Raw genomic sequence first — 50,143 nt, 5'->3', positions numbered from 1 at the left:
AATTATGAGTTAGCTCTAGGGGGATTAAATTGAAAACCTTCTATTATAGCATAGATTTTTTTTGCAAGAGGTCTAATCTTCGACATTAATTTTCGGCGGTTAGAAACCCCTACTACACAAACAAAGTCCACCTAAGTAGGTAGGGGGGAAAATTTATCTTTTTAAACTTAAATTTAACACGTTGTGTACCTAGGAAACCATAGTGCCAAAACATTTGAGCCTTTATGCGAGTTAGTTAGTCAATGGCAATGCTATTTTTATGTCACCGATGGCCCGAAAGTTTATCCAATATCGATTTCCGCAGGAGACCAAATTATTTGTAAAATTTACATGACCCGAGTTGAAGGTGAAAACACAAGATTAAGACATGATCTAGCTCGACTGCACCGAAAAACTCTGTGTTATTCTAACTTAGACCACAAGTTGCTCAGATATTCTATCAAGTTATTCATTCATTATCTGAAATTCGAGGATGTGCCGATTCCCTATTCAAGTAATTATTCATTTTAAGCAGTATTCAATCCCCTCTATTTATATGTCATACCTCTATTCAGCAACGCCGAAAATTTATCTTTTGTGGAACGGGTACCAGAACCCGTTAAGCGAGAATGGTGCAAGATGTGAGTTTTAACCGACTTGTGCTGTGAGACGGTTTCAACCCCCGTCGGGATGTCCGCAGTTCTAGTTATAGTAAGTTACCATAATTTATATGGGTTATTAAGAGGTAGAAAAATGGCTAACATTAATCGGAGGCGTGCTGAAAATGTTAACGGTAACTTTTATGTAGACAGTACCTGCATTGACTGTGATACTTGTCGGTGGATGGCACCTGAAGTATTTACTCAAGAGGGAGAACAGTCTGCAGTTTACCACCAACCAACTAACGAGATGGAAGAAAGGCGATCGCTCGCGGCTCTTTTGTCTTGTCCCACAAGTTCGATCGGGACTGTAGAAAAACCCAAAAGCATCAAAGAAGCCCAGCGAATGTTGCCCGCACTCGTAGCAGAAAATGTCTATCACTGTGGCTACCACTCAAAGAAATCCTACGCCGCCGCCAGCTATTTAATTGTCCGCCCCGAAGGAAACATTTTAGTGGATTCTCCCCGTTTTGTGCCGCCGCTAGTTAAAAATATCGAAGCAATGGGTGGCATTCGCTATCTGTACTTGACTCACCGCGACGACGTAGCAGATCATCAACAATACCACGATCATTTTGGGTGCGATCGCATTCTCCATGCGGACGAAGTTAACGCGGGGACTCGCAGTGTAGAAATTCAATTTTCTGGTAGGAAATCGCCTCAAATCGCAGAGGATTTGTTGATTATTTCTGTTCCAGGTCACACGAAAGGTCACACTGTTTTGCTTTACAATAACAAGTTTTTGTTCAGCGGCGATCATCTTGCTTGGTCGGAAAGTTTGCAGCAGCTAGTTGGCTTTCGCGATGTCTGTTGGTATTCTTGGCCGGAACAAATCAAATCTATGCAGAATTTGGCTAATTACTCGTTTGAATGGGTGTTGCCGGGACACGGCCGCAGGTATAATGCCGATCGACAAACAATGAGCAATCAAATGCAACAGTGTATTGCTTGGATGCTCGATGCTTAATGCGATCGGGTTCATCACTCCGACTCAGCCAGATTCAGTTGACCCCGGTAGCCTGTGAAAATCCGACTGCTATCTTTCAGAATATGAATCTCCATCTGATCGCTCGCCCAAGTGAGTGCTAGGAAATTCATAGAATGCTACCAACCCCATAAGGGTTACTCTCAAGGAGTTAAGCATGAATGTCTAAAAATGTATGTCAATGGTATGGGTTTTCGAGCAATAGAGAGAATCCAAGGAGTTCATCATACGACAATAATTAATTGGGTTCAACAGGTGGGAGAACTTATACCACAGGCTTACGAACCAGACACAATTTCCGATGTCGGAGAACTAGATGAATTAGAAACATTGAGTGGCTCAAAAAAAAATATCATACCTGAATTCAGCAACACCAATTTTTTTTGTGGAACAGGCCGGAAAGCGTGTTCATAAAAGGATTCTTGACAATGGTGCAACATAATGAGTTTTAACTCACCTCTTGCACCATTCTCGCTTAACGGGCTGTGGGGCCCGTTCCACAAAAGATAAATTTTCTTGTGGAACAGGCCGGAAAGCCTGTTCATAAAAGGATTCTTGACAATGGTGCAACATATGAGTTTGAACTTAAATCTTGCACCATTGTCAAGAACGGGCTGTGGGGCCCATTCCACAAGAGATGAATTTTCTTGTGGAACAGGCCGGAAAGCCTGTTCCTAAACAAGTAATTGACAATGGTGCAAAATATAAGTTTGAATCAACTATTCTACCGCTGCTGGTCCGCTGGAAAAGCACCCGCTTTCACCGCCACAGTAACAGGTTGTCCGCTGCGGCTTAATTCAAGCTGCAGATCGCTGCCCACTGTAGTTTTCTCTACAATTTGCTGTACGCTGCCAGCATCACTGACTTCTGTACCGTTGATTTTCTTGATCACATCGGCAAGGCGAACTCCAGCTTGTGCCGCCGGAGAATTTCTCGCAACTCCCAAAACTAACACGCCTTTATCTTCAGTCAGCCTCAATTTGGTGTTGGGATTGTTATTAAATTCTCTCTTGATTGCGGGAGTAATGCTCAACATCCGAACGCCGAGATAAGGATGTTCGGCTTTTCCGGTTGTTACTAATTGGTCGGCAATTTGTTGTGCTCGATCGATCGGAATAGCAAAACCTAATCCTTGAGCACCTTGAATAATCGCCGTATTCATGCCGATAACTTGACCGCGCTGGTTCAGCAGCGGGCCACCGGAATTGCCGGGATTGATCGCAGCATCGGTTTGAATAAAGCTGACGCGCTTGTCAGGAACACCGACATCGGCGCTAGAACGGCCTGTAGCGCTAATAATGCCCACAGTCACAGTATTGTCCAAACCGAGGGGATTACCGATCGCGATCGCCCATTCTCCCGGCTCTAATTCTTCAGATTTGCCCAAACTCACCACAGGCAAATTGTTAGCTTCAATTTTAACAACAGCCACATCAGTAACTGTATCTACGCCTAAAACTTTGCCGACAAATTCGCGGCCATCCTTCAGTTTTACCGTCACCGTATCCGCGCGGTCAACGACGTGAGCGTTAGTCAAAATGCGACCGTCAGAACCAAAAATAAAACCCGAACCAGAACCCCGTTCTACTCGATTTCCCGGTGCAATCGGAGATTCGGAACCGAAGAAGCGGCGGAATTGCTCAGGTATCTCATCAGGAACTTGGTTCGTCACCGTCCGAGAAGAGTTGATCCGCACCACTGCAGGGCCGACTTCCTGCACTACTTTAGTGACAAAATTAGAGTCTTGAGAGGGCAGTATATTTGCAGGCAATGCTGAGATTTGCGCTGTACTTGAAGGTTCAGCTTGAATGGCGTTAGAACTTCCAGGAACTTGAGAAGTTAGGGCGTTGCACCCAACAGTTGCGGTGGAGCCGAGTAAAATGAGGGATAAAAAAGCAAGTTTTTTAGGCAAATAAAAACGGCTAGAACGCTGAGCAGAAGCAGGCATTTTTTGGGTTGACATAGTATTAATTTGGTGAGAGTTAGAGGGAGAGTTATAATTAGGGTTTTGCATTTTTAGCACCTACTGTAATTAAGTTAGAAGTAAAGGCTCTTTAATTTTAATTCAAGCATTTATACTATCTGGTTGACTGGTGGGGTTTACCCTACAAGCTGGGGTAGAAACCGGACAGTCGCAGGCAAATAGTCTGTGGATTCGAGCTTTGGAGTGCGATCGAGCTAGGTCGGCACTGGTGAATTGCTGTCTGAGTGCGATAATACAAACTACGGTAGCCAGCTCGCATATTCCGCATTTCCCGCGAAATTTTCACAGGATTGATATCCGAAGTCAACAACAATCCTGGACTCAAAAAACCCGGTTTCTACGCAAAATCTTTGTTGTGAGCGATCGACGTTAAAGTAGAAACCGGGTTTTTAATACCGCCTGCATCCATGCCATTAGCTAAAGCAGCCGGAAAGCCTAAACCTAAAGAGAAGTAAAAAAAACTGTAAAGCCTCAAACTAAAATACCAACTCAACAAACTTAAAATAGCCGACCCAAACTCCGTTCAAATTTGAGATTTGAACGGAGTTTGCACTATTATTGCTCCGCAGGTTCAATGGAACTAACCGAATCGATTTCCCTCGACTTGTTCCTCGAACTTTCCAAACTATCAACAGTATTTTTAATAAAACCAGCCATCGGCACAGCAACTAACAAACCTGCTAGTCCCGCAACCTTAACCCCCACCAGCAGCGACACTAAAATCCACACGGGATTGAGACCGATAAAACCGCCTAATAACCGAGGAGCAACCCCGCTTTCAATTACTTGCTCAATTACTGTAGCGACAGCTAAAACTGTGACGCCGAGCCAAAAGTTGTTTAATGTGATCAGCAAACTGACAATGCAAATACTGAAAGGTGCCCCGAAGGGAATTATGGTCATTGCACCCACACCCAAACCGAACAGCAGTCCGAAGGGAACTCGCAAAATTAAAAAAGCAACAGTGATAGACAGTCCCATCAAACCCGCCAAAGTTGCTTGCCCGACGAAGTAGTTGTGGAAGCTTCGCGCCAGCAACTCTCGCAATTGAAGGCTCAGCTTGGAGGGAAACCATTTAAACAAGCCTTCCCACACGCGATCGCCATGCAAGAGTAAGTAGAAGGTCACGACTATTGTCAGGAGGAAATTCAACAGACTGTCTGCAGCACCCAAGCCAAATTTGAGAATTTCGCCAGTGAGAGACTGCAACTGAGCTGAAAGTCGATCGCTCAATTGGGTAGTCAAACCGCTAACATCAATGCGGAGATTGCGATTTTCCGCCCAATTGTGGAACGCTTCAATCTGTTCTGTGCCAGAAACTATCCAAGTCGGCAGCCTGGTGGCGAGTTCAGTGATTTGGTTTAGCAGAATGGGTGCCAGAGTGAGACCTAAAACCACCAATAGCAGTAAAGTCAAAAACAATACCGACAAAACTGCTCGATCGCGCTTCAGGCCGTATCTGTGCAGAAAGCGCACTGGATAATCTAGCAAAAAAGACAGCACTGTAGCCACTACCAAAACTGTAATCAGGGCGCGGAAATATTCAAAGACTAGGAGGGCTAACCAGCAGTTGAGTACCGCTAGGGGAAATACCAGTCCGTAAGTCCACCACTGCGGCAGTTGAGTGAAACGTCTCATCTAAGTTAACCGAGTTAAATTTTGAGATGAAAGATGTGAGATTGACGCTGCTATTCGCCCTTCTCCGTTAACCATTTTATAGTGCATTTATTTATACCCGACTGCTTAAAATTCCCAATTGCTCGACCAGCAGCGGAAATTGGGTTGCTGGCAGGCGGTGCCTGCCACAACCATGTTATATCGTTTCCGCTGGAATGGATATATTACCTGCGAAAATAATTTTTTTTCGGTTGACACGGCAGCAGTTTGCAGTGCGCGATTCAACCTTTTTCCCCATGCCGTTCGATAGCTAGTTGAATTAAACGATCTACTAATTGAGGGAAAGAAATGCCGTCCGCTGCCCACATTTGCGGATACATACTGGTAGCTGTAAAGCCGGGAAAAGTGTTGATTTCGTTAATCAAAACTTCTCCGGTTGATTCAATGTAGAAAAAGTCTACTCGCGCTAAACCTGCTGCGTCTATAGCCAAAAATGCTTGTACTGCCATTTCTTGGATTTGCGAGACGATCGCCCCGCTGACTTTTGCCGGGATTGAGCAGTCGGCTTGTCCCTGGGTGTATTTAGTTTCGTAGTCGTAGAAATCGCTTTGAAAAGTAATTTCTCCCACCGTTGAAGCTTGGGGATTATCGTTACCCAAAACTGCACATTCTAATTCTCTAGCCACCACACCCGCTTCGACAATTATCCGCCTGTCGTAGCTGGCGGCGCTGTCGAGGGCAGCTTCTAATTCAGCGCGCGATCGAGCTTTAGAAATTCCCACAGACGAACCCAAATTCGCCGGTTTGACAAAGCAAGGATAACCCAAATCTGCTTCAATTTTATCACAGAGTTTGGGGAAAACGCAAGGATTAGACCAGATTTCAGAACGGTTGACAGCGATGTATTTTACCTGCGGCAAACCAGCCTGAGCAAAAGCCATTTTCATCGCAATTTTATCCATTCCCAGCGCCGAACCTAAAACCCCGGAACCGACAAAAGGAACTTGCATTAATTTCAGCAATCCTTGCACCGTACCGTCTTCGCCGTTTGGCCCGTGCAAAACAGGGAACCAAACATCTACGGCATTAAAATTAGGAAACTGTCCAGACGCGGGAGAGTCATCTTGTCCTGGTTCTTGCTCTATTTCCAGAGGTTTTCCGGTGGCTAAGACTTGTTGAGGTAATGTTCCCGACAGCCAGCGGCCGTTTTTTTGGATGTAAAAGGGCAGAACTTCGTATTTAGAGGCATTTTCCTCAGCAGCGAGGGCACGGGCGATCGCCCGCGCCGAACTAATTGAGACTTCGTGTTCGCCCGATCGCCCCCCGAACAATAGCCCGATCCGCATCTTTGTCATTTTTCAATACTCCTAGCACTTTTTGACAAATATACACGCAGTTAGCGCAGCCAACGCAGAAACGAACCGCCTTAAAACTACTTATCTCCTCCCTCCCACTCTTCCTCTGTGTTCTCTGCGCTCTCTGCGGTTAAAATCCCCCCTCCCGCCTGTCAAAAGCCTGAATTCACCCCGGTCATTTTCAGTTAAAACGTCGCCACAATCCACAACAAACAGCCACAGAGAGTTAAAAATTGCATCCCCCAAATAGCTTAAAATCCCATCATTTCCCTCAGCATTCGATTCCCGATTTCTTGCCCTCACTTGAAACAGTTTATTTGCTTCATCGTCCTTCAGTGCAGTTAGATATTCCCGGAGTAAACAGAAACGCTCAATACTTCAGTCCTCCTTCGTTGTCGGAATAGTTGTTTGCAGCAAAATGCTAATGGGTTTATGCAGAATTTGCGCCCATATTAAATTGCTTCTTTCCACTAATCTAGTTGCGATGTAACTACCATTTCTATTTTGAGTATTGAGTTTGAGTTCGCAAACAGTATTTGTGGGAATTAAACTCAAAACTTAATACTCAAAACTATCCCACCATTTCTCCCGTCAAGCTAAAAGCGCGAATATCTGTAATTTTAACCCGCACAATTTTACCCGCCAATTCAGCAATATCGCCCTTAAAAAATGTGAGACGATTGCCGCGAGTGCGTCCCATCACCTGAGTTGGATCTTTGAGATTCTGGACTTCTACCAAAACCTCTTCAGTGCGTCCGAAATAGCGCTGCGATCGTTCCATCGCCGTTGTTGTCACTACATGATTGATTCGTTGCAGGCGATCGGCTTTCACATCCTCACTCAACTGATTTTCCCACAAAGCCGCAGGCGTCCCAGGGCGAGGCGAATAAGCCGCAGTATTCACCAAATCGAAACCAACATCTTCGATCAACTTCAAAGTCTTCTCAAACTGTGCTTCCGTCTCCCCAGGGAAACCGACAATCGCATCCGCAGTAATCGAAGCATCCGGCATATAACGGCGAATTGTATCAATAATCCGGCGGTATTTTTCCTGAGTATAGCCTCGCGACATTGCTTTCAAAATATCATTATCTCCCGACTGAAAAGGAATGTGAAAATGTTCGCAAACCTGCGGTAATTCCGCACAAGCCTTAATCAATCTCTCCGTAAAATAGCGCGGGTGGCTAGTAGCAAATCTCAGGCGATCGACACCAGGCACATCCTGCAAAAAATAAAGCAAATCCGTCAAAGTATGCTGGTTGCTGCCGCCCGGTTTGGTCCCCGGCAAATCCCGTCCATAAGCATCAATATTTTGCCCCAACAAAGTCACCTCCTTGTAACCTTGACGGCCCAAATCCTCCATCTCAGCGCGAATAGCCTCCGGCATTCGCGACTGTTCAACCCCGCGAACATTCGGGACAACACAATAAGTGCAGCGTTCATTGCAGCCGTAAATTACATTCACCCAAGCAGTCACCTTGCTGTCGCGGCGCGGCTTAGTAATATCCTCCATAATCTCCACAGCTTCAGTCGCCACAACTTGATTGCCCTCAAAAACTTGTTCGAGCAAATCTTCAAGTCGGTTAGCGTGTTGTGGCCCCATTACTAAGTCTAATTCCGGCACTCTCCGCAGCAGCGCTTCACCTTCCTGCTGCGCCACGCATCCAGCTACAATTAAAGTTAAACCCGGTTCTTGGCGCTTGCGATGAGCTTGCCTTCCGAGGTTAGAATAAACTCTTTGTTCGGCATTATCGCGAATCGTGCAAGTATTGTAGAGAATCAAGCTAGCTTCGTTCGGGTCTTCCGAGAACTCAAAGCCCATATTTTCGAGAATGCCGGCCATCCGTTCCGAGTCGGCTTTATTCATCTGGCATCCGAAAGTAGTGATGTGGTAGCGGCGGGGTTTAACGGTCATGGCGAATTGCAGGCAATAAAAAATATAGGTTTTCAACCTTAACAATTTATTATAACACTTCTATGTTAAACGAGATACGTCTGGTAATTGGAATTTTTAGTAATTGTAGGGTGTGCAATGCGTACCTTACCCTACAAATAGCTTTATACCCCAGACAAATTATGCGAAGTCGGTATCTGGCTATTCTGTTTTTTTAGTGAGATAAAAACTGTAAAATTGTTTTGGCAATACCTTGTGCAGCCAAATAAGGAACCCCATTGCCAACAGTTTTAAACATATTAGTCAACGTCATCTTGGCCGGCAGTACAAAATCTTTAGGCAGTGACTGAATAGCCAGTGTTTCTGCAACAGAAAGCCGGCGAAGTTTGTAAGGGTGCAAGTGAACTTCGTTATTGCCGTAACAAGCTGTCGGCGAATAACGCCACCGATGCAAGCGCTTGTAAGATTTTTTTGAATCATCTCCTTCATCAACGGAAGCAAATCGCTTAATGCCAGCTTTGGGTTGAAAATAATGTTGGGCATTGGGATGGTTTACAACATCATTTTTTTGAAACCAAAACTCAACCGTTAAATTTTGGGGCAGGTCATCAGGACAAGGCAAGAAGTTATCGGCTGCAAAGGCATTTCTCTCAGGCCAAGGATGAGAAAAAACTTCTGATTTGGGATATAATATATGACTTAGCCAGGGAAATAATTTTTCCGGTAACATTTGGGTTTTTGGGTCTAGGGAAAAACCTAAATTTTTGATTAGATTGTTTCTAAAGCCAATCAAAATAATTCTGTCTCTATCTTGTGGTACACCGTATTCTATCGCATTAATTAAACGTTCGGCAAAAACGTATCCCGAATCAGCCAACTGATGTTTTAGTTTGTCGTAAAAAGATTTATGTTTTTTGGTTCTCCACAAACCTTTTACATTTTCAACTAAAAAGAAATCTGGCTGCTGCTGACAAATTAATTCAATGTACGAAGCAGAAAGTTGACCTTTATCTCCTTCTTGACCTCGGTTTTTACCACCAATAGAAAAGTCAGGACAAGGCGGCCCCGCGATAAATCCCACAATATCGTGATGCTTGCGGGCATCCTGCATCAATTCCCGCAGGCGAAAAGCTGGTTCTCCCCCTACAAGTCGAGTTACATCTGCTTCCTCTCCTTCGCAATATCCGTATTCTGGTAGCGGCAAATTCAGGCACTGCCGAGAATAACGATATGCTTGCATGAAAGGTGGGAAAATTTCATTGACATAGGCTACATTAAAGCCGATCGACTCAAAACCCAGATCGAGCAAGCCAGAACCCGAAAAAAATGAGAAAATACAGGGGATGGGGAATTGGGAATTGGGCATGGGGAATTGGTAATTGGTAATTGACCGGGGCGGGGCGGGTTTATGAGATTATTAATTTGAGGCGATTATTATTGGTAAAACCCGCCCCTACAGGCATCACAAAAATCACACAATATTATTACAACCATTGCCCGCCTCGGAAACGCCAGTGGGGAAACAAAATCCGCATCAGTGTTTGGGATGCCAGATAAATAGCCAGCCACACTAAACTATAATGCAATGCAAAAGCTCCCAAATCAAAATCTTGTGCAGGTATCCCCGGCAAACCGATAATTTTGATTAAAAATAACACAAAAAGTGCTTCCCAAATTCCAGCGAGTAATTGAAACGCGCCGGGCCAATCTCGATCCCAGCGAAACTGCTGGATGTAGATATATAAAGCATCCCAGCCAATGCCAAAAATCGCTACATACCCTAAAATCCCGAAAAAGATCGAGCCTGATTTACCAGCGATTAAACCTAGAAAAAATGGCAGTGTTACTAAAACGCCTACAGTTGCAAATAATAATATTCGAGTTTGCCATCGGCCAAATAAGGTGGGAGTCATTCGATTTTGGATTTTAGATTTTGGATTTTAGATTGAATGCGAAACGGTTTTGTTTCTAATCAATCAGGAGATTTATTTAAAATCCACTTCCACCACTGCACAAACGATCGCCAAACGCTCAATTTCCGCACACCCGGAACTCGGTTGGCGGCCAGACTTTCAACCGAACGCAAGGCGGCGTATTGCAAGCCCAAAAAACTGTCTACCGGCGCGTAAGCCCCCCCCAAAGTAATCGCGCCGGCTGCGTATACCCGGCCTTCTGTGTTGTTAGCAGAAGAATTACGCAATTCGGGCACTTCAAAATCGTTGTTAACACTCAGCCGGCCCAAACCGTTGAGGGGAAGATTGTATTGAACTACCAAATCGTTTAACAGGGGACTGGTTTTTACCTTAGCGTCCAAACCCGTAGCATCAATAATAAAATCAGCTTCTAACTTAATTTGCCCCTTGAGTTCCTTCTCCTGAATGTACGTCACCGTGCGGTTTTGACTGTCGCGCTCGACTCGCTCGACTTCCCCGAAGGTAATTTGATACCATCCTTGACTTAAACCTTCTTTGACAATTCGCCGCCAGTCGCTGCGCTGGGCTGTGGTAGTTCCGCCCCAGTCGGTGAGCAACTGCGGCCGAAATTCCGGGGCAGCTTTTTCCAAAAGTACGCGGAGTTCCCCGCCCCAGCAAGCTTTCGGCCAGTTGAAAGGTTGAAATTCGTAGTGATTTTCGACGCTACGCTCAGCGAGCTTAAATTTGTTACCTTGAGGTTTGGGCGATCGCATCAAATGCAATACTTGAATATTACTGTTCCGCTGTCGCGCTTCGTAAATTCGCTGCACAACGCGCGAAGCCACAATTCCCCGGCCTCTAATTAACACGCTGCCGCCGCTGGCCTCCAATTTTTCGTAAACGCCGTCGTGGCTTTCGTAAGCGTTGACAACTGACTCAAAATCCTGGGTTTTTTCGCGGTAAGCTTGCAAGTCCGGCAGAAATTGAATGGCGGGATAGCCGGTGGCTAAGTGTACGTATTGCGCGATTAAAAAAGCGTGGTCGCGGTGATCCGCATCCGATCGAGAATAAGCGATCGCGTACCTGCCGTCATCTGTCTTGCGAATTCCCCGCACTCTACCGTAGCGAAACATCTGATTCCACCCAATTCGATCGACTTCCCGGTCAATAGAATCAAACACATTCCCCGCGCGAGGGGTATAAGTTTCGGCAAAAGTCGGTTCACCAAACACCTGCCACATCAACTTCAACGACATCCCCAAACGCCCTTTCAGCAATTCCTGCCAAGCTTCCCGCAAAGCATAGGGAGGCCAGCCCCAAATGTTGTCTGGACAAGAGTCAGAATTCGATCGCAGGCGTTCCCGCAGCGGAATTTGAGAATTCAGGCACAAACGCAAATAGCGGGCGTAAGGCTGGTTTTCCATGCCCAAAACAGCAATTCGATCGATTTTCACGCCGCAAATTCTCAGCAAATCCACCCAAATAAAGCTGCCCAAACCGCCGCCAACGGCAGCCCAATCAACTTCTGTCACAGGGAGTCCCCTAGATTGGAGCGATCGCATTGACACTTGAGAAGCGTGCAAAAATGCGATCGGCGGAAATTCTTCCCTACTAGCTGTTTGAGGAAGCTGCAACATTATTGGCTGGCCCAACGCGGGATCTGGCCCATTGGTCTGCGGGTTAAAGAAAATGTGAAAATTGACCGACGGCGTTTCAGGGGAATTCACAGCAAAAGAAATGCCGATCGCGTAGGGCCCAACTTGCAGCATATCCCCGTTTGCCAGCACGCACCGGGTTTGGCCAATGCCGTTCACAAAAGTACCGTTGCGGCTGCCCGTGTCAGTGAGTACAATACTGTTACCTTCGGTGCCAATCACTGCGTGAAAGCGAGAAACTTGACTACTGCTGAGGGCAATTCGAGAAACTCGTTCCCCGTTGATTGTGGCAGGCATAGCTTCAAAAATTCGTCCCAAAGCGATGGGTAAGTCGAGTATCGGAGATCGACAATCCCCCGTAGCTGTATCTGTCCAAGTCAGTCGCAGGCGCAAGGGTGGAGAATTCATGATTATTTTTTAAACATCAGCCGTCGGCTTTGAGCTTTCTGCAAAAAAGATTTTTGAATTTGAGAGTGTTTAGCGGATAGGTCGATTTTGCCTTTTTCCAACTTTCACGGAGACAGCATTACACTCGCTGCCGCCGCCAAAGAAGTACCGCACCACGGACACCCCGCATTCAACTGTGCGTAAGGCGAAATTCGGCTGCACTTCGGACACTGCAAACCATATTTTGAAGGCCCCGTCGAGTGAAAGTTACCAGGTGCGGGAGGCCCAGACAGCAAAACTGTCTGGGGCGCGGCTACCTCCACCTCCGTCACATTCACCACCTCGATTTGCACTTGGCCTAAATGGATGTGGCTTCCCGAGTTCAATTTTGCTTCGCCTCGGGCGAGAATTTGTCCATCTACCAGTGGCGGATTGCTTTCGCGCAAATTCCGCACTGCATACTCCTGCAATTCCTGATTAAAAAATATTTCAACGTGCAGCCCCGATACGCTGGGATGCGAAAATACTATATCGCACTTCGCCGGATCGCGCCCGATCCTCACGGTTCCCGGATTTTTGCTCGGCTGTCCGTTTTGAATTGTCAGAGTTTGACGCACCCCAGCTTCTGTCCATGCTAAAGTGAGCTGGTTTGTCATGATTTTATAATTAGCTCAAAAATATAAAAAAATATTAGCTGATTTATTTTGAGGACGGACTTCCTCACCAAAAAACTTAATTAGAATTATTGACGCCGACTCGATCGAAGTTCTAAAAATATTATGTGCAGCTAAACAAAAAAGCCCTGATTTCGGGGCTTTTAGTGCTCGTATTGGCTTTTTTTGAGAGACTGACTCGCGCTTTGCCAGCTTTTCTTTCCCGCAAAATTATTGACCGCAGTGCAGCTTGGTTCAAAAATTGCCGTTCAAGATTGGCCAACTATTACTAAAAACTCATTCCTGGGGGGTTTTTACATTTACGAAGCTTTGGTGGGCTAGTGACGAATTTTGGAGGTTGGGCGATCGAACTACCTTTGGAAATTCGATCGCCCCACCTCCTCAAGCGCTGACTGTCCTAGTCCTATCTCTCACGCTGCAACTGTGCAATCTTTCATTACAGGGTCAGCCTTGAGAGACTTAAGCTTCGCTCTTGCGGCTTTTCCGACCGCCTTCGCGACCAATTTGAGCCATGTGTTCGCGATTTCTGCTGACAGCTTCGCCGCCTTTTTGACCAGCTTGTCTGGCTTCTTCAGGGGTGAATTCGTGTGCAGTTCCTTTCTCGTGTGCAGCTTTTCCGCCTTTGCTAGCAATTGCGCGCTGTTTTTCTGCATCCATAGAAGCGAATCCGCGTTTGCTTTTCTCAGCCATGACTGTCTCCTTGTTTGTTTCTGATTTTTTAGCTTGATCGCGCCTTCGCCTCCCACTGTCGTGGTTACTCCCAGTCAGTGGTGAGATATCCGACGGTAAATTATGAAACCTCATCAGACGAATCTCAGCTTTTGGTTTAACTCGCAGGATGACTCTTTCATAATTTACTAATGTGAACTAAAAATAGTTCACACCCGGCACTATAGTTAGAGCCGCCAATGTTTTAAGCTGGTTACTGTCTTTTAATCATTCTATAAACCTCCCCAACTTTTATACCTCTTTCTCAGGTATAGTCATTCTTTAGTTCGCTGGAAGGATGGAACCCAAAGCTGATTGGCAGTAGACTCAGAGGATTTTTCGACTTAACCGCGCCACCTCAAAAATTAAAAGTCCAAAGACGGATGCTTTTTTGGTCTTTTTACTTTTTTTTGCTGCCTTCCGCGCTTGCCAGTTATCCCGATGTTAGGTGGTCTGCCGATCGAGTTGTTTCTGGTAAGCGATATTTTGGGGCGCAGCGCAGGACGTACTCGATCGCACTTATCAAGTTTACCTTATGACCTATCGAAACATAAATCGGTTTTATCCCTGTTTGCGTCCTTAGCGCTGCGCCTACCGTTGATCCCTCCAGCAGCAAGGGTTGCCAACTGCCGCGGTCGAGTCCGACTTCTGAATGTTCTCCAATAAATCGATTTTTGGCAACTCCGATCGTGGGAATCCCGGTCAAAACCCCCAAATGGCAGGCAAGACCGAATCTGCGGGGGTGGGCTAGTCCTTGACCATCGCACAATATCAAGTCTGGCGTCAAACTGATATTTTCCAAAGCTTCGAGAACTGCCGGCACTTCTCGAAAAGACAGAAAACCGGGAATATAAGGAAAAGTTGTAGGACTACGAACCACAGCTTGCTGCTGCAACTGTAAGTCGGGAAAGCTCAGAACTGTTACAGCGGCCCGCGATACGTCGTTTGCACTGTCGTAGCCGACATCTACGCCTGCGACGTACCGAACTGGCGACCATTGATTTTCGGTAATAACCTCTGACCGAAGCTGTTCTTGAATGGCGATCGCCTCTTCAATTGTCTGCGGCCAAGGGTGTCGCTGCAACATTAGACTTCTATTTAACCGTTCTCATCTAAGCGTAACTTGTTTTCGGGCATTTTTAAACTCGGATTTTTATCCTTTTTCGCTATAAATTCCCAACTTGCCCAAGGAGTCTTTTTTTCTACTCAGGAGGGTTGAGCAAGGCGGGGCGAACCCAATTCTACATATAAAGTCTGTACGTCGTAGACAGAAATTTTCTCTTTCGCTTGTGCTTGCACCAACCCGCAAAGGTTTTACCGGCACGCACCTGTCATTTACCATTAAAATTTACCCAAAAATTAGCTGTTCAATTCTGAGCTTTTCGCTCTCTAGAAAGCTTTCTCTTTGCGATCGCCATTTTATTCCTTGTCGGAGAGCGAGCGAGCTATCTATTTACTTCTTCTTTATCTAAAATACTCTTCCTTGTCAAGATGATTGCAACATTTATTCATCAACAATCTCAGCAAGGTACAAGTGCCATTGTTCATACCAGAGCATCAATGTAAGGGCAATCTAACAGTTTTTTAATTTAAGAGGCTCTCCGACTATCAAACATATATGACTTTTATGAAAAAAATAAATGAATTTATAAGTTGTTATACCATGAACATGAAGTTAGAATTTTAGATAATAGCCCAGATAAAACTAACATCCAGTAACACAACCTAGCTGAGTTAACATATGAAAACCATGCAAAGTGTTCGGTACAACCTAGCTCTCTACATCGTCGGTGGCATCGTCTTCATCATCGCCGCCTTAATTTTAAGACCTTTTGCCCTCGTCGGCGCAGGGGAACGCGGCGTTATGATGCGATCTAGGCAAAGTTCAAGACGTGATTTTAGATGAAGGCATCCACCCGATTTTACCGATCGTCACCTCTGTAAAAACTCTCAGCGTGCGGGTACAAAAAACTGATTTAAAAGCAGATGCAGCATCCAAAGATTTGCAAAGCATTACTACAGATTTGGCAGTCAACTGGAATGTTGACCCCGCCAAAGTTAATCAAGTTTTTCAACAAGTGGGAGACGAAGAACAAATTGTTACCAGCATTCTGAGTCCGGCAATTTCGGAAGTTCTCAAAGCAGCAACTTCTAAAAAAACCGCCGAATAAATTATCACTAAGCGCACCGAACTCAAAACAGAAATCGACAACAGCCTCAAAAAGCGCTTGGAACCTTACGGCGTCATTGTCAGAGATGTTTCGTTAATAAATTTTGGCTTTTCTCCAGAATTTAGCAAAGCCATCGAATCCAAACAAATAGCAGAACAAGAAGCTAAACAAGCAGAATTTACAGTTCAAAAAGCCACCCAAGATGCTCAAGCTGAAATTAACCGTGCTAAGGGTAAAGCTGAAGCTCAACGCTTGCAGCGGCAAACTTTAACTGCCGAAATTTTGCAGCAGCAAGCGATTGAAAAATGGAACGGCCAGTTTCCGACAGTAATGGGAGGAGGGGGAACTTTGCCATTAATTAATATTGCGCCGCCGACTTCTCAAGCTGCAACTCCTGCTAAATAAGCTGCTGCGGATCGTGATGGCCAGGGCGCGGGGAGAAGGGGAGAGGGGGAGAGAGTCTGAGGGGGAGAAGAATAGAGGGTTTTTCAGTGGGGAAGTGAAGAGGTGCTTTTTTAAATGCCCAACAGCAAGGGTAGAAAATACAACTAACCACTAAGGTGAAATCCCGCTTACTTAAATGCGGAGATACAATTTACGTTGCGCGAATCCTGAAAAACGTTAAAGTAAGAAGCAACTCGGAAATTGTAAAGGTTTGCTTGAAAGTTCGGCTGATGGGAGATCGGGAGAACCAGTCAATTTCTAATTTAGGTGAAGTGGGGGGTATCGGCGATCGCCATACTGGGTCAGAAGCCCTGTGCCTATGCGATCGAGCTTTGGCCGCTACTAGCAGCGGCATTGTGATTGCTGACGCCAATGCACCCGACTGTCCCATAGTTTATTGCAATCCGGCCTTTGAACGGATGACAGGTTACTGCGCCCGTGAAGTCTTGGGCCGCAATTGCCGATTTTTGCAAGGCCCGGATACCGATCGAACTACTGTAGCTAAGATCCGCGACGCCTTGCGCCAAGGTCTAGAAATCCAGACAGCCATCAAAAATTACCGCAAAGACGGCACTCCTTTTTGGAGCAAATTATCGCTATCTCCGGTGCGAGACGACAACGCTAATTTGACTCACTTTGTAGGAGTTCAGTCCGACTTGTCGGAACCAATATGTGAAGTGCAGCAAGCATTGCAGCAAGCTAACGACCAACTGCAAACGATTTTGGAAGCAGTTCCGGGAACAGTATCTTGGATTAGCTCGGATTTGCGCTATTTGGGGGTTAACCAGCACTTAGCCAAACTGCATGGTTTGCGGCCGTCGGCTTTTGTCGGTCAAGATATTGGTTTTCTGGGCGCTAGCTCGGATTTTAACTCTTTTGTGGTGGAGTTTTTTGCCGGCGACGCTACGGAAGCGGTTAAAGAACTCAACGTTAAGGTACAAACCAACGGGGGAGAGTCGGAGGGATATTATTTGATTGTGGCTCAAAAGTACGATCTGGGCAAAGCAGCTTGTTTGGTAGGGATTGACATTACCGAGCGCAAGCGGGCAGAAGAAGCTCTGGTGCTGACTCGCAAGGCGGTGGAAAGTTCGAGTGACGCGATCGGCATCAGCGATGCGAACGGCACTCACATTTATCAAAATCAAGCGTTTTCTCAGCTATTTGAATGGGACACCGCAGAGGAACTTAAGTTAGCTGGAGGTATAGCGACAGTTTTTGCTGACTCTGCAGTCGCCAGCGAGGTACTCGATACGATCGCCCAGGGTTATTCTTGGTTGGGTGAAGTTACTAACCGCACTAAAAGTGGCCAAATTTTGCCAATGCTGCTGCGGGCCGATGCTATTAAAGACCCTACAGGGAAAATTGTCGGTCTGATTTACATGAATACCGATATTACCGATCGCAAGCGCACGGAACAAGAGCTGCGGCAAAGCGAGAAGCGCTTTCGATCGTTGATTGAAAATGCTAGAGACATTATTGTGATTCTCGACGAGAAAGGCTTTTGTCGCTATGTATCTCCTTCCCTAGAGCGGATTTTGGGCTACCCGACGGCGGAAGTCCTCGGCCGGTCTATATTTGACTTGATTCACCCTGACGAATTGCCGATGGTGGATCAAGTGTTCAAAGGTGTCATGCAAATGCCGAGAGTTAGCCTGGGAATGGCGGAATACCGAGTGCAGCACAAGGAAGGTTTCTGGTGCGTGTTGGAAGCGGTGGCGACGAATTTGCTCGACGAACCTTCGGTGCGGGGAATTGTGGTCAACTGTCACGACGTGACTGAGCGCAAGGTGGCTGAAGACCAATTGTTGCACGATGCTTTGCACGATGCGCTGACGGAGTTGCCGAACCGCGCTTTGTTGACTGACAGGTTGGGGCAAGCTTTTGCCCGCGCGCAACGGCATCCTAGCTATCAGTTTGCGGTGCTGTTTCTGGATTTGGACAGGTTTAAGGTGATTAATGACAGCCAGGGACACCGCACGGGCGATCGGCTGTTGGTGGCTGTGGCTCGCCGTCTCTTGACTTGTTTGCGGCCAGGCGATACGGTGGCTCGTCTGGGGGGAGATGAATTTGTGATTTTGCTAGAAGAAATTCACGGTGTGGATGAGGCGATCGCCCAAGCAAAGGAAATTCTCAAAACGATCGAACGACCGCTTTATTTGGAAGGTAATAAAGTTTTAATTACTGCTAGCATCGGCATTGCTTTGAGTACCGACAAATATCAGTGGTCAGGAGATATTTTGCGCGATGCTGATATTGCGATGTACCGGGCAAAAGCTCTGGGTAAAGCTCGCTACGAAGTATTTACCAGTGCGATGCACACTCAGGCGGTGGCTTTGATGCACTTGGAACACGATTTGCGGGAGTCGGTTGAAGAACTAAATTTGAAATATTCGATACTGGATTTCGGATGTGTGGCGGTGGAGGACAACTCGCCGATGAGCGAAATCGATCGCAAGTTGGAGCGTCCGAAGTCGCAATTTGCTCCTTTTAAATTGGAATGTCCTTTTACTGTTTATTATCAGCCGATCGTTTGTTTAAAAAGCGGCTCAGTTATCGGATTTGAGGCGCTGGTGCGCTGGCTGCACCCGGAAAGGGGTTTAGTTTCCCCGATGGAATTTATTGCGATGGCGGAGGAAACAGGGTTAATTACGCCTTTGGGTTTGTGGGTTTTGAACGAAAGCTGCCGCCAAATTATTAAGTGGCAGAGTTTGAATTTACCTGTGGGAAATTCGCCGCTGACAGTCGCAGTAAATCTTTCCGGAAGGCAGTTTGCGGAACCGGAGTCGATCGAGCAAATTAAGCAAGTTTTGCTGGAAACAGGTGTTGACGCTCGCTGTTTGAAGTTGGAGATTACTGAGAGTGTGGTGATGGAAGATGGAGAAGCGGCGGCGGCGATGCTTTCGCAGTTGAGAGACTTGGGTATCGGGCTGTGTATTGATGATTTCGGCACTGGTTATTCGTCTCTAAGTTATTTGCACAAGTTCCCGATTAATATTTTGAAGGTCGATCGCTCTTTTGTCAGCCGCATCGGGGAAATGGGCGAAAATTTGGAAATCGTGCGGGCGATCGTCATGCTGGCGCGCAGTTTGGGGATGGAGGTAGTGGCAGAAGGGGTCGAAACCGCCGTCCAATTGGCTCAAATGCGGGCGATCGGCTGCGAGTACGGTCAGGGGTTCTTTTTCTCTAAACCTCTCGACAGTGAGGCAGCTACAGCGTTGTTGAGGCGATCGCCCCAATGGTGAACTGAACTAAATATTTAACCGGATCAAATTGCTTGATTGTCAATAAGGGCGATCAATCTTTTCGTACTCAATGCCTTGAATGTTAAAATCAAAATTGAGTATAATAGAAAACTATCGAGATAGGTAAAAATATATGTCTCAATCTATTGTGCCAGCAGTCGAAGAAAAACAGCTCGATACTTCGCCGACATTAACTTTTGAAGAATACCGATTTTATCAAGGAGAATCGGATGTAAAATATGAACTGTACAAAGGCAAATTAATCCCGATGCCAACAGCAACAGTTTTACACATCAAAATTTGCGAATATTTAGTTTACCAGTTGCAGCGTTACCTAGCTGAACACAATCTCGACTTAGTAGTAAAAACGGGTCTGGGAGTGAGAACAGATGAAGATAAATCTCGGATTCCCGATGTAGTTGTCTGCACTCAAAGTCTTTTGGAACAAGCTGCTGCTAGACCCGGTGCAGGTATCCTCGATTTTGAGGAAAAGCCACTGTTAGTGGTAGAGGTGGTGAGCGAAAATCGCCGTGCAGATTACGTGATTAAACGCGGAGAGTACGAATTAGCGAATGTGCCAGAATATTGCATTGTTGACCCTAAAACGGGCAAGCAAAAAATCCGGCTTTTTGCATTGATTGAAGGTGAAGATGGTTACACGTATACAGATTTCTTGCCGGGTGAGGAAATGGAATCTGTAGTATTTCCCAATCTGAGATTATCAGTAAATGAAATTTTAGCTCCGCCATTGGTGGAAGGGTTAATTAAGGCAGAACAAGCTCAATTGCAGCAACTACAAACAGTCGAACAGCGTGCTGAAAGATTGGCGGCGAGGTTGCGGGAGTTGGGCGTAGATCCTGATGCTGTGTAGGGGATTGGATGAAGTGCGCGCGGCGAAGCTATCCCGTAGGGAATCGCCCTTGATGTATCTCAATCGTCTAATCGCAAATCGCGCAGGAAATAAAAGCGATCGCGCCCCAAGCTCTCTCCTTTAATTCGCCCTGCATAACCTGTCAGGGGAGAAGAAAGTTCTACTAACATTTCGTGCAACTCTTCGCGGGACAACTTCTTGGGTGGGTTAGACATTGAATACGCACCGCTAAGAGCATCGACACTTGCTCGTTCAGAACCAGAATTTTCTAAATAGTTTTTGAGAATAGAAAGAACGTGCGATCGCACTTTAATTTCTTGTTCAACTTGCTCAATATATTTAGCAACTTCATCATCAGATTGTCCCGGTTTTAAGTATTCTTTCAGTTTAAATAAGTCCACCGAGTTAGGATAGTTGCTTTGAAGTTTAACCAGTTTTTCAAGCGTTTCAGGGTTCATAATTGCCATACCGTGTTTTTTTGCTGCATCCATAAGTTGAGTAGTTGGAACGCCAGGGCCAATAATCAACTTAGTTGCTTTTGCGAGTGTTTCTTTATCTTGGAGGCGTAGCGTTCCTAAATTCAGCAATTGAACTGCTGTATCATTAGGGATTTTTTTACCGGCTTTGCACTCGCCAACTAAGGGGTAAGGTTTGGAGCATAATAAATCTAAGCCGCCAGCACCACCTTTGTGAGCATAATCTATTGTAAACCCCAAAAACTCAAGGCTATCGCGCACTACAATTTCAAAGTCTGTTCCTGCTTGATAGTTGCTTTTGTCTTTATCTAGTTCTTTGGTGCGATTTCCCAAAGCTGCTATGGTATTTATCCAAGCTAAATCCGGTTTGATTTGTTTTACAGGCTTATCGCTACTCCAACCTAGAAACCTTTTGATTTCTGCGTCTAGTTGTTTGGCTTTTGGGTTGGTGGTGGATAAATGCACTAATGCACTTTGCAACTCTTCCAATTCTGGATGTTCAGGAGGCTCTAGTTTTTCCAGCTTTTGACGGCGTTTAGCAAAGATAGACTCGCTCAACACAGGTGAAGAATCAGTAACATTTAGAGACTTTGGCAAAGGTACAAAATTGCCGCTGGGATGCACAGACATTTCCAGCGGCTGAGGTAGCAGATAAACCCGCAGGTAAGCTACAAAAATAAACGGACGCTGCTGGAGAATTTGCTGTAATGCCTCTGTTTTCCAGACTGTTAACAGCGACAAAGCCTCTAATGATTCAGGCTCATTCACCATTTGGCACAATTCGCACCTAGCCCAAGCTTTGATCGAAACTTTATCTGAATTTAACTGAGCAAGTGCCTTTTGAGCAACGGGTAAAAAATGCGATCGATAATATAGATCGCCCGATAGCAAATCAACCGACAAATTGGCTGGATACAAAGCAAATGTCCGCCCCGGATTCAGAAACATCCGAGGCATAGCTGCAATCATTCGTCCTTCGATTAAAGCTTCAATATCTGGATTTGGTAAAGCCAGAGCTGTTTGAAGCAAAATTAATTTGCTCATGGTTAACTAAATAGGTCACTTAGATCCCCATCATCTGTATCATCATTGGTGGGAGGGTTGAAAATGTCTTCTAAAAGTAGGCTTTCATCTTCATCATCAACCGTAGGCATTTCACCGGAGGGATCGCTCAAAATTTCCCGCAATAAAAGATTCTCAAAAGTGAGCTGCTTCTGAGATATAAAATCAAATATCTGCTCTTCTGTTAAATTGTAATCTCGGCATTTTTGACAAACAGCACGGAGAGCCAGTATTGGCTTTATTTGCTCTTCAATCAAATACACTACCTCACCGCCTTTTTCAACTGACACGAGTTCTTCTAGAAGCTTGTAGGCTTTAGAGTTTTTCTTGATTTTATCTATTTTTGATTGGGAACGGACTAAACAACCGCGCGTTAAATCAAATTTTTGATAATCAGTTAAGCGCTTTAATCCAGCAACTAATTCAGATTGAGGAGATTGGATGACTGCAACCCCAATCTTGATAGCTCTGCCATTTTCAGTGCCAATTATCTTGAACTTAATCCAATTTGCATTTGGTATTTTGGGTTTTATTTCTGCGGTAATATCATCAATTGTTACATTATCTACCGTCTGACCTTTCAATGTTTCAAAGCCAAAGTAAATAGCCTTAGCAATTGTGGAATCATTTTCGATATCCTCTCCGATATCTGCCTCAAGTTCCTTGTTTAAAGCAAACTCAAACCGCTCAATAGGATCTTCGGGAAGTTCAGGTATTGGAGGCATGAAAACTTGAAAATTCTCGGCACACCAGTTCAAAGCTTCCCGTACAGTTGGCTTACCTCTGCCATGTTCTCTCAGTTGAGTTTCCTCAAATGGGTAGACCGGATGAGGAGGGTTTAAATTCCTGACTTGATAGAAATCTTGTAACCATAGTCCGACTAAATCAACTAAAGAATCACCATTCAAGTATTTTAAATCGATTGGTTTTCGCTGTGTGTATGTTGAAACTCGATCGGGTATACCGCCAGGCATTAGGTTAACTATTTTTTGCCAGGTATCGGGCATCATTACTGTGATAATAACCAAACCTTGACCGAGATCGGAGTGTTCGAGAGTATCGTACAAACGCTTAACTAGATCGGCAATTACCTGGGGTGTTGTCAAGCCATCATCTCTACAACTTGTCTTTACATCTATTTCATCAAAACAAATGATTACAGGACTGTAGTAACTCACCAAATTCAAAATTTGCTGCACATTATTTAGAGATTCTGCTTCTCTGTCCTGATTAGTCTTGCCGGAATTAGACGGCAATCCTAATTCCTCAGCTTTAGATGTATCTAACTCTTCACCAGATAACCATTTGATAGCAAAAGGTGTTTCAGATTCTGATAAAGTCCACAAAACAGCTCGAACAATATAAGGATCTGCCTTTGATTTGGCTTTGAGAACTTGCTTAGTCAGGGTGTTCATGAAATTCTTATTTTTACTTGCCCAACTAGCACATACTCTGTCAAATCGATCTATCAGTTCTTGAGGAGAAAGATTCTGTGACGCAGAATTGATAGCTTTGAAACCTTCGTTTGCCATTGCGGCCGCTATTTCCTGCCATTGCATGACACTTTGGCTGCCTGTATGGCTCAAACTGTTAGCTAAAGTTTGCTGAAATTGGTATTTTATCAAGTTTAAGTCGGTGTAATTATTAACACTGGCATAAACGAACAAAGCACCACCCTTGCTTTCTAGTCTGCGGCGGATGCGACTTAAAATATGGCTTTTTCCCACTCCCTGTTGAGCAGTTAATACCAGTGAAGTCACCTTTTCTTGAGTGGATTGACTTGTCTGTACTTTTTCAACGGCCTGAAAAATGGCATCGGAAGCATGAGCATTTAGAGTGGGAATATCGGGGAACCCTTTTCCCCAAATATCTTGTTCTTTGACAATGCCAGCTTTGCTAAATGGATTGTGATTTTGGATTGCAGCATTGAGGGCTTCTATCGGAGAAACTTCTATATTATTCATAGCGATCGGGTGTGAGGTTAACGAACTACAAAAAGATTGAGGGCAATTTTATGAATTCAAACGCTTGGCGTAGTAACGCAATGCACCACCAGGAATGGTGATTGAGTCTTGACGTTTATCTGGGGTGATATCTTGCGTTTCTCCTGCCATTAGTTGAAAAATATCATTAGCCTGCATTTCCAACAGCCACTCATTGAACTCCGAGCGCCCTACCATTTCCCCGATCGCCCGCCGCATCCGATAAATCGGCACTAAATCATCTAAGTTATAATCCCGGTTCAAGCTGTCATACACATCGAGCGCCACAGCCTTAAAATCGTCATAGGATGCGATCGTCCCTACATCCCCCTTCCCTTTCTCAACCCCAACACTCGCCGCACCATCCTGATGCCGAATCCACTTCAACAAAGAATTTCCCAGCCGAGTACCAATTTGAGAACCATCAAACTCAAACAGAGAATCCTTACTTTTCAAGCCTTCCGCTAAAACTTCTTTCCCCTTCGCCGTCAATTCCACCAGCGTCACCCGATTTACCAGCGAATACTCGATCGCCCCAGTCGCCTGCAACTCGCTGAGCACTCCCAGATATCTTTGACTCGTCTCATTAGTCCGCACAATCCGCTTAGTCAAATCCCCCTTTTTCACCATCATTTTGCCGCCGCCCAAATCCCACAAATTCAGCAGTACCCGAACTTTTGCCTTAGCATCCCACACCGCTTGATCTTCGGCTGTCAAAGTCTTAGGCACCGCACTTTCATCTTTCTCAGACATATTCATACCTTTAAATACTTGTTCTTAGTATCAAATTTTATCATAAATCTTGCTGACAAACATCTCAACTTTTCAGCAAAATCCCGCCCGAGGCTGTACACAACTTAGGCAAATTTTATTTTAAAATAATTGTGATTGACTAAAAGGAAATCGTTTGATAGAATACTTAATCTAACGAGCGATCGCACTTCAAATTCTCCACAGCAAATGCGATGAAACAATCTGAAGCACAGCCCGCTTTCCTCTAGCAAACTCAACAAATCTAGCGATCCCAACCTTAATCAACCACCTGCAACCCAGCTTAACTGCGACTTTAGTTCAATGCCAGATTCAGCCTTTAGAAAGACGAATTCAACCTAAACATCTTGTTACATTGCAATGGCAATCAAAACATTGAACAACATTTTACCCATGAAAAATATTCCCGACCAAATTTCCGACATCAAAGAAAAACTTCCCGATTTGACTCCCACCCCTCCTGGTTTAAAAGCTCAAGCATCTAGCCACGACCTCAAAGCCCGTTTAGATTGGGGCGAACCCGGACTCACAATCATCGACGCTCGTAATTTTGAAAGCTTCGCAAAAAGCCACATTACTGGCGCTGCAATGATGCCAATGGAAGACTTAGTAGAGCGAGCAAAAGCCAGCCTAGAACCCGTCCGCGACATCTACATCTACGGCGAAAACGATCAACAAACCGCCGAAGCTGCCAATCTTCTCCGCGCAGCAGGCTTTCAAAAAGTTGCCGAACTAAAAGGCGGAATTCCTGGTTGGAAAGCCATCGACGGCCCCATGGACGGCTCTGGCGAACACGATACTCCCGGCCCCGACGCCTACAACGTTTTCTCTCGCTTGCAACACCACGCCGAAGCTCAGAAAATCAACAAATAACCTCAGATTGGCGGCAGGAGTCGCGCATAAAATCTGACATTTAATAAACCCGGTATCGCAAAAGTTACCGGGTTTTTAAATTAGAACTTATACCACAATACGGTTGGGTTAAAACTGTTTATTCCCCGGAGATCCCCCTAAATTCCCCTTAAGAAGGGGGACTTTGAGTAACTTCTTGTCCCCCCCTTCTTAAGGGGGGCTAGGGGGGATCGGGCTTAACTGAACCATATTGACTTATACCAAATCCTGCCTCAATTTTCGTAGTCTCTTACAGAGAGACTTCCTTTGTATAGCCTCGGTTTCAACCGCCGACTCTTAACTTCCTGCCATCCAAATATGCCTTAACTTCCCCAAACATTAAGCGGTTTGCATCAAAAGTAATCCGTTTAACAGCTTCCTCAAAAGAAAGCCAAGCAGAATTTTGAACTTCCTCCTCTTGCAAAACAACTTCCATCGAATTGACAAAACCTAAAAAATAAGTGACAGTCTTTTCAATCGGCTCCCCATCCTTAACAAAAGAATAGTGTTCCGTAAAACTCGGATCATCCAGCATTTCAAAATCCGATATACCTGTTTCCTCCTCAAATTCCCGCCTAGCCGTTTCCGCTGGAGATTCCCCCGGATTCGCGTGACCTTTCGGAAACGCCCAATGTCCCGCTTGATGTTGAATCAACAAAAACAAAGCATCAGCTTCTTTTCCAAAAATCGGCACAATCCCAAAACATTCATCTTTCATTTTTCTGATATTTCCTATTAATTATTATGTCTTTTTAGTCCGCGTAAGCGAAATTAATTTGGGGAGATGTGAGTTCAATCGCCGACTCTCTGAAATTCCCACCCCAAGCGAGTCTGCTGTTCATAAACTCGCTTCAAAGTATTAACATCCCTCGCTGAAATAGGCGAAGGATTTCTCACCTGAGAAAAATAAAGCACATCAGTTTCCATCAAACTGTGGCCCCAAATTCCCAAAGCGTGACCCAACTCGTGCCGCGCCGTCGCCGGAATATACTTACCCACTTGAGTCGGATTCAAATAAACCGAAAACCGATGTGATAAAACTGTTTTATCCTCCTCGCGACGGGCGTACAATTCATAGGTAGCCTCTCCAGAACGCGATCGCAAAACCCCTTGACGCAAAGGCGGAGCCCGACGTAAAATCCTAATATCAGCCACCTCCGAACTATCCACCACTTCCAAAGGCAAATAAACCCCCCATTCCCGGACAACATCCAACACAGCCGCCACCCATTCTTCAGACTTATTAGCATCAACTGGACGCTCAACATAAACCTGAATCGGAAACTTCGACCACAGCAAATGACCGAAATTCGGTGGCTTAACCTGGTCAAAATAATCACCGCTATCGGTGGAATCTTGCCAATTCGCTAGGGTTGGTGGCAAAGGATGAACCTGTGGATTCGGAAAACTATTCGGGAGAGAAGAAAGAGTCGCGGCCGGAGTATTAACCTGAGTAAAAATTATCAGGCTAAAACAGCATACAGCCAATCCCAAACCACACAGCAATCGAGGTTTTACTGTCACTTTCCACAACTGCATTTTTCTGACTGCACTTAAATTTCATCTTTAGGGTGGGCTAGAAGCCCAACCCCTACTCCCCACAATATTTATTTATGTGGCACGGGCGTTTCGCCCGTGAGCTAATGTGGCACGGGCGTCTCGCCCGTGAGCTATCTGCGGTTAAAAATCCCAATCTTATAACTTAGGCGCCAACCAACCAGCACTCAAAATCACAGTCAAACCCATAAAAACAATAGACAAGCCCCAAGTAATCCGGTTCAGACTCGTTTCTGCACTCTTGGCGCTGGTAAACAATTGAGCTTGTCCGCCAATCCCTCCAATACCATCGCCTTTAGGACTGTGCAGCAACACAAAAATCACAAGTCCTAAAGCAGACAAAGACCAGATAACTTGTAACACAGAAACAATATTCATAATCGGGAGTAATTGGTAATTAGTAATCGGTAATTTATTATTATATCAAATTCGGTCGATCGCACACATCCAGTCGGTCAGCGGCAATTTATGTAGGGACACGACACTGAGGTGTCCCTACTGCTGCGTCCCTACTACAATCGGACTCGCACCGGAGTGCGATTGGCGCGAACTTCAAACTCAGCCGATCGAATCATAGAGCGTCCCGTCATCTCCGGGGGCTGAGGCAACCTCAACAGCTCCAGAATCGTCGGCGCAATATCCGCCAAACAACCGTCCGCCCTCAGAGGAACATCCGTTCCGTGACCCGGAATCTTCCGCCCTTCGCCTTCTACCAGAATAAAAGGCACTGGGTTAGTAGTGTGAGCCGTCCAGGGATTCCCGTCCTCGTCAAACATCTGTTCAGCATTTCCGTGGTCAGCAATAATAATTGCCGTACCTCCAGCTTTACTAATGGCGCTCAACAGCCGCCCCAAACATTTATCCACAGTTTCGATCGCAATTATCGTCGCATCCATCATCCCCGTATGACCAACCATATCCGGGTTAGCGTAATTAATCACCATAAACGAATAAATCCCCTTTTCCAAAGCCGTCACCACCCCATCCGTCACCATGTCCGCCGACATCTGGGGCGCCTCATCGTAAGTCGCCACCATCGGGCTCTGCACCAACTCCCGGTGTTCCCCGATAAAAGGCTCTTCCAGACCCCCATTAAAAAAATAAGTCACATGAGCGTACTTTTCAGTTTCCGCCGTCCGCAACTGCTGCAAACCGTGCTTAGAAATCACCTCGCCCAGAATATTGTTCAAATTCTGCGGTTCAAAAGCCACCATGACCGAAAGTTTCGGGTCGTACTGAGTAAAAGTCGCAAACGCCAGCGGCTCAATTAACTGCCGTTCAAACCCCTTAAAATCGGGAGATACAAAAGCCTGAGTCAATTCTCTAGCCCTGTCCGGGCGAAAATTGAAGAAAATTACCCCATCCCCCGATGCCACGGCCCCGCGCGAAATCCGAGTCGGAACTGCAAACTCGTCGGTCACTCCGACCGCATAGGAGGCCTGCAACACATCAACAGCCGATCGACCGTCAGGCGCACTCTCAGTCGTCATCACCTCGTAAGCGCGGTGCACCCGATCCCAGCGCTTGTCCCTGTCCATCGCGTAGTAGCGGCCGCTGATGGTCGCAATCCGACCGACCCCTACCTCTGCGATATAACTTTCAATTTTGCCTAAAGCTTCGACACCCTCTTTCGGAGTAGTATCACGGCCGTCTGTAATCGCGTGAATGCAAACATCAGAAATTCCCTGTGCCTTTGCTAATTGCAGCAAACCCTTAATATGACTGAGATGGGAATGAACCCCACCTTCCGAACAAAGACCAGTTAGGTGCAACTTGCCACCCGTGGCGCGGACTTTCTCGCAAAGCCCAACCAGCGCGCGGTTGTTGAGCAAAGAACCATCTTCCACTGCATCCGAGATCCGCACCAACTCTTGAGGAACCACGCGGCCTGCGCCCAGATTCAAGTGACCCACTTCTGAGTTACCCATTTGCCCGTCAGGAAGACCTACCGCCCGACCCGATGTTTTAATCAGAGTTCTGGGATAAGCGGCCCAGAGACTGTCCATCACGGGTGTTTTTGCCGCGGCGATCGCATTTCCGTCTTTTTCTTCACGATAACCCCAGCCGTCTAGAATAATCAGCACTACAGGAGATACAGACGCTTGTGCCATGTGAATACCTTATTTACAATAATTAATTTCTCGATCGTCATGATTGCCGATTTTGCGGAACATCTGCCGCTAATCAGTTTACATATTTTCTAGGCTCCGGCTGAACAATGCGAACTAAAATTCCCTCAACCACAGCATTTTGGGAACTTATTTCGATCGGCTTGGCGAATTGTTTAATTGATTGCCTTGGCTTGTACTGTGAATCGTTGTCGGAGACTGTTACCGATCTCACCAACAGCAGCCGTGCTTTTGTGGCCAGATTTCACGGATAGTTTAACCGTAGGTGGCTCTTGAAACACTAAGAACAATACCACACTTGGTTGCATTTTGCTACCGCCTCAACCAATAAATTTAAAAGCCTGGAGCGGGCGGCGAATAACTTTATAGGACACGAGTTGAGCAAAAATCGCTTGCCGACTCCGCTCACTTTCAGCGGACATAAAATTCTACAACATCTTTTTTAATTTTGACATCGTAATTGCCAAAGAAATCGTGACCGAGCAGACCTATTGGCATTTGTTTGGCGATCGCCACTTCGACATTTTGGATCACAGCACCGCCAACCCGAATCGATCGCACTAGACCGATCGGGAACTCGACAACGCTACCGTCAGCGATCCCCGCTCTTATGGTACGCACCGGCCTCACTCCCAGTGCAGTAGCCATTCGCTGAGAAATCAAAGTGCCACTCGCCCCGGTATCGAGAATCATCTCAAAAGTTTTGTTGCCGTTAAATACGACATCAATCACCGGCGTCCCGCCAGCGCGACGCTTGATTTTAGCTTGAAATACCTGTGGATTCCCCCGTGGCTTAGCCGGTTGATTTGCTGGGGGTTTAGCAGCAGGATTGGATGGGTTCCAAAACTGAGAGTACAATTGGCCAGTTGTGAATCCCGATCCCGTTATAGTGCGATTCCCTTCGGGATAGCTGCGCCGCGCGTGCTGCTGGGAACTCACATCGGACACCAATGTCATCACCTGGGTTTCGGGCTGATGTGAACGAGAATGTACCTCGGCACCCCCCACTGATCCCACACCCACCAAAACGGTCGCAAAAACAAAGCCCGATCGCCAAATCCGCTTGAGAATCACTTTTGCCATGATCTAAATACCTTAATTGATTCAATGATGTCGAACAACGACCGCCACTGATATCCTAACCCGCTCCCAAAAACCGCTCGCCCGATCCTCAGATCAGATCATGAGAAAAACTTGGCAATTTTCAAGCGATCACTTGACACTCCCCAGCCTGAAGGCGTGGGGATTCTTTGATCTACGAGCCAGTTTGCTGAGGCAGGATTTCTCCAGCAACAGTAGAGACTAATTCTCCCAAAGAGTTGCTTGGTTCAAGACCAAAGGTTCCGGTATGCCCTACCGTACCTAATCCTCGACTAAGGATATTTCTAGCTGCGTTTTCGTCCCGATCCAAGACACAACCACATTGACAAACATGAGTTCTTGTAGATAGCGTTTTTTTCACGATTTTACCGCAGCTAGAGCATTCTTGACTGGTGTATTGGGGATTCACCGCAACCGTGATTTTCTCAAACACTTTCCCAAAGTATTCAAGCCAAACACGAAATTGATACCAAGATGCGTCATTAATGGACTTAGCCAGACAATGATTCTTCACCATGTTTTTGATTCTCAAATCTTCGTAGACGACTACATCGTTTGATGAGATTACGCACCTTGCTAATTTCACAGCATGGTCTTTACGTTGTCTACTTATTTTGAGATGGCGCTTACCTAGAATCTGCCGAGCTTTGCCCCTGTTTATTGAACCTTTAACTTTCCTGGATACGCGACGCCCATAGCGTTTGAGGACTTTCTCACCTTTTCTTAAAAACCTCGGGTTTTCAACCGTAGTTCCGTTTGAATCGGTGTAATATTCCTTCAATCCCACGTCTAATCCGATCGTAGTACCAGATGGTTCTGTGTTTTCTTTCCTATCCACATCCACACAGAATTGAACGTACACGCCATCAGCACGTTTGACCAATCTCACCCTTTTTATTTGGCTAATTTGGTAAAAATGTAGATCGCGTGTGCCTTTTAGTTTTAATCGTCCAATTCCTTTTTTATCGGTAAAGTTGATTGATTTCCGATCGTCAGCAAGTTTCCATCCAGTGGTTTTGTATTCCACCGAACGGCCATCTCTTTGAAATTGTGGATACCCTTTTTTACCAGGAATATTTTTCTTGCAGTTATCGTAAAATCGGGAGATAGAAGACCATGCCCGTTCTGCACTAGCTTGTCTTGCCATTGAGTTGAGTTCGTCGGCAAAGGGAAAATCGCGAGCTAGTACGGCGCAGTATTTATTTAAGTCGTTTTTGCCAACCTTCTTGTTGTCCATCCAATAACGCAAACAGCTATTGCGGACAAACTTAGCGGTACGAATTGCTTCGTCTACCGCTTTGAACTGATTCGATTTTCCGTATGCCTTAAACTCAAAAACTAACATGACTTTACCTCCCATCTTATACTATAGGTCCTAGCATAAAATGTTCGGCAAGTTATTATTAATACGTTACAATTAAAGCCGTCCTAAAAGGACGGGGTTGAAAATCCAAATTTTTGATAAACTTATAAACGGCAACAGGCTGTAATTGCAGAGCCTTGTTGGATATCTTGAAATTAAGCATTTGGGGGCGATCGGCAATGCACAAACTTTTATATTTTGCGACTATAGGACTACTAGCTTTCTCGATCGGAGGATGCGGTGGCGACGAGGCCAGCAACACAGCCAGCCCCAGCCCCACCCCCAGTCCAGCCTCTCCATCTCCGGCCACCTCTGCCAGCCCCACCCCAGCAGCTCAGACTTTCCAGTCTCCAATAGTAGCCGCCCAGCCTCCAGGGTTAATTCGATCGACCAACCCAGACGAACGAGCAAGACAGGCTCAAACAAATATCGGCGACAACAAGGATAGGAATCCAACGCTTCCGCTTCAGCCGGTGCCCCAAGGCCCTGTGACAGCTAATCCTTCTCAGTTAGACCCCTTTGGGCCGCTGCCGCCGATCGTATTACAAATCCCTGCAGGAGCCAACGGAGCGGGTGGGATTACCTCAGAAATCCCCAAACTGCCACAGCGACAAGTTGCCGTGCTACCCGATCTTCCGGAGTTATTGGCTCCCCCCCCACTTAACAGGCCTGGTCAGACGGTTACTATCCCCAGGGCACCCACGGGCGGTGGAGGAGGCACTCAGCAAGTACGAGGTCCGGGAGGCTCTTTACTTCCCGGAGGTGATGGGGCGCAAATTGGCTTGCCGCCCCAAGTTCCAGGGCTAGTTGCTCCTCGGTTAGGTGGCGGTGGCAGAAATGGTTCTTTACCCGGAGGCACCGGGGGACAAATTGGCTTGCCGCCCCTAGTTCCGGGGCTAAATGCTCCTCAGTTAGGTCGTACTCGTACATCTCCGCCTGGACTCGAACCCATTGCAGCTAGACCCATAGGAGTCCCGGATCTGCCAGAACTGCCAGTAGACAAGCGCCCGCCCCCATGGAGAGACCCAAATCCTGTTGCCAGAACAGGTCCTGGCACCGGTCGTGGTACAACTGGGCCAATAGGAGGTAGAGCCCAAGATGCCCGGAATCCGCAGCCTCGCCGTCCTCCAGCACCCCCGCGCCCGCCCCAGCCAATAGCAGCCAGACCCATAGGAGTACCGGATCTGCCGGAACTGCCAGTAGACAAGCGCCCGCCCCAGTGGGTAGACCCAAATCCGCCGCCTCCTCCCGTCATCCCAGTAGTTCCGCCACCGCCTTCTACTGACCTCGCTACGGGTACTGAAGTCAGCGGGGTGGTAAAAGTCGGGAACGAGACGCAAGTGATTGTCAAAGTACCGAATGAACCAACCAGCCGATATGTCAAAGTCGGGCAGCGGCTGTCTAATGGGCAAGTGTTGGTGAAGCGGGTCGATCTCAAGCAAGGAGCCGATCCGATCGTGATTCTGGAGGAAAACGGCGTTGAGGTAGCCAAAGGTGTGGGCGAAAAACCCGCCAGTCGCCAAACACAACCAGCCAATGCAGTTATTAGCCGTCTCCCAAATCCGAATAGCTCAGCGCGACGCTGAAAATTGACAGTAAAGCAGGAAAAATGCTAAAGGCAAAAATTAGAGTTTTTGCCTTTTTGCATTTAGGGCAGATCTCAAACCTGAAGGTAAAATTAGTACAGGGATTAAAAAATAGAGGACTTTTCAGCAAGTATTAGCTTCTAGAAAATCCCTATTAGTAATTGAAGTTAAAGGAGATTGATCATGCTCGGTTCAATTCAAAAAGTAGGGATGGTGATATTAGTTGCTTGTTCTATCGGCAGCGCTACTAATCTCTTGAATCCCCAGCCATCAATGGCTCAACCAACACCACAGCCAAAACCAGAAGAAGGACAACGCTCTCCCTTCTGCCAAGGAAACCCTCCTACGGGAAGAGTGAAATGCAATTACGAGGGAGGCGATAACTACGAGGGAAATTTCGTCAACGGTCTACCCGATGGCAGTGGAGTCTACGTGTACGCTAATGGCGATCGCTACGAAGGAAATTTTCGGAATGGAGTGCCAAATGGCAGAGGGACATTCATTTTTAAAGATGATGCCCGCTACATAGGCGTGTTCCAAGACGGCACGATGAGATCCGGGACGGTCGTTTTTGCCAACGGCGAGCGCTACGTCGGAGAGTTCGCAGTCGTCAGGAACGTTCAGACTGATGCCATTAGCAGCCAACCTGCTGGGCGGGGTCAATTTTTTTATACCAATGGCGATCGCTATGAAGGACAATTCTTTGCAGGCTCACCCTTTGGCCCTGGGGTATTGGTGCGGGTAGATGGCACTCGCTGTTCCGGCAGATTTTTTAATCAAGAACTTGACGCTAGTGTCTCCTGCACTTTCCCCAACGGTACGCGCTATGAAGGAGAATTGCGAAAGGGAGTACCTCACGGTGTCGGGACGATGATCGATGCTAGGGGTAGGCGCTTTCCGGGGGTATTTCGCAACGGCAAGCCCGGAGTTTCGTAAAGGATAAATTGAGGTTTTCAGCCAACTTTTGACAACAAATGGGACAAAAGACAAAGGACAGAAGAAGATAATATCTAACAGCGCATAGGAGAAAGTTGATTGATGATTTCCCGTTCTTGGACCAGTGGAATCGCTTTATTAGTTGCATCAGTGTTGGGAATTGGTAGTTACGCGACTTATCCCTTGCCCTCAATGGCGCAAGGAACAGAAGCTAGAACCGGTCGCTGCGTGCCAGCTATCGCTACAGGTAGAGTTAGGTGCGATTATGACAGCGGTGATAGCTACATCGGACAGTTCGTCAACGGTTTGCCCAGTGGCACTGGGGTATACATATATTCCAACGGCGATCGCTATGAGGGGCAGTTCCGTCTGGGCAAACCAAATGGTCGAGGACAATTTATATTTAAGGACGACGCCCGCGTCGAGGGTATATTCCGAGATGGCAAAGTTAGTTCCGGGACAGCTATTTTTACTAATGGCGATCGCTATGTGGGGTCGTTTTCTCTCGATCAAAAAGTAGGAGTACCCACTGGACAAGGGCAATTCATTTTTGCCAATGGCGATCGCTTTGTGGGTCAATTTTTAGGGGGCAAGCCTTTAGGTACGGGAGCGTTCACCCGCGCTGACGGCAGTCGGTGTTCGGGACAGTTCTATACTCAAGAACTTGATGGCAGGGGTAACTGTTCGTTTTCCAACGGTATCCGCTATGAGGGAGAGTTACGCAAGGGATTGCCTCACGGCAAGGGCACAATTATCGATACCAGAGGCCGGCGACTTCCGGGAGTATTCCGTGAGGGCCAGCGGCTAGAACGATAAACTGGGAATAAGTGCGATCTGTTACTAAGGGCAGGTAGATGGCTAATAATTTTTGCACAAAACCTGCCCTTGCTAGGTTTTAAAGTCAAAACTATTGAGAATTTATGATCGGCTTTTTCTCAACCCAATTGCTAATCTTAAATATCCACTTAATGGAGTTAATGGAGGCGTTTTGATATGACAACTACTGCTTCTGCTTCCGGGAACACCGGCCAATTTCCCTTCGACTTTGCCCCGCAGCGGACTCAAGATGCTGATTTGTTGCGACAACTCAATTTTGTGCCCGGCTTGAAGGAAGTCTTGACTTTGCGCCAAGTTCATGCTTTGGAACACGCTACGGTTTGGGTACTAAGTCAATCGTTTGGTGCGACGACAGCAAGAACCGATAATGAGTTATTGGGCGGGATGTCCACAGACCAAGGGTTTTATCTTTACGGTCGCGTTAACATTGCACAGTTGCGTCAGGCAGTGCGCGAAGCTTTGCAGCGGATTGGCAGCGGAGAGTGGGATTTAGCTGTACATCCTCGCTGTGGCACGAATTTGTCGGTGGCAATGTTGCTGACGGCTGGACTTGCTGTTGGCATCAATTTAGCCTTACCGCGAGGGCCCATTCTGCAACTTTTCGGTTTGGGTGCCGCGGCTGCTGCGGCGGCTCAGTTAGCTCCTGATGTGGGAGCTCTGGCTCAGCGGTACGTCACAACGGCTATTCCGTTTAATTTGAGTGTTGTTGATATTTCTGTAAGTCACGACTTTTGGGGACGCGAAGCTCATTTTGTGCGGGTGCGTTGGGTTGAATAGTTGCACAGTATCAAGCCCACCTCAAACAACAGAATACCCAGATCCACGACTTTTTTAAGAATTCGGGGATCTGACAGAAAGCTCCTAAATACGATCGGGATCTACTCCTAATTCTCGCAACCTCGCCGCCAATCTTTCAGCCCGTTGGCGCTGCTCATCAGCCCGTTGGCGCTCCACCGCAGCTTGCTGCTCAAGTTCCTGGAACCGAGATTGTTCTGTTTTAATCAACCCTTCAACTAATGGCGGAGACAGTATTTCATTCACTGATAATGTCAGATTAGGAAATACTACAGACACCATTTGTTGCCCCGGCACAAAATCAGTCTGGGTATAGATGTCTTCATCTTCAGGAAATGCTAAAACTCGCACCAGTTCCTTGTTAGGTGTAGGGTCAACAATTACATATTCTGGCACGTTAGTTAGTTCGTACTCAGCTCGTTTAATCACATAATCTGCGCGCCGATTTTGACTCACTACCTCTATCACTAACAGCGGCTTTTCTTCAAAATCGAGGATACCAGAACCAGCTCTAGCAGCAGCTTGTTCCAAAAGACTTTGAGTACAAACAACTACATCAGGAATCCGAGAGGTATCTTCTTCTGTTCTTACTGCTAGGCCTGTTTTTGCTACTAAGTCAAGATTGTGTTCCGCTAGGTAACGCTGCAATTGGTAAACTAAATATTCGCAAATTTTTATATATAAAACTGTTGCGGTTGGCATCGGAATTAATTTGCCTTTGTACAGTTCATATTGTAGATCGGAATCCGTTTGATAAAATCGGTATTCTTCAAAGGTCAAGGTGGGTGAAGTATCAATTTGCTTTGATTCAACAACTGGCACTACAGATTGAGACATATCTTTTCACCGATGTCGATATAATTCTATTATATTTAATCTGCCTCGATCTGCGTGCATTTGCGGTTAAAAATTCCCAATTATCGATCGCACTCGCCACCAGAATTGTCAGAGAATAGTTGAATAGTGTAAAATCAACTTTGCGATCGCCCCGACAACTCGACCTCACCCTTCTTTACACCATCCGAGTTCCTATGTCAATCAAAAAGATTCTTTCCATAGCGCTGTTAATTTTCATCCCCCTTTCCATCGCCGCTGAGTATTTGCACTGGGGTTCCCTCGCAGTTTTCATCACATCCGCTTTAGGCATTATACCTCTGGCGATTTGGTTGAGCACAGCAACAGAAGAAGTGGCGATCGTTACAGGCCCCTCCATAGGCGGCTTATTAAATGCAGTCTTCGGCAATGCTACGGAATTAATTATTGCAATAGTTGCCCTGAAAGCCGGCTTAATTGACATTGTGAAAGCCAGCATAACCGGTACAATTATCAGCAACTTGCTCTTAGTCATGGGATTTTCCATGCTGCTAGGAGGAATCCGCTACAAAGAACAAGAATTTAAACCGATTATCGCGCGGGTGAACGGTTCCACAATGACTCTAGCAGTGATTGCAATTCTACTGCCGACAATGGTAATTTATACGTCCAATGGAGTCGAACCCGCAGCGATTCAGAATCTTTCCTTAATAACTGCGATCGTCCTAATTGCAGTTTACGCTCTAACTCTGCTATTTTCCTTAAAAACTCACAGCTATCTTTACGAAGTCGGCTTACTAGAACTAGAGTCCGAAAATCCTCAAAATACCAAAGAGGAATCTAGTACACACAAACCGAATTTGTGGCTGTGGATAGGAGTGCTAGTTGCCTCAACTGTTGCCGTTGCTTTTGAATCAGAAATTTTCGTTGGTGTTGTGGAAGAAACTACCAAAGGATTGGGATTAACGCCGCTGTTTACAGGGGTAATTCTATTGCCAATTGTTGGCGGCGCGGCGGAATATGTAACTGCGGTGGGAGTGGCGATGAAAAACAATATGGATTTGTCAGTTTCTGTCGCGATGGGTTCTAGTTTGCTAGTTGCTTTGCTGGTAGCACCAGTGTTGGTAATTATCGGATTAGTGATTCACCAGCCCATGGATTTAAACTTCAATCCGTTTGAAGTAGTTGCAGTTGCTATTGCCGTGACAATTGCTAATCTAATTAGTCTCGACGGGCGCTCTAATTGGCTCGAAGGAGTGCTGCTTTTAGCGACATATATCGTGTTAGCCGCAGCATTTTACTTTCACCCCATTACTTGATTTCTCGTTGAACAGGCAAGATGCCTGTTCCACAAAAACTCAATTTTGTTAACTAATTCCCACGCAGAAGTGCATTGCGCCGAAAGCGCAGCGCACTTTACTGCTAAATAGCATCCGGGTCTATTCCCATCTCCCGCAAGCGCGCCGCCAGTCTGTCAGCTTGCTGCAATCGAGATTGTTCTTGTCTGATTAAATCTTCGACAAGTGGGGGAGATAGAATTTGATCCACTGATAAAACTAGATCGGGAAACTGCAAAGACACGATGTTTTGCCCTGGCACAAAATTCGTTTGTTCGTAAGCAGTCTCATTTTCTGGTAAAGTTACAACCCTGACCCTAGTCCGGTTAGGTTTCGGGTCTGCCATCCAATATTCCGGCACTCCAGCATTTTCGTATTCGGCTCTTTTTGTCACGTAATCTTGACGCTCGTTTTGGCTGACAACTTCAACAATTAACACTGGCGTTTCATCCAAATCGAAAACACCAGCACCGGGTCTGGCAAGCAGTTGTTCCCAAAGACTTTGAGTGCAAACAATCACATCAGGAATGCGCGAGGAATTCTCTTCCGTTCTCACTCCCACATTAGTTTTTGCCACCAAATCGAGATTGTGTTCAGCTAAGTAACGCTGCAATATATAAACTAAGAATTCGCAGATGCTTGCGTGTAAAGCCGTTGCTGGGGCTATCGGTATTAATTTTCCCCTGTGAAGTTCGTAGAGAACGTCAGGTTCTCCCTCATAGACAAGATATTGTTCAAAAGTTAAAGTTGGCGAAGCATCAACTCGATCGTTTTCCGAAACTGGTAAAACAGACTGAGACATATTTATCTGCGCTCCGATTTGAGTTCTCTTAATTAATTTTACACTTTCTAATATAGAGTTTGATAAGAAAGGACTGAAGTCCGATGCTGCGAACTTAGCTTAAAAGGTTACTCGATCGCGCCACCTCTCTAAAAGCTTGTCCCCAATGCCCTGAACCCGCGCCACGTCGTCCAAAGAGGTAAAAGGTTGCTGTTGACGCGCTGCAATAATTCTGTCGGCTAACTTCGGGCCAACTCCAGGCAAAGTTTCTAATTCTTCCTGACTCGCTGCATTTAAATTAACTAACTTTTTACCCGCAGCAATTTGAGGTTTAGCAATCGCCGATTTTGATGCTGCTTGTAGTGAATCACACTCTTTTTTCTTAGCGTCAATTCTCTGTTTGATTCGGGCGGGAATTCCCAAGGTTGCACCTTTGTAAAGCCGATCGAACTCCCGCTCAAAATGGGCTGCAACTGTGGGACTCTCGATCACCAGCAGCGTCTCGTCATTCCCGTGATTTGCAGCTTCACTCCAGTTGTGAGAACCTGTAAGCACCGTTTTGCCGTCTACAACGCCGAATTTGTGGTGCAGGCGATCGCCTATTGGTAACAGCGGCACTCCCACGGTAGTCAGCGGCTTTCTCCAAGGGCGATTGTCAGTTTCTAACCCGCAATCTTGCATCAAAGTCGCCCCCATCATATCCAACCCTTCACTATAAGAGCGATAAATAAAATTAGAGTCAATTAAAGCTCGCACCGCAACTCCCCGGCTAGCTTCAATTTCCAAAGTATTTGACAACCGCTGAGCCGAAAATACAAACAATGCCAAATCAACCGACTTTTTCGCACTACCCAAAGTTCGATTTATCAAACTGTTAACGCTTTTTTCCCAAGGCAAAGTCTGGGAAGTCGGCGAAAATTGCACCGCAACTGTCGAATTCCCTACTCTTACTTTTTGCACTTGACGAAAGGGCTTTTTGATACCAAACTTGCTGTCCGGTTTGCCTCCGAGCCCGTCGCCCCACATGATGTTAAATTCTTGAGTAAATAGTTGCGCTACTTGAGCATTTTCAATTTTCAGTAAATTGTTCGCATTGCCACGACTTGCTGCTGTCTTGAAATCGCCGTGTATATCGCTTGTGGTAAAATTAGCAGAAGTGACTATTACGGTTTTGCCGTCAATTACCACAAATTTGTGGTGCATCAAACCGCTGCCTTTACTGCCGTCAGCAGTATCATCAATTATAGGAATCCCCGCATCCTTGACAATTACCAAAGCATCATTTTGCTTGATTTCATCGACCGTTAATTTACCGTCTTTATTGGTATCGGCAAGTTGCACAAATTCGCTATAACGATCGCGCTCTCTTTCCGGTAATTTCGCTAACTCCTGCGCTGTAAAATCGCTCCAAGGGCGACTATACATATGTTCGACAATTAATCTCACTTTAATTCCCGATCGCTGCCGATCGGCCAAAACCCTCGCAATACCGGGCAAGCGAAACTCCTGAACCGCTACATCTACCGTCGATCCAGCATTAGCGATCGCAACAGCGATCAAGTTTTCTAAATCATCTCCAGGTCTAGTTTGCTGGCGGTAAGGCTCTGTATAACTCGAAGCGATCGACTGATTGAAGTATACTTGCAACAAGGGGTCTTGAGGCAGTGGAGCCAGACTCAGAGGTAAATTCTGCACGTCTTGCTTTGTTTGTCCGCAGCCCACCAGATTGAGCGCCATCAGCCCAGCACAACAGAAACCGAGTAAATGATAATACAATACAGTCACAAAATTTTAAAAAATATAGAGGTTATTAGCCTTCCCAAAGTTCAAATCTATTGGATCAAGTAAAGTTACAACCTATTAAATTTATGCAAGGGAATAGATTTTGCGTCTTGTAGAACTGCCTCGATGCCGGAAGCATCACTGGTAGGGTAGCAGCATTCAGGGGCGTGGGTCAAACCCTATACCGCTGCTTTATGGCTAAAAGAAAAAGAATTTTTCCGTGCGGTCACAAAGGATATGGTAAAGCGTGCCATCGCTGCACGCAAGAGTTGGTGGCGCAGCAGCATTACGTTGAAGTGCTGACACAAAAACAAACCAAAAAACAAGAGAGGGAAGCATCATTTGCTAGAGATATCATCGATCTCAGAGGTCTGCCCGACCAAGTAGTTACTAAAGCCCGCGCAATTATAGCAGCTTTGGGCGAAAATAAGAATTACAGAGATTTCGGCGGCAAACGCCTGCGTCACAACCGTTTGATAATCAGTATTCCTGTAACTCGCAACTACAGAATGCTTTGTGAAGATTGCGGCACTTTCTTACTTCCCCAAAAAGTTTTGTCGCACGAAGATTACAACGTCTGCAAACCAGGAAGTTAGTCATCAGTCATCAGTCATTAGTCATCAGTCATTAGTCATTAGTTATTTAAAATCATGCAAATTTACCTCGACTATAGCGCCACAACACCCGCACGCCCAGAAGCGATTCAAGCCATGCACAAAGCCCTGACTCAGCAGTGGGGGAATCCTTCCAGTTTGCACGAGTGGGGACAAAGGGCGGCGACAGCTTTAGAATTAGCAAGAATGCAGGTTGCTAGCTTAATTAACGCGCTACCGGAATCGATGATTTTTACCAGTGGCGGCACTGAAGCGGACAATTTGGCAATAATGGGAATTGCCCGTCTTTATACAAAGCCGCAGCATATTATTATCTCCAGCGTAGAGCATTCCGCAGTAGCAGAACCGGCGCGACAACTCGAACAGTTGGGATGGGAAGTGACGCGCCTACCCGTGGATAAATTTGGGCGAATTCACCCTTTGGATTTGCAAGAGTCGCTGCGATCGAATACAGTGTTAATTTCAATCATTTACGGACAAAGCGAAGTTGGCACGCTGCAACCAATCGAGGCATTGGGACAAATTGCGCGCGATCGCAATATCATGTTTCATACCGATGCAGTTCAAGTAGCCGGCAAGCTGCAAGTTGACGTGCAGAAACTCCCCGTAGACTTGCTTTCCCTTTCGAGTCACAAACTTTACGGGCCGCAAGGTGCAGGCGCGCTTTACGTGCGTCCGGGAGTAGAATTAGTGCCAATGTTAGGCGGTGGCGGCCAAGAATTGAAAATGCGTTCCGGGACACAAGCGCTGCCGACAATCGTCGGTTTTGGGGTGGCGGCGGAGTTAGCATTGCAGGAAATAGATGGGGAAACTGCCAGATTAATTGAATTGCGCGATCGACTTTTTGACCGATTAGCTCATGTACCCAGTTTAGTACCAACTGGCGATCGATATTTCCGACTCCCGCACCACGTCAGTTTTTGCATTGTTTCTTCCGACGGTGACACAGGGAAAGTGACAGGCAAAACTTTAGTACGACAGCTAAATTTAGCAGGGATAGGGATTAGTTCTGGTTCTGCTTGTAACAGCGGCAAAATAACTCCCAGTCCGATTTTATTGGCAATGGGATATAGCAAAACTATGGCAGTTGGCGGAATTCGCTTGAGTCTGGGACGAGAAACCACAGAAGCGGATATTGATTGGACAGTAATGGCGATCGAGCAAATTTTGGATAGATTAATGCCCAAGGTAGCATTATCTAGACGTTAGCAGGAAAATCTGCGGTTAAAAACCAAAGAAACCGCGTTTTTGTCCATCTCTTTGCACAGTAACGAAGTATTCTCGAAAAAACCAGGTTTCGACGCACCCATGTCTCCAAGAGTAAACGCAATTCATCTGCGTCCATCCGCCGACATCTGCAGTTAAAATTCCCAATAAACCAGGTTTTTTAGCATTTTTGCCGACAGTAACGAAGTATGCTCACAAAAACCAGGTTTCGCCCCACCCCCAAGCATGATAAAATAAATCCCGGTGTTATTCACAACTCCCCAAAATGGAAGAAAACCGCGCCCAAGCCTATCTGCAATTAATTCACACCCTGCTGAATGCCCCCAAGGGAGACGAACCGCAAATATTACAGGATAACTCAGAATTACTCGATCGCGGATTTCTGGAAACTTGCGAGTTAGTAGCATCAACCTTGGCAGAACAAGGAGGGGAAAATGGCGCTAAATTCCTCCGACATCTAGCCCGTTACCTAGCGCCCCTCATCGATATGAACGATGACGTAGATAGCAATAACTCTGCCAGTGAAAATTTCCAAGAGTATGCAAATTTTTTCCTAGAATTATTGCAAGCAGAACAAGATAGCAACGGGGATATAGCAGTAATTTACCCCATGCTGGAAGGGCGACAACATCTCCTTAATGCCAGTTTTGCCGAGACTTTACAGCAAGTGGCGCAGAAGTTAATTGCCGGCGAAAACTCAGAAACCATTAGCTCAATTATCGGTATTATTGAAAATTTGAGTGTTCATATTAGTGATTTTCCTAGTGGTAATAGATCGAATAATATTGAAATTGCAATTACGGGTTATCAAATAGTTTTAAATAATCGCGAACCCGGTAGTGAAAAATGGACGCAAACCCAGAATAATCTGGCTACTGCCTACAATAACAGAATCAAGGGTTCGGTGGCGGAAAAGATGTAACGGGCGATCGGCTTTTTTGAGGAAACTTTAACAATCTATACTCTAGAGGCTTTCCGGTTCAATAACGTAGGAACCTTAAATAAGCTGGGCTGATTTAAAAAAACTTGACCAAATCAACCTAGAAAAACCCCAAGAGACCAACCGAAAGCAGAAACCAGGGGGTTGAAACCGCCTCTACACAAACCAAGTCCGCCTATGCGGACTAAGAGATAATTCAGAAGTGTTGAAATCCTTGATCGAGCTTTAATCCAGCATCAGGATAAATACCGCTGCTATCAGTCAACCAGATATCGGTGCTCTCCGTAGTGATTCCCACAATCGCGGCTCCATTTCCTATTTTTTCTACCAATAACTCAGCATTTGCGATCGGCAAAAACAGCACTAACTCGAAGTCTTCCCCGCCGTATAATGCCCAATCTAGAGCTTTTTCGGTGGATACGATTTCGCTGAAAATATCGGGAATTGGTATTTTTGTGCGATCGACTTTTGCGCCAACACCGCTAGCCCGACAAATTTGAATAATCGCATCAGCTAAACCGTCGCTGCTGTCCATTCCTGCGATGGAAAACTCACCTTCACAACCCAATATTTTCCAAACAACCGGCAAAACATCCAGCCTCGGTTTAGGGCGCTGGTGAGCGAGAATTAAAGAAGTTCGATCGACTTCTGTAAGATTTTGCCCGAATTCTGGATTTAACAGCAATTCTAATCCCGCGCGCGATGCTCCGTGAACCCCAGTAGCAACAATCGCCCAGCCTGATCGCGCATTTGAGCGACTAATGGTACGATCGAACTCAACTTGTCCAAAAGCCGTAATCGCCACAGTCACCACGGGCGATCGCACAACATCGCCACCGATGATCGGCGTATGATATTCTTGCAAGCAAGCCGTCATCCCCCGATAAAACTCTTCAACCCAAAGCACAGCCGTATCCGCCGCCACAGCGAGGGCTACAGTCACCGCCAGAGGTGTTGCTCCCATCGCCGCGAGATCCGACAAATTCGCTGCAGCAGCGCGCCATCCTGCGTAATAAGGCCCCGTAGTGCGATCGCTGAAATGCACTCCATCCACCAACATATCTGTAGTGATAGCGAGAGATTGGTTGGGAGTTGTAGCCATGACAGCGCAATCATCACCAACTATCTCTGCGGGGCAGAATTTTTGTAATCTTCTTAAAAGACCTTGTTCACCGATATCTTTAACTTGCATAATTTTGAATTAGTCGATCGCACTTTCTCACTTCACCATTCCTTACCCGAACTCGGCGGCAAGCGCAACCTAGGAAACCTATAAAAAGTATCCCCTTCATCATCTACCTCTAAAATCGCCGAAAAAATCTTCACTTGCCGAGTTAAATACTGCTGAGCAACTTCAGCCTCAACCCTAGCATTAGCCGCCAGTTGAATCAACGAAATTTGACTGTTTTGAGTTTCCAACAACTCATAAAAAGCCTCATCCAACCGCTGCTTTTGCTTGTTTTCATTCACATTTTTTATAATCAACAATCCTGTGAATCCACCCAAACCTATTACCAATAAAAATTGTAAAATAGCCATATTCTCGATTTAATTCCTAATTTCAATAAGGAAAGTATAAAAATTATCTCTTCTTCCACCCCGCTGATGCGGGATTAATCTGTGCAGAAGTGATTTCAATCTCCCTCACCATCTAGAAACGATTTCAATTGCAGTCGCTATTGATTTTTTTAGCCCGCCCAGGCGGGCTTTGTTTGTGTAAAAGCGATTGAAATCACCGTCACTTTGGTGTAAAAGCGATTTCAATCGCCGTCATTAATTAAACTTGAGGTCGCACCAAATTTTCGATTCCTTTAACTACCTTAGCAGATACAATCTTGTCTCCCTGCTTCAGTTGCTCCAAAACTTCTTTTCCTTCAATCATGTAACCAAAAACAGCATAGCGGCCGTCCAACAGATTTAGACCGGCGGGCGTGAGTTCAGGTTCAAACAAGAAAAAGAAAAACTGAGAAGAAGCGCTATCAGGGTCAGTTTCGGTACGGGCCATGGCCACTGTACCGAAAGCAGAAAAAGGCAAAACAGGCTCGTCGCGATAACGCCCCGCATCTTCTAGAGTAATCCCGTAAATAGGTTCTTTTTCGTCCCTGACGAGCACTTCTAGCGGCACATTCCGGTATTTACCAGTAGCTGGGTCAATAAAACCGACTTCCTTGCCTTCGGGGTCTCCTGTTTGCAAAACGTAGGATTCTTCCGATCGAATAAACGGCAAACCGTCATAAAAACCTCGATCGACCAAATCCACAAAATTACCAGCCGTAACCGGGGCGCTGTAGCCGTCAACCACAACAGTAATTTCCCCTTTTTCAGTTTGTACAGCGACAGTAGCGCGCCCTTTGAGTTGAGGCAGATTAGCATACTTGGCAGGCACTTCAAAGGGAAACTTTGTCACCATCAACTCTTCGATTTCGCCTAGCGAACCTAGGATTGTGGCTTTCAAGTCAATCACTTGTTCCTTGTCTTTAGCCTCAACAGCCTTTTCCAGTTGAGCAATTTTCTCCTTGACTCCTGCAACTAGAGTTTCAGCTTCCGGCTTTTTGGCGTCGGGAATACTCTCTAAAAGATCAGATTCCCGAAGGTTGAGAATCCTGGAAGCCTTGCTGACATCACTGCTAATCGGCCCCCAACGTTTAGACCGTATGTGGTTGCCAATGTCTTCGAGACTGATTTGCAACTCTCGCACAGTCTGATTGTCAATAGGTAAAGCGAAGCGCAGCAGCGCCCGCCCGTCCGTAATCGCATTCCCTGCAGGCATACTGCTGCTGGGGCGTTTGGCATGGGAGACTGCACTGAAACTCAGAGAGAGAGTGAACAGCAAGAGCGCTAAAGCGACGGTTTTGACCCAGCGCTTGCACGTATCGATCGAGAAATTAGGCCAATGCAACATAACTTTAACTTTTATTGCCTCTATTATCTTCCCACAGCGCTGTCGGCCTTCTATCCCTTAAATGCCCTACACAATTCGTTGCCGAACTTCCTTCCCTTGAGAGGTTTTTAGCTTTCAGTACAGCACTTGCTCCCTTTGAACGGTAAAATAAAATGCCAATTGCTTTTTGATGCCGTCAGCTAGACTGCAGCTTTAACCTGACCCGCTCAAAAACGGATACAATCCCCAGACTCCTGTCGTGGAGAGATCAAAATTTTAGACCAAGGTTCAATCTCCCAAATTCATCTGTGGAGTAAATCTAAAATCTAAAATCTAAAATCTAAAATCGACTGACTGTAGTTCCCCCGTGCCCGCAAGGCGACGGGATTGCCCGCAAAAATTTATATGATCTCTAGTAACGACTTTCGACCAGGTGTTTCAATTGAATGGAATAACGGCGTGTGGCGGGTTATCGAATTCCTCCACGTCAAGCCAGGAAAAGGCTCGGCTTTCGTGCGGACAAAATTAAAAAACGTCCAAACCGGAAACGTAGTAGAACAAACCTTCCGGGCGGGCGAGACTATGCCTCAAGCTAACCTGGAAAAGAGTGTGATGCAGCATACCTATAAAGAGGGCGACGAGTTCGTCTTTATGGATATGGAAACTTACGAGGAGAGTCGCCTCAATGCTAAGCAAATAGGCGATCGAGTCAAGTACCTCAGTGAAGGGATGGAAGTCAACCTCCTTCGGTGGAACGACCAAATCCTGGAAGTGGAACTGCCCAACTCTGTTGTCTTGGAAGTGTTGCAAACCGATCCGGGAGTCAAAGGAGATACTGCCACCGGTGGCAGCAAACCAGCGATCGTCTCCACCGGAGCTCAGGTTATGGTGCCTCTATTTATTTCCATTGGAGAACGGATTCGGATTGATACTCGTGAAGACAAGTACCTCGGCCGAGAGTAGAAACGAGGAAGGAAAAGGGAGTTTTTAGTTTTTAGTTCTGAGTTATGAGTTAAAGAAGTCCAAATTCAATACTCATTGCTCACAGCTTAAAAACTATCCCTTTTGCCTTCAAAGGCGTTGATGCTCCTAGCTTCGCCTGATTCTGAATTTTCAATTTTCAATTCTCAATTTTCAATTCTCAATTACCCTTGAATCTGCTGTGCAACTAGACTTAAACCAGCTTTGCGAACTGCTAACTGTATTAGACAAAACTGGCATTTCGGAACTGACCTTAAAAAGTGGGGATATTGAACTGACAGTACGCAAAGGCAGTCTGGCAAGTTCATCAAACACCGATGCTGCGCTCCCTGCTGCCGTGGCTACAGTCGCTCCGATCGCGTTGGGCGCTGTTGCTAGCCCCACCTTAGCGTCACCTCCTGCTGTTGACCAAAATTTAGCAGCGGATATGGCTGTCCCTGTACCCGTCGCCCCTGTCGCCGTACCTGCTGCGGTAACTGCTTCTGTCGATACGAAATGGGTGCCAATTATCTCGCCGATGGTAGGAACCTTTTATCGTGCTGCTGCTCCCGACGAGCCGCCTTTTGTCAATGTGGGCGATCGCATCAAGGTCAGCCAGACAGTCTGTATTATAGAAGCGATGAAGCTGATGAACGAGATCGATGCTGATGAAGTGTCCGGTCAAGTGATGGAAATTTTAGTTCAAAATGGCGAACCTGTCGAATACGGTCAAGTGTTGATGCGAATTAATCCGGATTGAAGGATTACTTTATTGTTATGGACAGAATAAATGCTAATATTTCCCGATCACTTCTCTCCGGTGAGTTTGATGAAGTCATCCCAGCCTGTCCCGCAAGAGGTTGTGCAACAAGTTGCTGAGTATTTCAGTATTTTGAGCGAACCCATGCGTTTACGAATTTTGAACTTGCTTCGCGACGGCGAAAAATGCGTGCAAGAATTGGTGGAAGCTACTCAAACGAGTCAAGCCAATGTTTCTAAGCACCTAAAACTCATGCTCCAAGCTGGTATCCTCACTCGCCGGAGTGAAGGGACTTCCGCTTATTATAAGGTGCAAGACGAGTTAATTTTTGAGCTGTGTAATATGGTGTGCGATCGGCTTGCCAGCCGGATCGAACAGCAAGCCCTCCACTTTCGGGCATTTAGCCTAACTACGAAGCACTGAAAATTAGTTGCCAGTCCTCAGTCCTCAATCCTCTGTCATGAGTCATCAGTTATCAATTCCTATTCTCGGCCTGGAGACCGATGACTAATCACTCCTAACTAATGACTCATAATTACTAAAGGGGAAAATTTTTGTCAAAACTTTGGCGGGTACTCGGCTGAGCCACCTCCAAACCTTCGCCACCTAAAAGTTCTAAAGGCTTGCCTTCCACCGAAATCCAAACCTTGGTATTCGGTTGTAAACTCGTAGCCGTATAGATAACTTGCCCTAACCGGCCAGTCATCGAATTGCTCCCTCCCCCCGAAGTAAATTCTGCCGACAAATCGACATAAACTCCGTCATTCTGAACACTCAAACCCCTGAGTTTTGTCCCATTAGGAATTTCGCTAGAAACATTTCCATCCTTCGGCCCAGCCAACAAACTGTTAAAAGCAGCTTGTAAAGCTGCATCAGGCTGGCCAGCTTGTTTGACAGCTACTTTCGTAGGAACTCCCTCAAATTTGCCGCTCGCATCTTTAACCCAGTAGACTTGCACTATCTGGACATCGGTTTTCTGCAAAGGCTTTGGCTGTGGCGACTTGGGAACCAGAGCGTTAGGCGTCTGAGCATTAGGCGTCTGAGCAGTAGGCGCTGGGACAGGAGTTGGAGGGGGCACCGGGATAATTACAACAGGGGATTCCGCAGGACTTGGGGACAGCGGCGGAGCGGTAGTCTGAGCAGAAGACGGCGTATCTGCGGGGGTTGGCGAACGGTTAGCGGTCCACCAGGCAATGCCCCCTCCCGTCAGTAAAGCCAACCCGCAAACACCGGCAATGACGGCTGTGGAGACGCGGCGTACTTCTTGTCCATCTTTCATAATACAAATTCTCCTTACAGATAGAGCGCTTGGGACGGTGAGGAGCGACTCTTGATCAGCTACATTTGTCTATGGTTAGATTCTGGAATTGACACAATTGCATTGCTGCTAGCGAACACTTTATAGCAAGCCCAACATATTCTGAATCCGACTATTGGAATCCTAGACCATAATATAAGATTTCGCCCGTGGAGTATGTCACAGTATCTCGATCGGCCTAGTGGCTATATTCTATAGTAATCATAAAAAATTAAAGAATAAAGGAAGAAAAAATAAGTAAAAAGCAAGAAGGAAGGCAACGGAGGTAAGGGGGGTAAGGGATTTAAGGGATTTAACGGATAGAAACAGGTCTCTAAAAATATTTTTCCCCAAACAAAAAGCGCCCCTATTTCTAGGAGCGCTTTTGGTTATCGAGGACTAAAACTTAGCCATTGATAGAAGGAGCAACCAAAGCGACGGGAGTTGTCTCACCAGCAGCCAAATCAAGCGGGAAGTTGTGAGCATTGCGCTCGTGCATTACTTCCATACCCAAGTTAGCGCGGTTGATCACATCAGCCCAAGTATTGATCACACGACCTTGAGAGTCGATAATCGATTGGTTGAAGTTGAAACCGTTCAAGTTGAAAGCCATCGTGGAGATACCCAAAGCGGTAAACCAGATGCCGACTACTGGCCATGCACCTAACAAGAAGTGCAAAGAACGGCTGTTGTTGAATGAAGCGTATTGGAAAATCAAACGACCGAA

44 protein-coding genes and 5 pseudogenes are annotated in these 50,143 nt (G+C 46.2%); 19 read left to right on the top strand and 30 right to left on the bottom strand.

Annotated elements, in window-relative coordinates; genetic code table 11:
- Positions 1-189: 189 nt before the first annotated feature.
- Positions 190-510, top strand: a pseudogene (locus QUA70_RS18585) (IS1 family transposase); the annotation flags it as partial.
- A 222-nt stretch (positions 511-732) separates the two neighbouring features.
- Complete coding sequence (locus QUA70_RS18580) at positions 733-1,605, top strand: MBL fold metallo-hydrolase (protein ID WP_333349153.1); 873 nt, start codon at positions 733-735, stop codon at positions 1,603-1,605.
- A 14-nt stretch (positions 1,606-1,619) separates the two neighbouring features.
- Here the strand turns inward: QUA70_RS18580 and QUA70_RS18575 are convergent.
- Positions 1,620-1,721 (bottom strand): annotated as a pseudogene (locus tag QUA70_RS18575) (radical SAM protein); the annotation flags it as partial.
- A 4-nt stretch (positions 1,722-1,725) separates the two neighbouring features.
- Between QUA70_RS18575 and QUA70_RS18570 the strand changes: the two are divergent.
- Positions 1,726-1,980: pseudogene (locus QUA70_RS18570) on the top strand (IS1 family transposase); the annotation flags it as partial.
- A 367-nt stretch (positions 1,981-2,347) separates the two neighbouring features.
- Here QUA70_RS18570 and QUA70_RS18565 read toward each other — a convergent pair.
- The 12 genes from QUA70_RS18565 to nfi form a co-directional block, all read right to left on the bottom strand.
- Positions 2,348-3,586, bottom strand: coding sequence for an HhoA/HhoB/HtrA family serine endopeptidase (locus tag QUA70_RS18565; protein WP_445251652.1), 1,239 nt, complete (start codon positions 3,584-3,586; stop codon positions 2,348-2,350).
- A 142-nt stretch (positions 3,587-3,728) separates the two neighbouring features.
- Positions 3,729-3,932, bottom strand: coding sequence for a hypothetical protein (locus QUA70_RS18560; RefSeq protein WP_333349148.1), 204 nt, complete (start codon positions 3,930-3,932; stop codon positions 3,729-3,731).
- A 12-nt stretch (positions 3,933-3,944) separates the two neighbouring features.
- On the bottom strand, positions 3,945-4,100 hold the full coding sequence (locus QUA70_RS18555; RefSeq protein ID WP_333410540.1) for a hypothetical protein: 156 nt from the start codon (positions 4,098-4,100) through the stop codon (positions 3,945-3,947).
- A gap of 62 nt (positions 4,101-4,162) precedes the next feature.
- Positions 4,163-5,245, bottom strand: coding sequence for an AI-2E family transporter (locus QUA70_RS18550; protein ID WP_333349145.1), 1,083 nt, complete (start codon positions 5,243-5,245; stop codon positions 4,163-4,165).
- A gap of 260 nt (positions 5,246-5,505) precedes the next feature.
- On the bottom strand, positions 5,506-6,579 hold the full coding sequence (locus QUA70_RS18545; protein ID WP_333349142.1) for a D-alanine--D-alanine ligase family protein: 1,074 nt from the start codon (positions 6,577-6,579) through the stop codon (positions 5,506-5,508).
- 571 nt (positions 6,580-7,150) lie between these two features.
- Positions 7,151-8,494 carry a tRNA (N6-isopentenyl adenosine(37)-C2)-methylthiotransferase MiaB gene (gene miaB, locus QUA70_RS18540; protein WP_333349139.1) on the bottom strand — a complete coding sequence of 448 codons (1,344 nt, stop codon included), beginning with the start codon at positions 8,492-8,494 and terminating at the stop codon, positions 7,151-7,153.
- 193 nt (positions 8,495-8,687) lie between these two features.
- Positions 8,688-9,839 carry a DNA cytosine methyltransferase gene (locus QUA70_RS18535; RefSeq protein ID WP_333331889.1) on the bottom strand — a complete coding sequence of 384 codons (1,152 nt, stop codon included), beginning with the start codon at positions 9,837-9,839 and terminating at the stop codon, positions 8,688-8,690.
- A gap of 118 nt (positions 9,840-9,957) precedes the next feature.
- A complete protein-coding gene (locus QUA70_RS18530) occupies positions 9,958-10,386 on the bottom strand; it encodes a hypothetical protein (RefSeq protein ID WP_333331886.1) in 429 nt (142 codons plus the stop codon).
- A gap of 59 nt (positions 10,387-10,445) precedes the next feature.
- Entirely contained in the window at positions 10,446-12,449 is a 2,004-nt protein-coding gene (locus QUA70_RS18525) for an FHA domain-containing protein (RefSeq protein WP_333349136.1), read from the bottom strand.
- A 104-nt stretch (positions 12,450-12,553) separates the two neighbouring features.
- A complete protein-coding gene (locus QUA70_RS18520) occupies positions 12,554-13,084 on the bottom strand; it encodes an FHA domain-containing protein (protein ID WP_333349134.1) in 531 nt (176 codons plus the stop codon).
- A 477-nt stretch (positions 13,085-13,561) separates the two neighbouring features.
- Positions 13,562-13,792, bottom strand: coding sequence for a KGG domain-containing protein (locus QUA70_RS18515; RefSeq protein ID WP_006631632.1), 231 nt, complete (start codon positions 13,790-13,792; stop codon positions 13,562-13,564).
- Between the two features lie 451 nt (positions 13,793-14,243).
- Positions 14,244-14,897, bottom strand: a complete 654-nt coding sequence (gene nfi / locus QUA70_RS18510) for a deoxyribonuclease V (RefSeq protein ID WP_333349133.1) — start codon at positions 14,895-14,897, stop codon at positions 14,244-14,246.
- A 663-nt stretch (positions 14,898-15,560) separates the two neighbouring features.
- On the opposite strand from nfi, the gene QUA70_RS18505 reads away from it, so the two are divergent.
- The 4 genes and pseudogenes from QUA70_RS18505 (at position 15,561) to QUA70_RS18490 (ending at position 20,538) form a co-directional block, all read left to right on the top strand.
- Complete coding sequence (locus QUA70_RS18505; protein WP_333349131.1) at positions 15,561-15,716, top strand: hypothetical protein; 156 nt, start codon at positions 15,561-15,563, stop codon at positions 15,714-15,716.
- A pseudogene (locus QUA70_RS18500) lies at positions 15,703-16,386 on the top strand (prohibitin family protein). Before QUA70_RS18505 ends, QUA70_RS18500 begins: the two are co-directional and overlap by 14 nt.
- Before the next feature lie 269 nt (positions 16,387-16,655).
- The gene (locus QUA70_RS18495; RefSeq protein ID WP_333349129.1) at positions 16,656-19,667 is read left to right on the top strand and encodes an EAL domain-containing protein; all 3,012 of its coding nucleotides are present in this window, start codon (positions 16,656-16,658) and stop codon (positions 19,665-19,667) included.
- Positions 19,668-19,800: 133 nt separating this feature from the next.
- Entirely contained in the window at positions 19,801-20,538 is a 738-nt protein-coding gene (locus QUA70_RS18490; protein ID WP_333349128.1) for a Uma2 family endonuclease, read from the top strand.
- 59 nt (positions 20,539-20,597) lie between these two features.
- Here QUA70_RS18490 and QUA70_RS18485 read toward each other — a convergent pair whose 3' ends face one another.
- The 3 genes from QUA70_RS18485 to QUA70_RS18475 are packed head-to-tail and all read right to left on the bottom strand — an operon-like array spanning position 20,598 to position 24,811.
- A complete protein-coding gene (locus tag QUA70_RS18485) occupies positions 20,598-22,058 on the bottom strand; it encodes a DUF1802 family protein (protein ID WP_333349126.1) in 1,461 nt (486 codons plus the stop codon).
- Between the two features lie 2 nt (positions 22,059-22,060).
- Positions 22,061-24,040, bottom strand: a complete 1,980-nt coding sequence (locus tag QUA70_RS18480) for an ATP-binding protein (RefSeq protein WP_333349123.1) — start codon at positions 24,038-24,040, stop codon at positions 22,061-22,063.
- A 48-nt stretch (positions 24,041-24,088) separates the two neighbouring features.
- Positions 24,089-24,811: a hypothetical protein gene (locus QUA70_RS18475; RefSeq protein WP_333349119.1), complete on the bottom strand. Its 723-nt coding sequence runs from the start codon at positions 24,809-24,811 to the stop codon at positions 24,089-24,091.
- A gap of 378 nt (positions 24,812-25,189) precedes the next feature.
- On the opposite strand from QUA70_RS18475, the gene QUA70_RS18470 reads away from it, so the two are divergent.
- A complete protein-coding gene (locus QUA70_RS18470; protein WP_333349115.1) occupies positions 25,190-25,702 on the top strand; it encodes a rhodanese-like domain-containing protein in 513 nt (170 codons plus the stop codon).
- A 301-nt stretch (positions 25,703-26,003) separates the two neighbouring features.
- Here QUA70_RS18470 and QUA70_RS18465 read toward each other — a convergent pair whose 3' ends face one another.
- The 6 genes from QUA70_RS18465 to QUA70_RS18440 form a co-directional block, all read right to left on the bottom strand.
- The gene (locus tag QUA70_RS18465) at positions 26,004-26,438 is read right to left on the bottom strand and encodes an NUDIX domain-containing protein (protein ID WP_333349112.1); all 435 of its coding nucleotides are present in this window, start codon (positions 26,436-26,438) and stop codon (positions 26,004-26,006) included.
- Positions 26,439-26,512: 74 nt separating this feature from the next.
- Positions 26,513-27,259: a peptidase gene (locus tag QUA70_RS18460; RefSeq protein WP_333410538.1), complete on the bottom strand. Its 747-nt coding sequence runs from the start codon at positions 27,257-27,259 to the stop codon at positions 26,513-26,515.
- 156 nt (positions 27,260-27,415) lie between these two features.
- A complete protein-coding gene (gene secG, locus QUA70_RS18455; protein WP_190659521.1) occupies positions 27,416-27,655 on the bottom strand; it encodes a preprotein translocase subunit SecG in 240 nt (79 codons plus the stop codon).
- A 134-nt stretch (positions 27,656-27,789) separates the two neighbouring features.
- Positions 27,790-29,388 carry a 2,3-bisphosphoglycerate-independent phosphoglycerate mutase gene (gene gpmI / locus QUA70_RS18450; RefSeq protein WP_333349107.1) on the bottom strand — a complete coding sequence of 533 codons (1,599 nt, stop codon included), beginning with the start codon at positions 29,386-29,388 and terminating at the stop codon, positions 27,790-27,792.
- A gap of 429 nt (positions 29,389-29,817) precedes the next feature.
- Entirely contained in the window at positions 29,818-30,489 is a 672-nt protein-coding gene (locus QUA70_RS18445) for a retropepsin-like aspartic protease (RefSeq protein ID WP_333331841.1), read from the bottom strand.
- Between the two features lie 172 nt (positions 30,490-30,661).
- Positions 30,662-31,852: a transposase gene (locus QUA70_RS18440; protein ID WP_333331838.1), complete on the bottom strand. Its 1,191-nt coding sequence runs from the start codon at positions 31,850-31,852 to the stop codon at positions 30,662-30,664.
- A 197-nt stretch (positions 31,853-32,049) separates the two neighbouring features.
- Here QUA70_RS18440 and QUA70_RS18435 point away from each other — a divergent pair, with 197 nt between their 5' ends.
- The 4 genes from QUA70_RS18435 to QUA70_RS18420 all read left to right on the top strand — a co-directional run bounded on the left by QUA70_RS18435 (position 32,050) and on the right by QUA70_RS18420 (position 36,006).
- Positions 32,050-33,456: a hypothetical protein gene (locus QUA70_RS18435; RefSeq protein ID WP_333349105.1), complete on the top strand. Its 1,407-nt coding sequence runs from the start codon at positions 32,050-32,052 to the stop codon at positions 33,454-33,456.
- A 183-nt stretch (positions 33,457-33,639) separates the two neighbouring features.
- A complete protein-coding gene (locus tag QUA70_RS18430) occupies positions 33,640-34,392 on the top strand; it encodes an MORN motif-containing protein (protein ID WP_333331832.1) in 753 nt (250 codons plus the stop codon).
- 102 nt (positions 34,393-34,494) lie between these two features.
- Positions 34,495-35,208 (top strand): MORN motif-containing protein, encoded by a 714-nt coding sequence (locus QUA70_RS18425; protein WP_333331829.1) that lies wholly within the window; start codon positions 34,495-34,497, stop codon positions 35,206-35,208.
- A gap of 177 nt (positions 35,209-35,385) precedes the next feature.
- A complete protein-coding gene (locus tag QUA70_RS18420; protein WP_333349103.1) occupies positions 35,386-36,006 on the top strand; it encodes a DUF6391 domain-containing protein in 621 nt (206 codons plus the stop codon).
- Positions 36,007-36,090: 84 nt separating this feature from the next.
- Here the strand turns inward: QUA70_RS18420 and QUA70_RS18415 are convergent, their stop codons facing one another.
- Positions 36,091-36,861 carry a Uma2 family endonuclease gene (locus QUA70_RS18415; RefSeq protein ID WP_333349101.1) on the bottom strand — a complete coding sequence of 257 codons (771 nt, stop codon included), beginning with the start codon at positions 36,859-36,861 and terminating at the stop codon, positions 36,091-36,093.
- Between the two features lie 194 nt (positions 36,862-37,055).
- Here QUA70_RS18415 and cax point away from each other — a divergent pair, with 194 nt between their 5' ends.
- Entirely contained in the window at positions 37,056-38,156 is a 1,101-nt protein-coding gene (gene cax, locus QUA70_RS18410; protein WP_333331949.1) for a calcium/proton exchanger, read from the top strand.
- A 103-nt stretch (positions 38,157-38,259) separates the two neighbouring features.
- On the opposite strand, the gene QUA70_RS18405 is transcribed toward cax, so the two are convergent.
- Both QUA70_RS18405 and QUA70_RS18400 read right to left on the bottom strand, forming a co-directional pair.
- Positions 38,260-38,976, bottom strand: a complete 717-nt coding sequence (locus tag QUA70_RS18405; RefSeq protein ID WP_333349098.1) for a Uma2 family endonuclease — start codon at positions 38,974-38,976, stop codon at positions 38,260-38,262.
- Positions 38,977-39,075: 99 nt separating this feature from the next.
- A complete protein-coding gene (locus tag QUA70_RS18400; RefSeq protein WP_333349097.1) occupies positions 39,076-40,740 on the bottom strand; it encodes a DUF655 domain-containing protein in 1,665 nt (554 codons plus the stop codon).
- Between the two features lie 191 nt (positions 40,741-40,931).
- On the opposite strand from QUA70_RS18400, the gene QUA70_RS18395 reads away from it, so the two are divergent.
- The 3 genes from QUA70_RS18395 (at position 40,932) to QUA70_RS18385 (ending at position 43,500) form a co-directional block, all read left to right on the top strand.
- The gene (locus QUA70_RS18395; protein WP_333331816.1) at positions 40,932-41,333 is read left to right on the top strand and encodes a DUF7682 family zinc-binding protein; all 402 of its coding nucleotides are present in this window, start codon (positions 40,932-40,934) and stop codon (positions 41,331-41,333) included.
- Between the two features lie 54 nt (positions 41,334-41,387).
- On the top strand, positions 41,388-42,560 hold the full coding sequence (locus QUA70_RS18390; protein ID WP_333349095.1) for a cysteine desulfurase family protein: 1,173 nt from the start codon (positions 41,388-41,390) through the stop codon (positions 42,558-42,560).
- Positions 42,561-42,843: 283 nt separating this feature from the next.
- Positions 42,844-43,500: a hypothetical protein gene (locus QUA70_RS18385; RefSeq protein WP_333331810.1), complete on the top strand. Its 657-nt coding sequence runs from the start codon at positions 42,844-42,846 to the stop codon at positions 43,498-43,500.
- A gap of 214 nt (positions 43,501-43,714) precedes the next feature.
- Here the strand turns inward: QUA70_RS18385 and thiL are convergent, their stop codons facing one another.
- The 3 genes from thiL to QUA70_RS18370 all read right to left on the bottom strand — a co-directional run bounded on the left by thiL (position 43,715) and on the right by QUA70_RS18370 (position 46,420).
- Positions 43,715-44,710, bottom strand: coding sequence for a thiamine-phosphate kinase (thiL, locus tag QUA70_RS18380; RefSeq protein WP_333349093.1), 996 nt, complete (start codon positions 44,708-44,710; stop codon positions 43,715-43,717).
- A 32-nt stretch (positions 44,711-44,742) separates the two neighbouring features.
- Entirely contained in the window at positions 44,743-45,057 is a 315-nt protein-coding gene (locus QUA70_RS18375; protein ID WP_333331805.1) for a hypothetical protein, read from the bottom strand.
- Between the two features lie 238 nt (positions 45,058-45,295).
- Positions 45,296-46,420 (bottom strand): peptidylprolyl isomerase, encoded by a 1,125-nt coding sequence (locus QUA70_RS18370; RefSeq protein WP_333331802.1) that lies wholly within the window; start codon positions 46,418-46,420, stop codon positions 45,296-45,298.
- Between the two features lie 384 nt (positions 46,421-46,804).
- Here QUA70_RS18370 and efp point away from each other — a divergent pair, with 384 nt between their 5' ends.
- The 3 genes from efp (at position 46,805) to QUA70_RS18355 (ending at position 48,542) form a co-directional block, all read left to right on the top strand.
- The gene (gene efp / locus QUA70_RS18365; RefSeq protein WP_242718109.1) at positions 46,805-47,362 is read left to right on the top strand and encodes an elongation factor P; all 558 of its coding nucleotides are present in this window, start codon (positions 46,805-46,807) and stop codon (positions 47,360-47,362) included.
- 199 nt (positions 47,363-47,561) lie between these two features.
- Positions 47,562-48,119, top strand: a complete 558-nt coding sequence (accB, locus tag QUA70_RS18360; protein ID WP_333331796.1) for an acetyl-CoA carboxylase biotin carboxyl carrier protein — start codon at positions 47,562-47,564, stop codon at positions 48,117-48,119.
- A 30-nt stretch (positions 48,120-48,149) separates the two neighbouring features.
- Positions 48,150-48,542 (top strand): ArsR/SmtB family transcription factor, encoded by a 393-nt coding sequence (locus QUA70_RS18355; RefSeq protein ID WP_006631662.1) that lies wholly within the window; start codon positions 48,150-48,152, stop codon positions 48,540-48,542.
- A 115-nt stretch (positions 48,543-48,657) separates the two neighbouring features.
- On the opposite strand, the gene QUA70_RS18350 is transcribed toward QUA70_RS18355, so the two are convergent.
- Both QUA70_RS18350 and QUA70_RS18345 read right to left on the bottom strand, forming a co-directional pair.
- Positions 48,658-49,398: a GerMN domain-containing protein gene (locus QUA70_RS18350; RefSeq protein ID WP_333349091.1), complete on the bottom strand. Its 741-nt coding sequence runs from the start codon at positions 49,396-49,398 to the stop codon at positions 48,658-48,660.
- Positions 49,399-49,822: 424 nt separating this feature from the next.
- Positions 49,823-50,143 (bottom strand): annotated as a pseudogene (locus QUA70_RS18345) (photosystem II q(b) protein); the annotation flags it as partial.

The sequence above is a fragment of the Microcoleus sp. LAD1_D5 genome, assembly GCF_036702115.1.
GTDB lineage: Bacteria > Cyanobacteriota > Cyanobacteriia > Cyanobacteriales > Microcoleaceae > Microcoleus.
The sequence above is the reverse complement of the archived record's forward strand: the minus strand, read 5'-3'. Positions and strand labels throughout refer to the sequence as shown.

Coding starts and splice junctions, on each gene's coding strand:
- QUA70_RS18580 (WP_333349153.1), top strand. CDS start 733: ATGGCTAACATTAATCGGAGGCGTGCTGAAAATGTTAACGGTAACTTT.
- QUA70_RS18565 (WP_445251652.1), bottom strand. CDS start 3,586: ATGTCAACCCAAAAAATGCCTGCTTCTGCTCAGCGTTCTAGCCGTTTT.
- QUA70_RS18550 (WP_333349145.1), bottom strand. CDS start 5,245: ATGAGACGTTTCACTCAACTGCCGCAGTGGTGGACTTACGGACTGGTA.
- QUA70_RS18545 (WP_333349142.1), bottom strand. CDS start 6,579: ATGACAAAGATGCGGATCGGGCTATTGTTCGGGGGGCGATCGGGCGAA.
- miaB (WP_333349139.1), bottom strand. CDS start 8,494: ATGACCGTTAAACCCCGCCGCTACCACATCACTACTTTCGGATGCCAG.
- QUA70_RS18535 (WP_333331889.1), bottom strand. CDS start 9,839: ATGCCCAATTCCCAATTCCCCATCCCCTGTATTTTCTCATTTTTTTCG.
- QUA70_RS18530 (WP_333331886.1), bottom strand. CDS start 10,386: ATGACTCCCACCTTATTTGGCCGATGGCAAACTCGAATATTATTATTT.
- QUA70_RS18525 (WP_333349136.1), bottom strand. CDS start 12,449: ATGAATTCTCCACCCTTGCGCCTGCGACTGACTTGGACAGATACAGCT.
- QUA70_RS18520 (WP_333349134.1), bottom strand. CDS start 13,084: ATGACAAACCAGCTCACTTTAGCATGGACAGAAGCTGGGGTGCGTCAA.
- QUA70_RS18515 (WP_006631632.1), bottom strand. CDS start 13,792: ATGGCTGAGAAAAGCAAACGCGGATTCGCTTCTATGGATGCAGAAAAA.
- nfi (WP_333349133.1), bottom strand. CDS start 14,897: ATGTTGCAGCGACACCCTTGGCCGCAGACAATTGAAGAGGCGATCGCC.
- QUA70_RS18505 (WP_333349131.1), top strand. CDS start 15,561: ATGCAAAGTGTTCGGTACAACCTAGCTCTCTACATCGTCGGTGGCATC.
- QUA70_RS18495 (WP_333349129.1), top strand. CDS start 16,656: ATGGGAGATCGGGAGAACCAGTCAATTTCTAATTTAGGTGAAGTGGGG.
- QUA70_RS18490 (WP_333349128.1), top strand. CDS start 19,801: ATGTCTCAATCTATTGTGCCAGCAGTCGAAGAAAAACAGCTCGATACT.
- QUA70_RS18485 (WP_333349126.1), bottom strand. CDS start 22,058: ATGAGCAAATTAATTTTGCTTCAAACAGCTCTGGCTTTACCAAATCCA.
- QUA70_RS18480 (WP_333349123.1), bottom strand. CDS start 24,040: ATGAATAATATAGAAGTTTCTCCGATAGAAGCCCTCAATGCTGCAATC.
- QUA70_RS18475 (WP_333349119.1), bottom strand. CDS start 24,811: ATGTCTGAGAAAGATGAAAGTGCGGTGCCTAAGACTTTGACAGCCGAA.
- QUA70_RS18470 (WP_333349115.1), top strand. CDS start 25,190: ATGGCAATCAAAACATTGAACAACATTTTACCCATGAAAAATATTCCC.
- QUA70_RS18465 (WP_333349112.1), bottom strand. CDS start 26,438: ATGAAAGATGAATGTTTTGGGATTGTGCCGATTTTTGGAAAAGAAGCT.
- QUA70_RS18460 (WP_333410538.1), bottom strand. CDS start 27,259: ATGCAGTTGTGGAAAGTGACAGTAAAACCTCGATTGCTGTGTGGTTTG.
- secG (WP_190659521.1), bottom strand. CDS start 27,655: ATGAATATTGTTTCTGTGTTACAAGTTATCTGGTCTTTGTCTGCTTTA.
- gpmI (WP_333349107.1), bottom strand. CDS start 29,388: ATGGCACAAGCGTCTGTATCTCCTGTAGTGCTGATTATTCTAGACGGC.
- QUA70_RS18445 (WP_333331841.1), bottom strand. CDS start 30,489: ATGGCAAAAGTGATTCTCAAGCGGATTTGGCGATCGGGCTTTGTTTTT.
- QUA70_RS18440 (WP_333331838.1), bottom strand. CDS start 31,852: ATGTTAGTTTTTGAGTTTAAGGCATACGGAAAATCGAATCAGTTCAAA.
- QUA70_RS18435 (WP_333349105.1), top strand. CDS start 32,050: ATGCACAAACTTTTATATTTTGCGACTATAGGACTACTAGCTTTCTCG.
- QUA70_RS18430 (WP_333331832.1), top strand. CDS start 33,640: ATGCTCGGTTCAATTCAAAAAGTAGGGATGGTGATATTAGTTGCTTGT.
- QUA70_RS18425 (WP_333331829.1), top strand. CDS start 34,495: ATGATTTCCCGTTCTTGGACCAGTGGAATCGCTTTATTAGTTGCATCA.
- QUA70_RS18420 (WP_333349103.1), top strand. CDS start 35,386: ATGACAACTACTGCTTCTGCTTCCGGGAACACCGGCCAATTTCCCTTC.
- QUA70_RS18415 (WP_333349101.1), bottom strand. CDS start 36,861: ATGTCTCAATCTGTAGTGCCAGTTGTTGAATCAAAGCAAATTGATACT.
- cax (WP_333331949.1), top strand. CDS start 37,056: ATGTCAATCAAAAAGATTCTTTCCATAGCGCTGTTAATTTTCATCCCC.
- QUA70_RS18405 (WP_333349098.1), bottom strand. CDS start 38,976: ATGTCTCAGTCTGTTTTACCAGTTTCGGAAAACGATCGAGTTGATGCT.
- QUA70_RS18395 (WP_333331816.1), top strand. CDS start 40,932: ATGGCTAAAAGAAAAAGAATTTTTCCGTGCGGTCACAAAGGATATGGT.
- QUA70_RS18390 (WP_333349095.1), top strand. CDS start 41,388: ATGCAAATTTACCTCGACTATAGCGCCACAACACCCGCACGCCCAGAA.
- QUA70_RS18385 (WP_333331810.1), top strand. CDS start 42,844: ATGGAAGAAAACCGCGCCCAAGCCTATCTGCAATTAATTCACACCCTG.
- thiL (WP_333349093.1), bottom strand. CDS start 44,710: ATGCAAGTTAAAGATATCGGTGAACAAGGTCTTTTAAGAAGATTACAA.
- QUA70_RS18375 (WP_333331805.1), bottom strand. CDS start 45,057: ATGGCTATTTTACAATTTTTATTGGTAATAGGTTTGGGTGGATTCACA.
- QUA70_RS18370 (WP_333331802.1), bottom strand. CDS start 46,420: ATGTTGCATTGGCCTAATTTCTCGATCGATACGTGCAAGCGCTGGGTC.
- efp (WP_242718109.1), top strand. CDS start 46,805: ATGATCTCTAGTAACGACTTTCGACCAGGTGTTTCAATTGAATGGAAT.
- QUA70_RS18355 (WP_006631662.1), top strand. CDS start 48,150: ATGCTAATATTTCCCGATCACTTCTCTCCGGTGAGTTTGATGAAGTCA.
- QUA70_RS18350 (WP_333349091.1), bottom strand. CDS start 49,398: ATGAAAGATGGACAAGAAGTACGCCGCGTCTCCACAGCCGTCATTGCC.